Origin of the sequence: Levilactobacillus namurensis DSM 19117, assembly GCF_001434785.1 — a bacterium.
Lineage (GTDB): Bacteria > Bacillota > Bacilli > Lactobacillales > Lactobacillaceae > Levilactobacillus > Levilactobacillus namurensis.
This window is the reverse complement of the sequence record NZ_AZDT01000063.1, coordinates 99,206-151,592: the sequence shown is the minus strand read 5'-3', so window position 1 is coordinate 151,592 and position 52,387 is coordinate 99,206. Positions and strand designations below refer to the sequence as shown.

Sequence of the window (52,387 nt, the reverse complement as noted above, 5' to 3'; positions counted from 1 at the left end):
CACTTGAATCATGTGTTTGATGGGGATTTTGGAGTTTCTGGTGAATAATTCAGGATACCTATAATCTGGTTAAGTTTTGGCTAGCGGCTAACTTGTTCTTGTAATTTTCGGTTTTTTTGAAATCATTAAAACGAGTTGCATATTATTCATTCTTAAAAAGTAAGTCAGAAAAGTATATACGAGAGTTTATTCTTGAATAGAGTGATGTCATGAAGAGAATAGTTGATTGGAAATTTCTTTTGAATATTTTTTTAAAGAAGGTTTCTCGAAGCTTTTATTCCCTATTAGTAGTAGTAATAGTTACTGACATATTGTATATAATTGGAATAGCAATGCTGCCAGTATGATTAGCCAACGAAGATTCAGTATAGTATTTATTCTAGCCATAAGTAGGAAGTTTAAGTTTGATTATCTATGGTACCCGGGTCGTGGGAATTTACTTTCAGGCAAAGATTGCACAAGTAGCTTTTGATTTTCGGTTTGACTATGTTCCAATCTTCTCAAATAAAATTTTTCGTTGGCCTCAAAAGAAGATTGATTCTGTTGACGGGAAAATGATTATCGATCAAGCTTATGAATCCATTTATAACGGTGCAAACGTTGGTATTGAGGCAGTAATTAATCAAACTATATTAATCTTGAGGTATTTATTACAGATTATTTCCGTATTAATATTAATGGGTTTTCTTAGTATCCGACCGGTAATTATAGTACTTCTTTTGAATGTATTAGGCTATTTAATTCAAGGCTTAGGAAATAGATGGTATTCAAATCACAAGAATGAACAAAATAAAATTACGAGTTATCAAGAATATTTTTCTAGAACGTTAATGGATCGCGAAAATGGTAAAGATATTCGGATATTCGGAATGGCTTCTTTACTTCATCAATATCAAAAGGAATTAGCAAATCGTTTAGTTAGTTGGCAAAGCAATTATTCTGTGGTTCTTGCTGTTGTTAATATATTACAACGATTATTTAATTTAGCTGGCATTATGTTTACGTTACTGTTTTTGATCGATAATAAGAGCTTGACAGTATCTAACTGTATATTTTTTCTAACTGCGATTCAGGTAATGAACACAAAATTTGGAAATTTAAGAAATGCGTATACCTTAACTAATAAGAATTTAGCTTTTGTGCCTAATTTTAGAAGATTTGTTGAATCAAAATTAGACACGTCCATTGAAGATAAACAGAATAATATAAATCGTTTTAAACAGTTAACGCTTAATAACGTTTATTTAAAACTTGGAAACAACGACGTCTTAAAGTCTATTAGTCTGTCAATTCATAAAGGTGACAAGATTATCGTAGTTGGAGAGAACGGTGCTGGTAAATCATCTCTAGTGAAGGTCTTAAGTGGCCTCTATGTTCCAACAAGTGGAACGGTCAAACTAAATGGAATTAATCTAAAATTAGTTAATGCTAAGTCATTGCAAAAACATATGACCGTTCAATTTCAGGATGATGTACTTTTGCATTTTACAATTGCAGAAAATATTTCCTGTACTGACTTAAATAATACGGATTATCAAAAGGTAAACGAAGTTTTACGCAAAGTTCATTTACTTGAATTCGTCAATACATTGCCAAATGGAATTGAGACCTACCTTGGAAATGAATTGAATTCAAATGGTGTACTAGTGTCTGGTGGTCAGAAACAAAGATTGTTATTTGCCAGAGTTCTTTATAAACAAGCAGATCTGAATATTCTAGACGAACCAACGGCTGCGTTAGATCCTATAAGTGAAAAAAATTTCTATCGCCTAATTCAAAACGAACTGTCTACAAAGACTGTAATTTTTGTAACGCATCGTTTGGGTTCTTTTGTTAAAAAAGGAAAGATTGTTGTCATGAGCAAGGGGAAAATTATAGCAATAGGTTTGCATAGCGATTTATTAGAAAACTGCGAACTTTATAGGAAGATGTGGCAAGCGCAACATTCGCTATACACTGCAGGTGATTGATAATGGGTAAGGTAAGAAAAAACTATGACGATATATTAAAAACAATAAGGCTTGTTATGCATATTGATAAGGCTGCTTTACCTGCTTCAGTTATTATGAGTATTATAAATGCTATTGTACCCTTGGTGATTGTATTGGGAAATACTGCCATTATAAATGCAATAGTTAGGGGAAAATTATATCATGCAAAGTCCATGGTTTTGATCGTGTATTCTGTTTCGATTGTTTTGTATATTGTATCGTCCTTGATGCAGAAGATTAGTAATACACGTGCCGTTAAGGCTAACGAAACGTTAAGAATTTTAATCCATGAAGCTTGGGAAAGGGTGAGCTTTCAATCTTTAGTTACGGCAGAATATTTTAGTAAAATGATGAAGAGTGAATCTTCGTTTCGGTATTCTGGGGGAATTGTGGTGTTTTGCCATCAAATTCAAAACTTAACCGGTGGATTAGTTACTGTCTTCGGCAGTTTTGGGCTTTTGATTTGGCTAACTTCAGTTGGCTTTCTTTCATCGACGTTAATGGTAATTTCGACGCTTACTACATTATCTTTTTTATTGATATTCGAGATGTTGTTACTGAGGGTATTTCGACACTTGACCAATGGCAACATTACATTGTTTGCTAGATTAATGGTCCTTGAGCGTAAGATGAATTATTTTTTGATGAGCATAATTAATAAATATGAAATACTGAAGTCTGTTAAAACGTGGGGGACGGCTGGCCTAATACAAAAAAGATACTTGGACTCTTGGAATCTGGAGAAAAAAACTAATCATCAGTTAGTCTGGAATGATTACATTTCCCAAATTATTGCCGCTTTGATGATATCGAATATTGTTGTTTGGATGTTTAGTCTGGTTATTTTAAAAATTCGTATGGGATTTTTACCTGTTGGTCAATTGAACACTCTATTTGGAGGGGTTGTTCAAATTTCAGCTGCAGTAGCGACTATTGCTTCGACTTGGCAAAGGACTATGAGGTTCCAAAATCAGATGGCATATGTTAATGATATTTTGAAAGAAAAGAGGATTCTTGATTCACAGGATGATTCCGGAGAAGAGTATCCGGTAATTAGAGAACACAATATTATTAGTTTTGATCATGTGAGTTTTGGTTATAATTCTGGTAACGAAGTTATTCATAACCTATCTTTTAATTTTGAACTTTCTGGAATTAGCGCAATTATTGGTGAGAATGGTAGTGGTAAGACAACGCTAGTCAAATTGATGCTGGGGTTATTGCGACCAACAAAAGGAAATATCTTTTGGAACGGGCAGAATATACGAGAAATCCAATCGGATGAGTACTTCGGCTTATTTAAAGTCGTTTTTCAAGACTTTCGCATTTTTGATGTCACAATCGGTGAGAATATTACGGCATCAGATGACTATAATCATGAGCAAATGAAAAGTGCTATTTTTGATCAAAATCTTAAGGATTGGATATCTGCTTTGCCGAACCATGAGAATTCTTTAGTGGGAATGTATGGTGAAAGTAATTTGCAGCCAAGTGGTGGCCAGAAACAGCAGATGGCAATAGCCCGGTCAAATTATAAAAATGGAATTTATCAAATTCTAGATGAGCCTTCGTCCAAGTTGGACCCAATACAAGAAGTTTCATTTTTTTCGAAAGTAGCAATGCTTTCAAGTAAGACACCATCGCTTTTTATAACCCATCGTATTGGTGTAGTGGGATTAGCGGGTACCATAATTGTATTGAGAAGTGGAAAAATTGTGGGAGTAGGAACAAAGAAGAGCCTACTTAGAAATTCTTTATACTTTAGAAAAATATGGGACAGTCAGGCGTCACTCTATAAGTAACAAATCATTCACTTTTGAATAGTCATTTAAATTGGATATTCAATTCTACGTTTACTTGACAAATCTATGTGAAATTAGAGTTTTGTTGGAATATTTTCATCTCAGAACTACAAATTTTCGGTTACGCTATGGTGATGAATACCCCCCACAGAAATTTTTATGGGATGGAAAAGACTTTAGCCCTAAAGAGGATGTGAAATGTTCGCTTCGTACTTTTCGGTAAAATGGGTCCTTGGTAGTTTACGCTTAGAATGATTTATGTGCTATATACTTAGTGCTAAGTCTAGCGATTAAGATTCTTCACCGGGTGGTGTGGTGAAGCGTCTAAGTTGAGATACAATGACAGAATGTCTAAGATGTGGACCATTTTCAAGTATATGAAGTTCGATAGAGAGTGAATGTCACCATTAAACAAAACGGCCAATCGTCACCCTGCATACCAAGTTCTTGGTGCAGGATGGCGATTGGTCGTTTCAGAAACTATTGCATCTGAGTCTCTAAGCTTAACTCACTCATGAATGTTAGGAGGAGGTTAGCGTAGCTGGGGTGGTCCGTGTTGTTCTTGATTTCAACCTGCATGTCGTGCAGGTTATCGGTAATGATTCCGTTGACGCCGAGGAACATCATCTGGTCCAGCAGGGTCACGTCATCGATATCCCAAGCGTAGACCCGTTGATGGTGCTTAGCCGCCTGGTCGATGAAGGCATCGTTTAAGGTCGTCGCCTCCATGGTATAAGCGTTGGCGTCCGTGTACGGGAAGGTCAGGTTATAGGGGAGAATATAGCTCACGAACTGGTGGGGGTCCTGTTGACGCAGGGCGGTCATGATCCGGTAGCTCAGGGTGTGGACCTGATCGTGGTGGGCCAGTAAGCTTGGGCCGAACTGCTTGATGAACCGTTCCGGCAGGTCCCGGGTGGTCGCTTTATTGGTCTTGATCTCGACCAGCAACTTTTGATGGTGGGCGTGGGCGGCTTTAAGGTAGGCCGCAAAACTCGGAACTTTAGCCTGGTGGCCGTTTTCGGTGACAGTGACCCGCGTTAACGCCTTGAGGGTCATGTCGCCAACTCGTCGTTTCAAGCCCGCCAGCGCCTTTAGATTCGTATCGTGGAGCACCACGAATTGGTGGTCCTTAGTCTCCTGGACGTCCATCTCCACGTAGTCGGGCTTCTCTCGGCTGGTTTTGATCAGGGCCGGGATCGTATTTTGGACCCCGTTACCGTTATCGACGCCCCGGTGTGCGATGGTGAGGGGCTTGCTGACGGCTAAGCCGTTGAGGTAGGCCAGGTTGAAGGCCACTAACCCCGCACTCAGTACCGTTAGTCCCAAGGTGATGAGAGCCCGGGTCCGCCATTTAGTGTGGGCTGGTTCCCGGAATTGTAGCTGCATCATCGGCGTAGGTTCGTGGTCGGCGTGACTGCTGAGGACGATGGTCATGAAGACGATGGTGGCGTAGCAGACCAGGAACTCGGTGAGGACTTCCATTAAGAAGAGGTTGACCGTCGCCATGACCAGCGCGGCGGGGGTGGTGTCGAAGAAGACTTGTCCCAGGTAGAGTGCTGCGTAGAGCACCCCGGTCATCAGCGAGACCATCACCAGGGCCAGGAGCATCCGGCTGAGGTACTTCCAGAATTGTCCCTGAGTAACCCGCCAACTCTCGCGGATAGCGGCGTGACTGTGGTACCCGTCCAGCATCATCAAGGGGAGGACGGCAATCAGGCGAATCCCCAGGTAGATGGCCAGTGCGTAGAACAGGACTAAGACGGTCGCCCAAAGCGGGTTAGCCATCAGATAACTCACGATGAAGGCGGGAATCTTGGCTTTATTGAGCAACGGCGTGGAGAAGAGAATGCTGCCGAAGGGCAGGATGATCAGAAAGTAGCCCATAAAGAACAGGAAGGTGCTGGGTGACGCGCCCGTAAGACTGGTGACCGTTCGGCGTAAGACCGCCAGGGTTCCTTGAGGCCGCCCCAGGCGAATATTGCGAATCCCTAAGAGTAGGAAGGCAAATTGCCAGTACACCAGGACCATGATGGCCATCAGGATCAGTAATAGGCCAATCACGGCTAGGGGATGCTTCAAGATAATGTTGCCCAGGTTGGTGTAGGAGACGTAGGGAATCCGTTGCCAGGCCAGCAAATTGGCGGTCAACCAACCGAAGACGGGGATCGCACAGTAACTAATGACGATGTTGGTGAGAAAGACCAGGGTCACATAACTGCCCCAGTGTTGTCGAAAATGGCGACTGGTCTGTCGCCAGAATGCCCAAGCTTGCATAAGACCAACTCCTCTGTATGGTTTCTAATTTAGCACACTCTGGATTCCGAACCACAAATTTTTAGTTGAAACCCTTAATTGGTTGACCGAACGAATTGAAAATAGGCATGATAGTGATTTAATTCACACTAAAATAAAAAGCTTGTGAATCGCTGGCATTCGTGTATGCACTTACAAACTAAACGGAGAGGAACCTTGATACAACAGCGTTTACTTGTGCAGAAAATTAATTGTGATTTTTTTAATATAAAGTTCTGGACTTTTGAAAAATCCATGATAAGATAGAAATCGTGAATAAGTTAACAATATCTTTTCTACGCAAACGCATATGGAGGCAGAGAGATGTTAAAAGACGTAAAAACGAATCCAAAAACGACTACTAAAGAAGAAACGGTTGACCAAATGATCGACCGCCTAGTCAATAAAGCTCACGACGCGCTGTGCGCCATGGACGACTTCGACCAAGCCACGGTCGACCACATCGTCCACCAGATGGCCATCGCCGGCTTGGACCACCACATGGAACTGGCCAAAGCCGCTTACGACGAAACGGGCCGGGGGGTCATGGAAGACAAGGCCGTGAAGAACATGTTCGCGACGGAAGAAATCTGGCACACCATTAAGCACGATAAGACCGTCGGCATCATCAAGGACGACCGGGAACGGGAACTGATCACGGTTGCGGAACCTCTGGGCATCTTAGCCGGGGTTACGCCCGTCACTAACCCTACGTCCACCACGTTATTCAAGTCACTGATCGCGGTTAAGACGCGGAACCCAATCATCTTCGCTTTCCACCCACAAGCACAGAAGTCATCCGTAATGGCCGCTAAGGTCGTTCGGGACGCTGCCATCGCTGCGGGGGCACCAGAAGGGGTCATCCAATGGATCGACAAGCCAAGTATTGACGCCACCACGGCGTTGATGAACCACCCACGGGTTGCCAGTGTGCTGGCTACTGGGGGTCCTGGCATGGTCAAGGCCGCTTACTCTACCGGGAAGCCCGCGTTAGGGGTCGGTCCTGGTAACGGTCCAGCCTACATTGAAAAGACGGCTAACATCAAGCGGGCCGTCTACGACATCGTCTTATCCAAGACGTTCGATAACGGGATGGTCTGCGCGTCTGAAAACAGCGCCATCATCGACAAGGACATCTACGACGATGTGAAGAAGGAAATGCAGGACCGGGGCGTCTACTTCGTGAAGAAGGCGGACCACAAGGCCTTAGCCGACGCGATGTTCCGTCCTGAAGGCGGGGTCAAAGGACCAATTGCTGGGATGTCTGCGCAAAAGATCGCGGACTTAGCCGGAATCAAAGTTCCCGCAACCACCAAGGTCTTGGCCGCTGAACTGACGGGCGTGGGGCCAAAGTACCCGATGTCTCAAGAAAAGCTGTCACCGGTTATCTCCGTTTACAAGTCTAAGGACCACGCCGAAGCCTTCAAGTTGGCGGACGAACTCTTACACTTTGGTGGGTTGGGCCACACGGCCGCCATCCACACCATGGACGACGACTTAGCAACGGAATACGGCATTAAGATGAAGGCCAGCCGGGTCTTGGTCAACACGCCCTCCGCACTAGGGGGCATTGGGAACCTGTACAACGAAATGATTCCTTCATTAACCTTAGGGACCGGCTCATGGGGCAAGAACTCTGTGTCCCACAACGTCTCGTCCTTCGACTTACTGAACATCAAAACGATTGCAAAGCGGCGAAATAACATGCAGTGGATTAAATTACCTCGAGTTTACTTCGAAAAGACGTCCGTTCGTTACCTCGACGACATGCCAGGCATCAAGCGGGTCTTCCTGGTCACCGACCCAGCCATGGTTCAATTGGGTTACGTGGACACGGTCTTAAACGAATTGAAGCGGCAACCTAACGGGATGGAATACTCCCTGTTCTCCGATGTTGAGCCAGATCCGACCACGGATACGGTCAACCGCGGGGTTGCGCTGATGCGTCAATTCAAGCCGGACACCATCATTGCGTTAGGTGGGGGTTCTGCGATGGATGCGGCCAAGAACATGTGGCTGTTCTACGAAGACCCTAAGGCTAGCTTCTTCGGTGCTAAGCAGAAGTTCTTGGACATCCGGAAGCGGGCTTACAAGTTCAATAAGCCGCACAAGGCCCAGTTCGTTGCCATCCCAACCACGTCCGGGACGGGTTCTGAAGTAACGCCGTTCTCCGTGATCACGGACTCGAAGACCCACGTGAAGTACCCGTTGGCCGACTACGCATTGACGCCAGACGTGGCCATTGTGGATTCCCAGTTCATCGAAACGGTGCCTAAGAAGACCGTGGCTTACTCTGGGTTGGACGTGTTGACCCACGCCATTGAATCCTACGTTTCCGTAATGGCTTCCGATTACACCCGGCCATGGTCCTTACAGGCCATCAAACTGGTCATGGACAATCTGACGAACTCCTACAACGGTGACATCACGGCCCGGCAAGAGATGCACAACGCTTCGACCTTAGCCGGGATGGCCTTCGCCAACGCCTTCTTAGGGGTCGACCACTCGATCGCCCACAAGTTAGGTGGGGAATTCGGCTTACCACACGGTCTGGCCATCGCGATTACGTTACCGCACGTGATTCGGTACAACTTCAAGGAACCGACCAAGATGTCCATGTGGCCGAAGTACGAGTACTTCCGGGCCGATGAAGATTACGCTCAGATTGCGCGTTACCTGGGCTTACCAGGGAACACCAAGGAAGAGCTTAAGGAAGCCTTGGTCAAGAAAGTCATCGACTTGGCACACTCCGTTGGGGTCACGTTGAGCTTGAAGGCTAACGGGGTGGACAAGGCCCACTTCGACAAGACGGTGGATCACTTGGCTGAATTAGCGTTCGAGGACCAATGCACGACCGCGAACCCTAAGGAACCCCTAGTTTCTGAATTAAAGCAAATCATGATTGATGAATACGACGGTAAGGGTGTTGAAAAGTAACCCTGACGTTACAAACGGGTCGTTGCCTCCGGGCAGCGGCCCGTTTTGCGTGGGTGGTAGTAGTCAGCGCCTTACCGGCCGGCCAGACAGGGCTGGAACGCCGTGGGCGCCATTTCGAGCCATAGAGCGGTCTCGAAATTGGGCCTTAAGGCAGCCCAGAACGCTCCCTAAGTCAAATTTCACGGCTGAGCCCTGTCTGGCCGGCCTCACGGCTAACGTTGGGTTTAGGTCCTCTAAGTTACGCCACTTGGGGGGCTGTCCCGGTGAGATTTCGGTGGTTAAGGACTGACTTGATTGCTACTGGAACCAGACGTGTTGGGCGCCGAATTTTAGGATAGGTGTCTGGTCGCCCGGTAAGGCGGATGATCCCATCAAGAGTGGCCAACGGACGACCACGGTGGGAATTTATTCGGAAGTAAAACAATTTACGGATGAAGATGGTGGCAATTTAAGGACAAAATTCGGAGGATTTTCATGAATTTTTCATTTTAGATGACAAATTTTACAGAAAATTTGCCTGCTTTATCAAGTAATCGACCTAAGATTTAGCGGAAAAAGGGCGAATTTGGGTCAATTAAAGCGTTTTATATAACAGAGGCATTACAAAAATGACAAACTGACATAATCAGAAGACTTTCTTAACCTCCGTGACATGTAACCACAATTTCCGTGTAATATTTGTCAGCTATTCTAGGAGCCGTTAAGCAATCGAAGGAGGATGTTATTTTTTTATGGGATTCAAAAAAGCTTTAGTGATGACTTTAGGCGCAGTTGCTGTCGCCGGAGCCGGCCTGTTTACTTCCAATGAACAAGCCAGTGCCGCTACCCGGGTTACGGTCAAGCAGGGGGATTCTGTTTGGGCCTTAGCCAACCAGTACGATTCATCCGTGAAGGCCATTGAAAAGGCCAACCACTTGACCAACAGCTCACTGATCTTTGTGGGGGAGAACCTGGCCATTCCAGCCAAGCACGCCACCGCAACCACGCACGCTGCTGGTGTGGCGCAACATTCCTACCGTCACACGTCTAACCAGGCGCCAAGTGCTACCACGACGACGCAGACTACAACCCAACCGGCTGCTTCGGGGGTTTCCGGCTCCGAAGCCAGCGCGAAGAACTGGATCGCGTACCGCGAATCACGGGGGTCTTACACCGCCACCAATGGACAATACATTGGGAAGTACCAGTTGAGTTCCGCCTACTTGAAGGGCGATTACTCAGCCGCTAACCAGGAAAAGGTCGCCAACCAATACGTGGCCGGCCGGTATGGTTCCTGGACCGCTGCGCAAGCCTTCTGGCAAGCCAACGGGTGGTACTAAGCCTTACTTAAAAATTTTGACGTTTAAAGTCATGAAGAGTCGTTCGGATGCAGGTCCGAGCGGCTCTTTTGTGTTCTGCTGACAGGGGGACTAGAAAACTGGTATCCTAACGGTAGAAAGGGGGAAACCGCCATGGTGACCTTTGTCTTCGCCATGATCCTCATGGTCCTATTCGGCGTTAGCCGCGGAGTCATCACGGTCTTGGTTCGTCGCCACGTGGGCCCGTACGCGCAGGTGGCTCGCTGGGTCGACCTCGCGCTGATTGGGCTGACATCGTTTGTCTTTCCCATCACACTTAGTTGGACGGCAATCGTGTGTTTCTGGCAACTCTGTTACTTAGTCCTGTTTGGTGGGACCTGGCTGCTGATCACGCGACGGTGAGGGATGTTCATCGATAGTAGAATAAGAATTGGCGGGACCGGAAACTGACACGGGCCCGTCATTTTTGTCGTCTAGGAGGGGGATTTAGGGGGTTAAATGTCAAAAAGGTTATTAGGATGACAACTTGTCATATTTCCCCGTTTTTCTTAATCAGGGTGTTACCTCTTCACAATTGGCGTGTAACGTTGAGCGGTTATGCTAGGTCTCGTTAAGTAATCACGACAACGCCAAGGAGGACAATTTAAGAATGACATTCAAAAAAGTTTTAGTTTCAACGTTAGGAACCGCCGCCGTTATCGGGGCCAGCTTCTTCGCGACCACTTCCGCCAACGCTGACGTCCGGGTCACGGTGAAGTCGGGAGATACCGTATCCAAGATCGCTACGCAATACAAATCCACCGTTTCCGCCATTAAGTCGGCGAACGGTTTAAAAAATGCCAACCTGATCTACGTGGGGGAATCCCTGGTGATTCCAAGTTCGGCGTCAACTAGCCAGACCACGACGACTCAGGCAACGCAGACTACGCCAACCACGACACAACAGACGCAAACGACTGGTACCACGCAAGGAACCAGTGCTTACCAAGGGACGGCGAGCCAATATGCGTCGAACCGGCAAGCGAATACGAACACGACGCGCTACCAAACGCCTACCACGACGACTACCCAGACCCAAACCACTGGGTCGACCAGCACGGGGACTAGTAACACGTCCAGTTCCAGTGCTAAGGCTTGGATCGCCAACAAGGAATCCGGTGGCTCTTACAGCGCACGGAATGGCCAGTACATCGGGAAGTACCAGTTGAGCGCTTCCTACCTGAACGGGGACTACTCGGCCGCTAACCAGGAAAAGGTGGCCAACCAATACGTCAGCTCGCGGTACGGTTCTTGGTCCAGGGCCAAGGCATTCTGGCAAGCTAACGGTTGGTACTAAACCGTTAGAAACGTTAATTAGAAAACCAATTGCGATAAATCCTCAAACCACCGTTGTGCGCAGCGGTGGTTTTTGAGTGGGCAGAAACCCGATGAGGACGGGGATTGAGCGACTTTAGCGGGAAAAGATGAGGTTGGTTGTTACCATTTCGTAACATTTTGTAAACCCTCCTGTAACTTGCAGAGGTTATGCTAGTCATAATTAAGCCACTAGGAGGGTTGACCCATTAAAGTTAAACGTTTTGTTCTCGCCATTTTAACAGTTGTGGCCTTGACCCTACCTGGTCTGACAACGGCCACCGATAGTGTGACGGCGCAGGCTGCCACCAAGACCAAGGTCGTTTACGTCTCCAAGTTATCGAAGAAGCAAGCGGCCGCTAAAGCCTGGATCGCTAAGCGCGAATCCGGCGGCAACTATCGCGCACGCAACGGGATCTACTACGGTAAGTACCAGTTGACGATTTCGATGTTGCACGGTGACTACAGTAAGGCCAATCAAGAAAAGACGGCCGATCGTTATACCCACCACCGTTACGGGACTTGGACCAAGGCTAAGCGCCATTGGTTGTCTCACGGGTGGTATTAATTCTAGGCACTCCCCCCTGGACGTTTTAAGCGTCCTTTTTATGAATAAGTAAGCCGCTAGTTGGGACCGATTCCGGTCTCGGCGAGCGGCTTTTTTGTCGCCAATGGGATAGGAACGAGACAGTTGAATTGACAATATATACCTATGGGGGTATATTAAAAGGCGTTGTTAATCGACCTACCGGTTAGCACGCGACAATCTTCGGGAACCCGCTGGGTGGTTAAAATTCCCACTAGAAAAGGAAGTTATGGAAATATCTCAGCCGATATACATCTAGGGGTATTTTAAAGACCCAGCAGTGTCCCACTTTGAGGAGGATTTGGATGATTAAAGAAATTCACGACGCCAACTTTGAGGCGGAAACCAATACGGGCGTCACGGTGGTTGATTTTCGGGCCGACTGGTGTCCACCGTGCAAGATGATGGACCCAATCTTAAAGAGCCTCTCGGCTGATGAAGCGTACGGCCAACGGGTCAAGTTCACGGCCATCAACGTGGACCACGACCAAGCCACGGCCCAGAAGTTCGACGTGCAGGGGATTCCGACCTTCTTGATCAAGAAGGATGGTCAGGTGGTTGACCGGTTAGTCGGCGCCCGGCCTAAGCCGGATTTTGCGGCAGTGCTAGATAAAGCCTTAGCTGATTAGACCAGCGGTGACCTCCGGGAGGGGCCATCTTTGCCGCCGGGAGCGGCGCAAAAGTGCGGGATTGCCCGCACTTTTTTTGTGGCCAATCCGACGTTCGGGGCCGTTAAGTCAAGGATTCCGGGGAATTCCTGAAAATTCGCTAAGAAAAGCCAATCTTTTCTTGAAAGCGGATACATTTTTCTTTACACTGGTAGATAACCGAAACTGATCAGATTGGGAGGAAGTACCATGAGCAAGATATTAGCAGTTAACGCCGGAAGCTCAACGTTAAAGTGGAAGTTGTTTTCAATGCCGGAGGAGACCGTCATCGCGTCGGGGATGGTCGATCGCCTGAACTTACCGGGGTCCGTCTTTAAGGTGAAGTTGGCCAACGGGCAGAAGTATGAGGAGACCCAGGACAACATCACCAATAAGCTGGCCGCCGCAATGGTCCTGACCCGTTTGAAGTCCTACGGGATCTTGAAACACTTGAGTGAAATCACGGGTGTGGGTCACCGAATCGTCGCTGGGGGGGAAGTCTTCAAGGACTCCGCCGTCATCACGCCAATCGTGTTGAAGCAGATCAAGGAACTGAAGGACTACGCGCCGTTGCATAATCCGGTGCAGGCCTACTATATTGAAGTCTTCGAACAACTCTTACCGGAAGCCCATGAAGTCGCGGTCTTTGATACCTCGTTATACGCCCAGATGCCCGAGGTCAATTACCTGTACGGAATCCCTTACGAGTATTACGAAAAGTTCGGGGCCCGGAAGTACGGGGCCCACGGGACCAGCCACCGGTACGTCGCCCACCGGACGGCGGAACTGCTAGGTAAGCCATTAGAGGACCTGAAGCTGATTACTTTACACTTGGGGTCCGGTTCGTCCGTGACGGCCTTTAAGGACGGCCATGCGTTGGATACCTCGATGGGCTTCACGCCGCTGGCCGGGGTCATGATGGGAACCCGTTCCGGGGACATCGACCCGTCGTTAGTGGCGTACCTGGCGGAAAAGTTGGATGTGACCATGCCTAAGATGATCGATATTTTGAATCACAAGTCTGGTCTCCTGGGCGTGTCCGAACTCTCACCGGATCAACGGGACTTGGAAAAGACCCAAGATGAGCGGCCGAAGTCTAAGTTGGCCCTCGACATGTTCGTGAACCGGGTGGTCCGCTACGTCGGCAGTTACACGGCCGAACTAGGCGGGCTGGACGCACTGGTCTTCACCGCGGGTTCCGGGGAGAACGGGATCGCGATGCGCCAAGCGATTGCGGATAAATTAGGCTACTTGGGCGTGACAATCGACCCAGAAAAGAACGACTTCCGGGGCGAAGAACGCGTGGTCAGTCCGGACTCTGCGCCGGTTAAGGTCATGGTGGTCCCGACCAACGAAGAGTTGATGATCGTCCGCGACGTGGTTCGGTTAAGTCGTTAGGTGGTCGAACACTCGTTGTGGTGATATAAGCAATTAAAATGAGCGGCTTTCATCTGAATTTATCAGGTGAGAGCCGCTCATTTAGTCGTTTTGCGTTAAATCCTGAGGCCGCTTCCTAAGGGATGGTTTACCGTAGCTGCAGGTCGCGGCGGGTGTAGCGCCACCAACCCACCAGAATACTGACGAGTGCCAGGACACTCAGCGTCCCGAACACGTGCCAGTCAACGGCGTGTTCCGGTACGGCGGGCATCCAGCCGAAGGGTGTGAGGCGGCGAACCCACTGGGGCAGGTCGAGGAGCCCTCCGAGGTATTGGCTGATGAAGCCTAGTGCCAGGTAGCCCCAGAGGAGGGCGCGTCCCCGTGGCCATCCCCCGACGGCGAAGGCGCCCAGCGCAAGGAAGAACCAGATGATGGGCAGTTGCCCCCAGAAGCCTTGCCAGAATTCAAAGGCGGTGAGGCCATCGGTGGTATGGGTCAGGCTGGCGTTACCGGTAAGGATCAGGCTACCTAGACTGATGCCGTAGATCAAGGTGCTAGCGATTAGGGCCGTTCCCAGGTAACTGAAGAGCAGGTAGGACCGGCTGACGGAACGGGCGTACAACCCTTCTAGCCAGCCGGTGGTCTCGTCAGTGTAGAGGCTGAGGACCAGCTGGAGACCGGGAATGATGGCGACGGTGCTCAGGACTACGGTCAACAGTGCGGTGAAGTTGACCAGTAACCGGTGGTTGGCCGCGTGGACCATGGCTGGCCCGAAAACCTGCTGCAGGGTGGCGTTGGTCTTCAAGATGTCACCGATGGTGTTGAAGACGGTCCCGTAAGCGGCTCCCAAGATGGCGATCCCCAGTAACCATCCCAGTAAGACCCGGTAGTGGCGGCGCCAGAGTAGGCTCCAAGGCCCCCGTAAGACGGTGCTGGCGGTGCGCCGGCCCGGCCGGGTGGCTAACACGCCGGACCCGATGTCCCGGCGAATGGCGATGGCCAGTGCACTATTGGCCAGTACCACGCCCGTCAGAAGCATCAGGCCTAAGGGCAGGGCGTTGGGGTGGTGATACGGGGTTAGTTTTTCAATCCACCCCAGTGGCGACCACCAGGTCAACCGGGGGTCTTGGACGTCCGTGAGCATGCGGACCAGGTAGCTGAGGCCGAAGAGAACGTAGGCGGTTCCCGTGGCGCTAGCGGCGTGGTCGGCTAGTTGGGCCGTGACTAGGGCGAGCGTCCCGAATAGCCAGCCAATCGCCGCGAGTCCCAGGCCAATCAACCAGTTACCGGTCGCGGTGGTACCGGACATCCCGGCGAGATTGAGCCCCAGTGCGTAAAGCATCCCGATGACGAGGTTGACTACGGTCAATTCGATCAGGGTGGCGAGGACGGGGACTTGGGGACCGACCGCGTGGGCTCGAACCAGTTCGGTCAGGCCCGAGTCCTCTTCGCCCCGGGTCGCGTGAACGGCGAGTCCGAGGTTCATGATAATTTGCATGATGGCCATGAAGACCAGCATTTCGTTAGCAAAGACTTCTGCTGTGGTGGGGGTGCCGCTGGCGGGGTAGGCGCCGAACATCGCGACGATGGCGGGACTCTTGAGGGTCCCCATGATGGCGGCGATTTCTGCGGGGGTCCCGTAAAGGTCGTTGAACTTAACGGCGACTGCCGTCATGAGACCGACCAGGACCAAAAGCCAGATCAGTAGCCGGGCCCGGTCACGTTTGAAAGCAATCCGGGTCAGTAACCCCAAGTGGGTCGTAGCGGTCATGCGGGATCACTCCTTTCCGTAATAGTGCATGAAGAGGTCTTCGAGGGTGGGCGGCGTACTCTGCAGGGCCACGACACCGGCGGCACTTAATTGGGTCATCACCGAAGCGAGGGCTGATGCATCGACGGAGAACTGCCACTGATTGGGTTGAGGACCGGCCTGAACGGCGTGGACCCCGGTTAGCTGGTGGGGGGCTAAGGGCCGGTGCGTGGTGACCGTAATCTCGGTGCGGGTTAGGTGACGCATCTGGGCTAAGGTGCCCGTCTCGATGATGCGCCCCTCGCGAATGATGGCGATGCGGTCACACATGCGCTCAACTTCTGAGAGGATGTGGCTGGAGAGTAAGACGGCCTTACCCTGGGCCTTGAGTTTCAAGACGGCGGCTTGGAAGAGGCGTTCGTTGAGCGGGTCCAGTCCCGAAGTGGGTTCGTCGAAGATGTAGAAGTCGGCGTCTTGGGAGAAGGCCGCAATCAGGGCGACCTTTTGGCGGTTCCCCTTGGAATAGGTCCGGGCCTTCTTGGTGGGGTCGAGGCCGAATTGCTGGATCAGGTGGTCGGTGCGGGTGGTGTGGGCGTTTCCGTTGAGCTTAAGTAATAGGTCAATGGTCTCGCCCCCGGTCAGGTTAGGCCAGAGGTAGACGTCACCGGGTACGTAGGCTAAGCGTTGGTGGATCGCCACGCTATCCCGCCAGACGTCGTGACCGAAGATCGTGGCGGAGCCCCCGGTTGCGCGAATCAGGCCTAATAGGATTCGAATCGTGGTCGATTTTCCAGCACCGTTAGGACCGATGAAGCCGAAGACTTCACCGGGGTTCACGGTCAGCGTGACGTCGCTGAGAGCTTGAAACTGGCCGAAGCGTTTGGCTAACTGGTGACTCTTTAGAATGGGTTGCGTCATGTAGAATCCCTCCAATCATCTTAAAGCGCTATCATCGTAAGCCCGGGTTGGGGGAAAGTCAACGAAAAACTGAACTATTTTTAAAAAATAGTTCACTAAATTTAAAATGACGTGGGCTTAGTGCCCGCCCAGCCGAGTGTTTTATGGGACCCGGATGTCCGAGTAGGTGGTGCGGGTATGGTAAAATGAAAAGCAGTAAGCATAACGATTTTAATTGGGGGTGGGAACAGATGACCACAAATCGGCAACGAAAGCAGCACCAGCGCGCACATATTTTGGAGGTGGCGCGGACGCTCTTTCTCCAAACCGGCTTTAAGGCGACCCACGTCTCGGAAATTGCGGCACAGGCCGACGTGTCGCAGGTCACCCTGTATAAGTATTTTGAGAGTAAGCTCAATCTGGGCCACCAGGTGGTTTTGGACCTGGTGACTCAGGGATACGCGGACTTTCAGGCCGTGGTCGATGACCCGCACCTGAGCTATCGAGAGATCGTGAAGCGGCTGATTCAGGGAAGCCAACAGGTCACCGACCAGATGCACCCGGACTTTTACCACTTCATCGTGGCGGATATGCAGGGACGCAATGGAACGGATGAGACCATGCACGCTTATCAGGCTGGTAAGCACCAGTTCTGGACCGCCGTGATTCAGCGCGGCCGGCAGGCGGGGATGATTGCCCCGGGGCTTAGTGATGAGGCCTTAATACTGTACCTGGACATGTTCGTGCACTATATCAGCTCGCCAACGGGCCAGGCCCAGATGACGACCGCTGGGGATGACGCCCATTTTCAGGCTCTGACGGCGCAACTGGATCACCTCTTTTTTTACGGTTTCATTGGCGAACCCCCGACTGATCAGAAAGAAGGACTTGAGAAATGACCACTGATACCACGTTAACTGCCGTGCATGACTTTGCCCGGAGCAAGATGCGCGATGACGAGACCGGCCACGGCTTCGACCACATTCAACGGGTGGTCCGGCTTGCCGACGAACTTTTGAAGGCTTATCCCCAAGCGGACCGGCTCCTGACCCTGAGTGCGGCTTACCTGCACGACGTGATCGACGAGAAGTTGGTGACGGATACCGCGGCCGCTAGTGCGGAAGTGCGGGATTTCCTAACGGCGCAAGGGTTTAGCGCCGACCAGCAGGCGACTATCTTCTTGATTATGGATAATATGTCGTTCCATAAGACCCTCGATGGGACCGCTAAGCCCTTGCCACTGGAGGGCCAGCTGGTCCAAGACGCCGACCGGTTAGACGCGATTGGGGCGATTGGAATCGCCCGGGCCATCTACTTCGGCGGCCACTTTGGCGAGAAGATCTATGATCCTGCAGTGGCCCCCCGTACCCAGATGAGTCACGCGGAGTACCGTAACCTGGGGAACGAGACGGTCATCAACCACTTCTACGAAAAACTCTTGACGCTCAAGGACTTAATGAACACGGACGCGGCGAAGACTTTGGCCGCTCACCGGCAAGCGGTCATGGAAGACTTCTTAGCAGAGTTCAAGGCTGAGTGGCAGGCTGAGAAATAAGGGTTCTTACGGATAAATAGAAATCGTATTGGTCAGCTCTTGTGACCAATACGATTTTTTAGTTGCTGAATCTAGGTATAAGTTCTGTATGGCCAACTCAATACGTTGAGTCATTCATTAGGGGATGTGTTACGGGATGATTTAAAATGACCATTATTTAAAGGGTTTTGCACTGATTTTATGCATTTTAGCGAGGGGAAACTTATCGAAGGTGTTTGGATTGATAGTGAGATGGCCTTTGTAATAGTAAATGATATTTGCTTCGCCATGACGGTCTTGCTTAATGTATGACAGAATCTTGTATTTGTGGTGGGGTAAAATCCGGTACTTGACATGACTTGGTGTGCCAATACGAGGTGCGTGTTTACTGGCAACGACTGTAAATTCTTTACCAGTTGCCCACACCCGCCAATGGAAGTGTCCGTTCCCATCATGTATTTTATAACGTTTATTAGAGACCCAGGTCCCCTTGAGACCGGTGGGAAGGCCTTTATGCCAAGTTGCGGCGTTAGCTGGGATGGTCGCTACTGTACCTAGCGAGACGGCGGTTAACAGTGTAATAGAAACTTTAGTGAATTTGGGCACGATGAAGGACCTCACTTTATAAGATGATGTAATCGCTATTATTTTACAGCTGAGGCTAGCAACTGTCGAAATAAGTGATTAAATTGGCAAGAGTAGTTGGTATTAATTTTTTTCGCTCGTGGAGGTGCGCAAGAAAGCCCCCGTGTGCGGTTACATTTCTTGCGCACGCAAATTTACCCATGACATTCCCTAAGAATGCGCGTATGATAGGTGTCACGCGCTAATTTCGTGAGGCCAGTCCCCAGCAGTTTAGGGAACTGGCAAATTAAAGACAACCAAGAAAGTGAGGGGTTAGCAGATGACAGAAGAACCGCAAAAAGTGGCTGGTAAGCGGCTGGTGGCCATCGTGGCCGTGGCGCTGATGGCCTTTTTTGGAATTTTGGTGGAAACCTCGATGAACGTGACGTTCCCGACGTTGATGCGGACCATGCACGTTTCGTTGAGTACCGTTCAGTGGATCACCACCGGGTACTTATTGACGGTGGCGTTACTGATGATTACCTCGGCGTTTCTGAAGCAACGCTTTACCAACCGGCAGTTATTCGTGACCGCCGCGTTGTTGTTCATTTTGGGTGATCTGATTTGTGCGCTCGCCCCTAATTTCGCCATCCTTCTATTGGGACGGTTGGTCCAATCCGGCTGTGCCGGAATCGCGATTCCGTTGATGATCAACGTGATCGTAGAAAGCGTCCCCCGGGCGCGGTTGGGCTTTTACATGGGGATGTCCAGTCTGATTCTGATGATTGCGCCCGCCAGTGGGCCCACGTTCGGGGGCTTGATGGTGTCCTTGGCTAATTGGCGGCTGATCTTTTGGGCGACGTTACCGATTGAACTCTTGATTCTGGCCTTTGGATTCGGCGCGATTCAACAGTATTCGCCAACCAAGGACGTCAAGTTCAACTGGCACCAGTTCGCACTCTTAGCCGTGGCGTTCGTCGCGATTATGTTGGGGGTCAACAGTTTGAGCACGGCCGGCTGGTTGAGCTGGCAGTTCTTGGGCGGCTTGGTCTTGGGAATCGCGGCGCTATTGCGTTACGTCCAAGTGGCCAAGCATAGTGATAAGCAATTATTGAAACTCGAGATTTTCCGGAATCCAATCTTTACGTACAGTTTCTTCGCCTACGTAATCCTGCAGTTCTGTAACATCGGGATCAACTTTGAGTTGCCGAATTACGCCCAAATCGTGGTAGGGGCGACCTCGTTAGCCGGTGGGCTGATGCTGTTGCCGGGAAGCCTGATTACGGCGTTCCTCCAGCCCTGGTTCGGGCACCTGTTGGACGAACATGGTGCCAAGTTACCAATCATGTTGGGGAGCAGCCTGTTCCTGATTGCGGCGTTAGGGTTCACCCTGATGGGGCAACGGCTGACGGTCGTGACGATTGCCGGCCTGTACATCGTCTTCAGTATTGGGCGGTCAATGGCCTTCAGTAACACCATGACTAACGGGTTAAAGGAAGTGGACATCACCCAACGGGCCGATGCCAACGCCATCTACAATACCGGTCAACAGTTCGCGGGCTCCTTAGGGACCACGATTCTGGCGGCGTTGATGTCGTCAGTCAAGGGGGGCAACCTCTCGTACGCTCATTCAACGGCGTTAGGGAGTCAGTTGGCCTTTGGGTTGATTGCAATCTTGGGAATCCTCAACTTCGGCTTTTACTTTGTCGTTTTCAAACATCAAAAGCAGGACTAGGTGCGGACCTGGTTCGAGCTGAAAAAGCGCCTTTCTTCAAATGATCAGTTCATTTGGGGAAAGGCGCTTTTAGTATATGGTCTCATACCAGGGCGGCTAGTCGAATTCCAAGGACAGGTCTAGCGCCTGGACGCTGTTGGTCAGGTAGCCCAGCGAGAGGTAATCGACTCCGGTTCGGGCGTAGGTTGGCAGGGTGGCGGGAACGATGCCGCCAGAGGCCTCGATGGTCATTTGCCGTCGGAGGTCGCTAGGAATCTGCGCACACCACCGGCGAACCGTATCGGGGGACTGGTTGTCGATCAGGATCATCTCAACCCGACAAGCAATGGCCACCGCCAGTTCAGCGGGCGTCTCAACCTCCACTTCGATTCGCTTGGTGGGGCCGACGGCGTGGGTCAAACGACACAGAGCGGTCGGCAGGTCGGTCATCAACCGCCAGTGGTTATCCTTGAGCATGACGGCGTCGTAGAGCCCCATGCGGTGGTTCACACCACCTCCGCACTGGACGGCATACTTGTCGAAGAGCCGCAGACCAGGGGCGGTTTTACGCGTATCCAGAATCCCAATCTGGGGATCGTTGAGGGCGTCGACCGCCGCATGGGTGGCCGTCGCGATGCCGCTCATCCGTTGCATCAGGTTTAACAGGGTCCGTTCACCGGCTAACAGAACGCTTGCGGAACCACTGAGGTGACCCACGACGGTTCCCGGGGTGACCAGGTCCCCATCGCTTACGACGGGACGGTAGGTGACCGCGGGGTCCAATAGCGCCATCAGGACTGGCGGTAAAGTTTGTCCCGCCAAGACACCGGCTTGCTTAGCGATGATGCGGGCCGTGATGGGCCGGTCCACGTAGGCCGCCCGGCTAGCGTCTCCGGTGGCCCCTAGGTCTTCTTGGAGGAAGGCTCGTAAAGCTGGTCGGAGCGTATTAGTGGCTAGGGTCATGGGTGACCGCCCCCTTAGGTGCTAGGGCGGTATCCTTTACGCCCAAGGCCAGGAGGACGATGCCCACTAGGAGAAAGCCTATGAAGACGCCTAAAATTGCGGTCAGGGAGAACTTGAGCTGGAGTAAGAACCCGACCATGTAAGGGCCGATGGTCGCGCCAATCCGACCGATGGATTGCGCCGTTCCCATCCCGGTTGCCCGGATAGCTTGTGGGAATTGCCCCGGCGTCAGGGCAATCAACGTCCCCCAAGCCCCCAAGTCGAAGAAGGACAGCCAAGCGCCACTGGCGAGAATCGTGAAGTTGCTGTTGGCCAGGCTGAAGGCCAAGACGCTGACCACGGTCCCGAAGAGGTAGATCAAGAGGACCGTCTTTCGTTGTAGCTTGCCCATCAAGTAAGCGGCTAAGTAGTACCCGGGAAGTTGGGCCAGGGTGATCAAGAGGGTGTAGTTGAAGCTATGGATGATGGTGAAACCGCGGAGCACCAGGATGCTAGGCAACCAGAGGAACATCCCGTAGTAGGTCAGCATTACGATGAACCAGAGAAGACTTAAGACCAGAGTCTGCTTCCGGTAAGCGGGTTGCCAGACGGCCTTGTAAGATGGCCGGGCTTGGGGCTGCCGGGGTTGGTCGGCAGGTAAGTGGCGACGCATCATTAAGGCGTACAGAACCGTGATGGCGGTGATCAGAACCGTGGGCCGCCAGCCGATTAACGGCATGACCCAGAAGGCCAAGACGGAGGCTAAGAGCCACCCAATCGCCCAGAAACTATCGGCCAGGACCAGCATCCGGGACTGTTGGGTCCCACGGTAGTGGTCGGCGATGACGGTAGCGGCGACGGGGAGTTCACCCCCCAGCCCGATCCCGGTGATGAAGCGAATCAGGATAAAGGCGGTCACGTTTGGCGCTACCGTCAGGAGTAGGTTCCCGAATGAGAAAAGCAGCAGGGTGTAGATCAGGACGTGCTTTCGCCCGAACCGGTCCGCTAAGTAACCGCAGATCAGCGCCCCGAAGATCATCCCCACGGACGTCGCCGAACTGACGACCCCCAGTTGGAGGGGAGACAGTTGCCACTCCGTCTTCAAGAGGGGCATGATAAAGGACAGCATCGCCACGTCCATGGCATCGAAGAGCCAGGCCGTGCCGACAATGATTAACAATCGGTAATTCTTGAGTTCCATGAAAAATTCCTCCCAAATCAGAATAAAGGTAATAAATACTTTTATTATTGTAAAATAAAAGTCGAAACGACTTTTATTCGACTTGGTATCCAATATAGGCGAGTTACCGGCGCTTGTCAAGGGAGATAGTTCAACCGGTAGACGGTCGCTGGTCGCCCGGCGTGTGCGGCGCTAGAGGTTCCCACGGCTGTCAGCAGGTGCTGGTGATTTTTCTTGAAGTTAGAATTGTCGATGGTCGCCAGGTCCCGGTGCAAGAAGACGGCGAAGATGGTCCGGGCCGCCTTGAGCGTGAACGTGGGGCCCAAGATCAAGAGGATGTTGGGCTGATAGTCGAGCTTGTTGCGGATTCGGTCGCACGCGACCGTCAAGATCCAGTCGTGGTCGAAGGCCAGCTGACTGGTGGGCGTACTGGTCTGCTTGACTAACTGGTTGTAGTAGCGGTCGGCCGTGGTGGTGACCGTCGAAAAGGTGGTGTGGTCGTGGCGGACCTGGTAATGGTCGGCCGCTGATTGGAAGGTAAACCATTGGGCGGCCGTGGCACCGTATCCCGGAACCAGGGCGGGCATCTCGGGAAGAAAGGTCATGTAGGCCAGTGACAGCTGGCGTTGCCCGGGGACGCGGCGGGGATGGGTGAAGGTGGCCAATTGTTCGGTGTGGAAGCTATCAAGAGCCAAGCCAATCTTTTCCCGGACCAACCGCAGGGCCGCGTCATCGGCACTCTCGTTGAAGCGCATGGTGGTCTCGGGTAAGGCCCAGTAGTCGGGGTAGGGCGCTTCAGCGCGTTTGAGCAATAGGACGTTGACCTGTTGGGTGGCTTGATCGAAGCTCCAGATGATGTTGGTGATGGTGATGTCGGGGCGGGACATGGTGGGACCTCCTTTACGAATGAGGATAGTGTCAAAATACCGCGTCTATGAGTGAAACGCAATGGGCAGTTGGCAAAAACCACTAAGCCCCCGTGACGGTCGACTTAGTGGTTGCCTTAATGCCATTTGATCTGCAGAAACAACCGCACGAGGAGGTTCGCGAGCACGGAAACCACCAGCGAGAACGTTAAGACCACACTGAGGACCAGGATGATGGCGGCGATGCCCTTGAGCCACCCTGAAGCGGCCTGGAACAGCGTGAGAACCACTGTAATGACGGTGATGACGGCCGTGAAGCCAATCAAGCCCGTCTTAGAATTGGCGAAGTCGGCCTGACTCAGGTCGAAGCCGCCCACACTGATGTTGATGGCTAGGATCAGGGCAATCAGCCAATGCCACCAAGGATCGGTGGCGCCAGTCAACGCTTCGCGGAAGTTCTCCCAGTCCAGACTCAGCGGCGTGGTGGTCAGGGCGAGGATGCCCTGAAATAGGGTGGGCAAAAGCCAAGCTGTCAGTCCCAAGAGCACCAGACTGCACCCGAAGATGGGGGCGATGCCGATAAACAGGTTCCCCGTGTTCTGGTACCAGCTATTCTGGTTCCAGGTATGGTTGACGTAGCCTAGCGTCAGATCCCGGTCGCCGTTGGGCGTGGCCTGGTCGGGATGCGGACGTTTTAACAGACGGAAGCTGGTGATGTGGTGGCCGAATAGAAGCGCCACGAGCAGGTGGCTGGTCTCGTGAAAGAAGATGCCCAGCCAGCCCAGGTACAGCTCACTGTTGATTCCGCAACCGTTCGCCAGGTAACGCTTGGTATCGCGGTTGATGTAGGTCAGTAGCGTGATGAACAGGAACGGGATGACCAATAACCAGAGACCGACCAGTCCCAGGTTCTTAAAAATAAGCGCGTAGTCGACAGTCATCGGCTATTCCAGTAGGTCGGTGAAGGTCCCGTGAACCAGGTCGGCCAGGTCGTCGGCGTTGACTTCGACCGACCGGCCAATCTGACCCGAGGAGACCAGAATCTGTCCCTGGTCGTGGGCCGTCTGGTCGATGAAGATGGGGAACTGTTTCTTTTCCCAGATACCCACCGGTGTGTTGGCACCGTGTTCGTAACCGGTGGTCTTGACCAGGTTCTTGAGGGGAATCATGTCGACTTTCTTGTTGCCGGAGACCTTGGCGAGCTTCTTTTCGTCTAAGTGTTCATCGATCGGTAGCACGCCCACCAGCGGCCCCGTGACGTTGCCACTGAGGACTAAGGTCTTGTAGATGTGGTGTTCGTCAACGTCGGCGTGGTCGACTTCCATCTGAGCCACGTCACCGGCCATGTGGGTCGCGAATTCGTATTGTTTATAAGCGACCTTGTTCTTGTCGAGAATTTGTTCTACTAATGTTTTGTGTAACCGTTTGGCTTTCTTTTTCTTTGCCATTGCGCGTCACCTTTCTGAAATTAAATTAATTGGTCCGGCCTTTAAACTAAAATGGAACGGTCACTTTTGGGGAAAAGCAGACACCGCCGGCAAAACCTGTTATACTCTAACACAGAGAAGTATCTAGTTGATGAGTAATGAGGAGATATCATGGCAGATTTAGTTTATCGACAGGTCATGCGGGACTTAAAGCAACGCATTCACCACAATGAATTCCCTAATAAGCGGCTGCCTGACGAGCGGAGCCTGAGCGAAGCGTACGGCGTGAGTCGCAGTTCGGTCAAGCGCGCGCTAAGCATCCTAGCCAACCAAGGAATTATTTTTAAAAAACGTGGGTCGGGGACCTTTATTAACCCATTATATATGAAAAACCAGACAATTTTTCAATATGAGGGGTCAAATTTAGGAATTACCGACAGTATGAAGTCGGCAGGCAACACGCCGGGCATCAAACTCTTGAGTTTTAACGTGATTCCGGCGAGTCCTGAGATTCAGCAGGATCTCTTTTTGAATCCTGGTGATTTTGTCTACGAGATTCGGCGGTTACGGCTCTTTAACCAGCAACCGTTCATGATCGAAACGGGGTACATCCCCATCAAGATTGCGCCGAACCTTTCGCAGGAGACCGTTTCGAGTTCTATCTTTAACTATTTAGAGAGTCAGGGCAAAGTGGTCACCAAGTCGTTCATGTCGATTCAAGCAGCCCCATCGACGGCAGATGACCAGGAGCTGTTGCACCTAAAGTCCGTGGAACCGGTAGGGTTGATGGAAGGCATCTTCTTCCTGGATGACGGGACGCCGTTTGAAGTGTCGAACATGCGCCTGCACTACCAATATTTGAACTATAACACCTTTGTGTCATTAGATGAAGAATAGTCACAGTCTTGACGGTCACCTTACTGGTGGCCGTTTTTTAAACCCAATTAATCGCTAATCCCTAAAATCCTTGATAGGCTACAGGTGGTATTCGCCTTACCGGGCGGCCAGCTGGTAACATCCGCGAGAAGGTTCGGTCCCGGTAGCCGATTAGCAGGGCCGTGACGCCAGTGGGCACCATTTTAAGCCGTGCAAAGACCGCCCGTCTTAAAACTGGGCCTTGGCCTAAGGTCAGAAACCCACTGACCTAACGCCAATTTCACCGGCTGGGCCCTATCGGCTACCGGGACCTGACGTTACGGCGGAAGCCGGACTTTGAGATCAGCAACGACAGATGTAAGCCGTGAGGGTGGTCAGCCAGGGCTCAGCAGTGAAATTTGACTTGGGGAGCGTCTTTTAGCTCGCCTAGTCAAAGGCCAATCTTCGAGACCGTTCTTGGGCTCGAAGTTGTGCCCACTGCGTTCCAGCCCTGGCTGGCCGCCCGGTAAGGCGAAAGAATCCACAAGTGTATTACTTCCCCCCCAAAATTGTGGACCCGTCGTTTAATTAATTGGACCGTATCAATTTACAAAAAGGTTGACTTTCATTAAAAACGTTGTATGATAGGGACTGTAAACGACATCTCGGTCTGCTGAGATGGGGTTTACGCAGCTTCTATCAGCTAGATTATGCAGTATCGATTTCAAAGAAGGAGTGTTAATTACATGGCAGCAAATGCAAACTACGACTCCAAGGAATACTTGGAAGGCGTTGACCGCTACTGGCGCGCAGCCAATTATCTCTCTGTAGGTCAGTTGTTCTTACGGGACAACCCGCTGTTAAAGCGTGACCTGACTTCTGACGATGTCAAGATCAAGCCTATCGGACATTGGGGCACCATTGCGTCTCAAAACTTTATTTACGCAAACTTAAACCGGGTCATCCAAAAGTATGACTTGAACATGTTCTATATCGAAGGTTCAGGTCACGGTGGCCAAGTGATGGTATCGAACTCATATCTTGATGGTAGCTACAGTGAAATTTATCCTAACATCTCGCAAGACGAACAAGGTCTGCAACGCTTGTTCAAGCAATTCTCCTTCCCAGGTGGCGTTGCTTCTCATGCCGCACCTGAGACCCCAGGTTCCATCCACGAAGGTGGGGAACTTGGTTACAGCTTGTCCCACGGAACTGGTGCGATTTTAGATAACCCAGACGTGATCGCCGCTGTTGAAATTGGTGATGGGGAAGCCGAAACTGGTCCTTTGGCCGCTTCTTGGTTCTCCGACAAGTTCATCAACCCAATCAAAGATGGTGCGGTTCTGCCGATCATCAACATGAACGGGTTCAAGATTTCCAACCCAACGATTCTTTCTCGGATGTCCGACGAAGAATTGACCGAATACTTCAAGGGTATGGGTTGGGACCCACACTTTGTTGAAATCAGTGTCGACAACGACACTGACTACATGCGGGTCACTGAAGACATGGCCAAGGCCATGGACGACAGTATCGAAAAGATCAAGGCAATTCAAAAGAACGCCCGTGAAAACAACGATGATACGTTGCCACACTGGCCAATGATCATCTTCCGTTCCCCTAAGGGCTGGACTGGTCCTAAGCATGACTTGGACGGCAACCCAATCGAAGGGTCCTTCCGGGCTCACCAAGTTCCAATTCCAGTTTCCGCTGGTGACATGGAACACGTTGACCTGTTGACTGACTGGTTGAAGTCTTACAAGCCAGAAGAACTCTTCAACGAAGACGGAACGATCAAGCAAGAAGTTCGGGACATGGCGCCTAAGGGTGACCAACGGATGGCAATGAACCCAATCACCAATGGTGGGATCAAGCCAGAACCATTGAAGTTGCCAGATTACAAGAAGTACGCCCTCGACATTCAAGAACATGGGAAGACCATTGCGCAAGACATGTTAGTTTGGTCCAAGTACTTGGCCGACATCATGAAGTTGAACCCGAATAACTTCCGGGGCTTCGGTCCTGACGAAACCAAGTCTAACCGGCTGTACCACGCCTTAGACTACGGGAAGCGTCAATGGGAAGAAGACATTCACGAACCATATGATGAAAATATGGCCCCACATGGTCGGATCATTGACTCACAACTTTCCGAACACCAAGCTGAAGGTTGGTTGGAAGGTTACGTTCTGACTGGTCGTCACGGTTACTTCGCTACCTATGAAGCCTTCGGTCGGGTCGTTGACTCGATGTTGACGCAACACATGAAGTGGTTGCGGAAGGCCGGCGAACAAGACTGGCGTCACGACTACCCATCCTTGAACTTCGTGGATACTTCCACTGTGTTCCAGCAAGACCACAACGGATACACCCACCAAGATCCAGGTCTGTTAACGCATATGGCTGAAAAGAAGGCCAGCTTGGTTCGTGAATACTTACCAGCTGATGCCAACACCTTGTTAGCCGTCTCTGATGTGGCTTTCCGGAGCCGCAGCAAGATCAACGTGCTGGTGACGTCCAAGCACCCACGGCCACAATGGTTCTCCATTGATGAAGCCACGAACCTGGTTCACAATGGTCTGGGCTACGTTGACTGGGCATCGACTGATCAAGGTCAAGAACCAGACATCGTCTTTGCTTCTGCCGGAACTGAACCAACTTGGGAATCCTTAGCCGCAATTTCTCTGCTGCATGATGAATTCCCAGAGATGAAGATCCGTTACATCAACGTGGTCGACATCCTGAAGTTACGTTCACCTAAGTTGGACCCTCGTGGCCTCTCCGATGAAGAATTCGACCGTCTATTCACCACGGACAAGCCTGTCATCTTTGCATGGCACGGTTTCGAAGGAATGATCAAGGACCTGTTCTTCGACCGGCACAACCACAACTTGCACGTTCATGGCTACCGTGAAAACGGGGACATTACCACGCCATTCGACATGCGGGTTCTTAACCAGTTGGATCGCTTCGACTTGGCTAAGGAAGCTGTCAACGACATTCCAGAATATGCTGTTAAGGGCGCTTACTTCGCTCAACGCATGGATGACATGGTCGCTAAGCACACGGCTTACATCCGTGAGGTTGGGACCGACTTGCCAGAAGTAAACAACTGGCAATGGAAGCCATTGAAGTAATTACGGAATAAGTTCCGAATGCATCTTAATTAAAATAAAGGACACGGTTGTCCAGCGTTACGACGTTGGCTGACCGTGTCCTTTTTGGTTACTTGGGGATAATGCTTGTTAAATGGGGGTTATCCCCAAAAACAGAGAATCGTCTGGGGATACTGGGGATAATTCTGTGGATAAATGGTCTAGAATCCTAAAAATTACCAGCTAAAGTTATCAACAGGTGGATAACTTTAGCTGAAGCCATATAAAAACCGTTTCAGTCATGGCTAAGCTGAAACGGTCGTTGACGTATACAGGAGTTTGACAGCTTACTTATTCCTTCCAGAACTGGATTCCAGTTGGTTTAGCCCAGGCGCGTAGTCTCCGGTTGGCCATCCGCTTCTTGTGCGCGGCCCATTGATGGTAACAGAACGTAATCAGGCCGTAAACGAAGAAGAAGAGAACCAAAAACGTAAAGAACGTGGATAGCCCAGAGGTGACAGAACTAGTCAAAATATCAAACATAACGATTACCCCCCATAATCATAATGTTGCCGCCAGAACACTTCTTTCGATAAAACGTGGTGCTGGCTGACGGTTCCCCCGCTACATGATAAATATACCTTGGATAACTGATTTTAGTAAAAAAACGTACTTGGTTGGGGTATTTTGATAGGCTAAACTAACCTACCGCCAAAGTACGATGAGCGTTACGCGAAAATCAATTCCAGATTAAGCATCGTGATGATGCCCGCCAGCGCATACCCGACGAATTGAGTCGCTCGGTGATTCGTGTGCGCGCCCATCAGGGTCTGGTCGCTGGTCAGGTGGATCAACGGAAATAGGGTGAAGGGCAGCGCTACGCTCAGGACAATCTGGGCGTCGATAATCATGTTCTCAAAGGCCTGGTCGTTAAAACCCACAACGGCCCCGACCAACAGGATGGGGATCAAGGTGACCGCGCGGGTCAGTAGGCGCCGTTGCCAGAGGGGCAACCGAATATGGAGGTAGCCTTCCATGACGATCTGCCCCGAAAGTGTGCTGGTGATGGAGGAAATCAGGCCGGTAATCAGGAGGGCAAAGGCGAAGAGCCAACTCATGACTGGGCTGGCTAAGTGCCCCACCACGGCGGGATCCTTGAGGCTGTAGAAAACGCCCTGTAGACTGCTGAGGTGGCCGGTGGTCTGCCAGAAGAGGGTGCCACCCAAGATTAAGAGGAGCGCATTGATGAGGAGCGCCGCAATCAGGTGCACGGTCGAGTCCCAGCGGGCGAACCGCAGTGCTTCGGTGACTTGCCGGGGGTCGTGCTGATCGTAGCGGCGACTCTGGGCTAAGGATGAGTGGAGGTACAAGTTATGGGGCATGATAGTGGCCCCCACGATGCCCAAGCTCAGCACCAGTTCAGCGTGGTGGGTCAGTAACCGGGGCGTGGGCACCAGGCCGGTGGCGATGGCGTGCCAAGCGGGATGGGCCCGGAAGACCTCTAAGCCAAAAATCACGCCGACGGTCACGATGGCAGCTAACACGATGAATTCCACGCGTCGGATGCCGAAACGCAGGAAGAGTAAGACCACCAGGACGTCCAGAATCGTGAGGAGGATCCCCCAGAGTAGGGGCAGGCCGAAGAGGAGTTTTAACGCAATGGCGGTGCCTAAGACACCGGTCAAGTCGGTCGCCATCATGGCTACTTCGTTGAGGAGCCAGAGCAGGATACGCCTGCTAGTGGTCAAGCGCCCGGCGATGGCTTGGGCCAGGTCCAACCGGGAGACTACCCCCAGCTTGATGGCCAGGGCCTGCATGAACATGGCAATCAGGATGGCGATCCAGAGGACGGCTAATAGGGTGTAGCGGTACTGACTGCCACCGGCCAGGGATGTCAACCAGTTGCCGGGGTCCATATACCCCACGGCCACCAGGGCGCCAGGTCCGCTGTAGGCTAGGAATTTCTGAAAGAAGCTGGGCTCGTAGACGCTCGGGACCCGGACACTGGCATTGATCTCTTCTAGACTGGGCCGGTCGGGTTTAGTGGGCATGCGCAACGCTTCCTTTCAACTGGTGAACGGCTAGGTCGGCCAGAAATTGACTGAACGCTGGGTCACCGTTCATGGGCGGGACCAACTGGTAGGCGTCGCCCCCGCTGGCCTTGAAGGCCTGGTAGTTTTGGACATTGTCCTCTTCTAAGGTTTCCAGACAGTCGGCTACAAAGGAAGGCGTGGTGATCAGGACGTTACGCTTACCCAGTTCGACCAGTTGTAGCAACGTATTCTTTAAGTAGGGCTTGAGCCAGGGCATCGGTCCGAACTTGGACTGGTAGGTGGTCGTGACTTTAGCTACGGGGAGCTCGGGAAGGTACTTGAGCACGCCCGCGGTCGTGGCTTCGCACTCGGCCTGGTAGGGGTCACCGTGGCGGACCATGGCGGTGGGAATACTGTGATAGCTGAACAGGACCGCATCGTAGTCCCGCTGTTGCAAGGCGCTATGTAAATGTTGGGCCAGGAGCTTTTGGTACGCCGGCTGGTCGTAGAAGTGGTGGACGATGGTGATGGGCACGCCGGCAGCTTGGGCCTGGTGGATGATGGGGGCCGTGGTGCTTTGGGTGTACTGGGGGAAGAGCGGCAGGACCACGGTTTGCTCACACCCCGCCTGAGCCATGGCCTGGAGCGTGGGGCCGATGTGGGGTTCCCCGTAAGTCATGGCGTAGCGGACGTCCCAGTCGGGCAACGCTTGTTGGACTTGGTCAGTCATGATTTGGGTGTAGGCCACCAATGGCGACCCGCTTTTCGTCCAGATATGTTGGTAGAAGGTGGCGGAGCGCCAAGAGCGCAGGGGGAGGATGATACCCCGCAGGAGGGGTTGCCAGAACCATTGAGGCAGTTCGATCACGTTGGGGTCACTTAGGAACTCACGTAGGTATCGTTTGACATCCGGGGTTCGCGGCGTGGCGGGCGACCCCAGGTTGACTAAGAGTAAGCCAGTTTTCATTAAAAAAACCTCCTTGGCACCCACCGTTCGATTCTGACGAGCGGTGGACTGTGCTATCATGAGACATAGCTTATTTTTGGGGCGGGGTCAGGCTGACGGCCGTAATCTTGACGGCGTAGCGGGCGGCGGGTGCTTGAACCGTCACGGTCTCGCCGGGATGGTGGCCGAAGATGGCCTTTCCCAATGGGGAGACCCGGGTGGTTTTGCCGGCGTCGAGGTCCGCTTCAGCGGCGCCCACCAGCTGATAAGTCGCGGTCTCGTGGTCGTCTAAGAAGTCTAGGGTGACCCATTTTCCCAGTTCGACGGTGTCGTTGGCCTGCGGGGTCACGACTTTGGCGTATTGGAGCTGTTTGTTCAAGAACCGTAGTCGGCTTTCCAGGTGACGCAGGTCCCGCTTGGCGGCACTGTATTCGGCATTTTCGGATAAATCACCGTGCGCCCGGGCCTCGGCCAGACTGGCAATCCTCTTGGGCCGGTCTACCTCCAAAGCATGAATCTCCGCTTGAATCTGGTGGTAACCAGCCGCAGTAATCGGATTAAATTGATTAGGCATCAAAGCACCTCCGTTTAATTTAGTTTAGTGTAGTTTAGATCATTCGCCTTACCGGGCGTCCAGACAGGGCTGGAACGCCGTGGGCACCACTTCGAGCCAAAGAGCGGTCTCGAAGCTGGGCCTTATTCTAAGCTGGCTGAGGAACGCCAGCTTAGAATAATTTCACGGCTGAGCCCTGTCTGAACCCGCGGACGGTCGAACGCCCGGTAAGGCGACCAGTTTCATCTCAACTTTATTTTAACGCAGAACCGGAAAGGAAGACATGCACATGCGATTAACCTTTAAGTACTGGGCCCGAGAGGCGGGGATTGGCCTGCTGTTTACGGCCGTGATTGCCTTGTTAGGCCACTTCAACTATACCCAACTACGGCTGATGCCCGGAATGACGGTGGCGGACTGGTACTTCGTGGCCAGTTGGCTGTGCTTCCCGTTCGCCAAGTGGGCCATCTTGGAAGACCATCGCCAGGTCGATGCGCCCACGATTCACCGGCGCCGGAAGCACCGGGCCGCGGACGATACGGCGTCGGTTTACGAAAAAGCCCATCAGCGGTCAACCAAGTTGCAAGCTGCCCCGAAAACCGCGTTGGCCTGGTATTGGCGCTTGGCCATGGATCTCTTACTGGCCTTCATTGCGCCGGTGGTTTTAGGCGGATTTTTAACGTATTTGCTACGACACAATTGAGTTGTTTGTCCGTTTAACACATTAACGTTGTTTTTTTGACGTTTTTGTAGCTTATCGGTTGATTGATTGCGGGCATGTTATAGTAACAGTGTTGGAAAGGGTCAGTGAGAGTTGGATAAGCTGATTCGACGGGGAAACTACCCATGCGAGTAGTTTTGACCATCATCTAAGAGATAGGGACATTAATCACAGTGTGCCGAGGAGTAAGAGAATATTGGTATGACTAGTCGGTAAGCCGGATTGAGGCTGAACTTGGGGGAGTGCGAATCAATCCGCTAGATGACACAGTCCTGTAAAAAACGGTAGCGTCCGTGAGACGATGCCGTTTTTGTTGTCAAAAAGATTGCAACCGATGCCATTTCACGTTACATTAGTGGTGAATATGTGAAGGGGGTGAGTTATGTGTTAGCCGTTTATCTTTGTGAAGATAATCCAGCACAATTGAAACACTATACGGAAGTTGTGCAACGCTATATCCTGATCAACGATTTTGACATGCGGGTCCAGCTGGCGACGGCCAGTCCCAAAGCCCTGATTGATCGGATTCAGGCGGACACCCCACAGTATGCCTTATTCTTCTTGGATATTGAGTTTCCAGCCGAAGACATGACCGGCTTAGAAGCAGCCATTGCCGTGCGCCAGCAATTAGGGTTCGCGGAGATCGTTTTCGTGACCACCCATTCGGAGATGGCGTTACTGACTTTTGAACGGAAAGTGGAACCCATGGACTTTATCGTTAAGGACCTGGGACGCGACCAGGTCGACCAGAAGATCCGGGAGAACATCGATTACGGATATCAGCGCTACACTACTTATTTGGAGAACACGGAAAACCTCTTCAGCTATACGATCGGTGGCCGGACCTTTAGTCTGCCCATGGGGGACGTGTACTTTATTGCGACGGCCGAGACCCCGCATAAAGTGTCGGTACACGCGGCCAATCAATTAGTCGAGTTCCCGGGCTACCTGAAAGACATCGCGGATCAGTACCCGGAGCTCTATCGGGTCGACAAGAGTTACTTAGTCAACTTAAGCAACGTCAGTGGCCTAGACGTCGACAAACGTCGGTTGATCTTTCCTAATGGCGACCAGACCGACGTGGCGACCCGAAAGTTTCACGCGGTCAAAACGTTGGTGCAAAAGTATCTTAAATCACGAGAAGGTGATCAGTCGTGATGCTTCATTGGTTTGACCAGAATTTCTGGGTCAACTTCGTGTTGGCGCTGACCATGCAGTGGTTCTGGACCCTCTGGGTGGGCGAAGTCCGGCCTCAGAACTGGTTATTACCCCTTAAATGGTTATGGTGGGCCTTGGTGGCCGCAGTCATCGGGCAAGAGTGGGCGTTAGTCATCCCGCCATTGGCCGCGTTAGGCTATCTGGTGCACCGTCGCAGGTATTTAGTGGTCATCTTCACCAACGTGACCCTGGTAATCGCTTTGATCGTGGTCCTGGTCAACGACCTGTGTCTCCAGACCACGATTGAGATTTGGGGTGCTACGTTTGCCGCCAGCTTCTGGGGCATCGTCAGCCGGTTAGCGGTCCAGGTCCTAATCTATTCGTTGATCTCTCTGGGTGTGGCCGCCATGCACATCCAGCCCGGGAACCTGTCCCAACTGGCCTTTAGCCGTAAGGAACAGCTCACGGTCATGACCCTCCTGGTGCTCTTGGGCTTAATGGCTAGTCTGTCGGGTCAGGTCATTCACGCGCTGGACCTGCCCCACGGCCTCCTGACGTTTGCCCTGGCCATCGAATCCTTTATGGTGGGGTTGATCGTCTTGAGTCTGTTCTTCTTTCTGCGAAGTTTCTTCTCCCGCCAGCGCGCCCGAATCAACTACCAGGAGAGCATTCTCCAGACGCGCTATGATCGGCGGATCTCGAACCAGGTCCGGGCGATTCGGGACTTCAAGCGGACCTATCAGAAGCAGATGTTGCGGTTGGACGACTACCTCGATGCGGAGGACTACCAGGGCCTCGCTGACTACTTCAAAACACTGGACAAGCACTGGCAGACCACCAAGCAACTGGTGGGCCTAGAAGTGGACGGCCTTCAGCGGTTGAATGATCCGCCCCTGAAGAGCCTATTATTTCAGAAGATTCTAGCCGCCCAGAATCGGGGCTGGCATTTTCGCTTGGAAATCCCCGACACGATCCAGGCGATTCCCATGAACAACGTCCAGCTTTTGCGGGTTATGGGAGTCTTGCTGGACAACGCGGTCGAGGCACCGCCGATGGGGGACTTACCCGAGATCTACTGTGCGATTCTGGATTATCCCGACGCCGTGGAGTTGGCCGTGGCGAACCCCGTCTCGGCGACTGATCCGCCTAAGCTAAACCGCATCATGGAGGCGGGGTATACCACCAAGGGCGGTAGTCACGGCCTCGGCCTCAGTACGGTGAAGGAAATTATTGACCAGACGGCGAACGCTTCGCTGCAGGTAGCCTTAAAACGGGGCCGGCTCTACTTTACGGTCATCTTAACGAAGGGGGAACGGGGGGCATGATTGCCGTTAATGGTTGGAGCCTGTGGCTGGCGGAAGTCTCGCTGGTCTACTGGTTCGTCTACTTTCAGTATTATTGGTTCCCCCAGTTGCGTCCGCAACCATTTACGGGTTTTTGTTTTTTGATGGGGCTAATCTACGCGTGTCTGGACCGGGTGCTGTTGAACTTGCCCCCAGACGGCCTGGTTGAGCGCATTACCCGCTGTCGTCTTACTGGCGATCGAGTTGGGATGCCTAGGACCTAAACGGTGGGTTTACCTGCCCGCGTTACTTAACGTGACGGTGTTTGCCTACCTGTTCAAGGAGTTCGTCGATACTTTGAGCATCTCGCTGACGATTCTCACCACCAACATTCAATTCGCGGCGTCGTTACCGGGAACCGTGACGGAATTGTTGTTCGATAACGTGATCTTTGCCTTGCTGGTCATGGCGTTAGGCGTCACGCAGGCCCCCATGGAGAACCTGATTCGGGCCATGCTGAATCGGCCGATGGAATACCTCCTGTTGGTCTTCATGCTGTGCCTGGCCATCGTCTTCATGCTCTTCGAGTACACGTTGCAGCTGTTGAACTGGTCGTCCATGTACATCCTGTTCATGACGGCCGTCTCGGGGACCCTGATGGTGGGGTTGTCGCTAGCGACCTATGTCTTGATGCAGACCCACCTTCAGCAGAGCCACGCGAAGTCCCAGCGGCAGCAACAGGCCTTCCGGCAACAGTATTCCACGGAGCTCTCCCGCCAGATGGAGGCGGTTCGAAAGTTCCGCCACGACTATCAGAACATGCTACTGGGCTTGGGCGGCTACTTAGCGGACCACGATTACGCGGGCTTTCGTCAGCTCTACATCGATATTCGGTCTGGTTGGGAAACCAGTGATGCCGCCGACCTGACCATCGATGACCTGGAGAATATGCCGCGGGGCATCGTCCGGTACGCGCTGTACCATGCGTACCTCTTCGCGCAACGGGTGGGGGTCAACTTATTCGTCCGGATTCCCCAGCCCCTGACGGCAACGGTCTTGGTGACCCGCCAGCTCAGCCAGTTTCTCGACCAAGCGCTACCGGTGATCATCCAGGCCGTGGCCAAGGTCGAACCGGCGATGGTCACCTTGGAGCTAACGGCGACGCGCGACGCGACCCTGTTGCAGGTGACCTTTCCGGTGCCGGATGCAACCAAGGTGGTGGGGCACCACAGTGTGCAGGGTCCCGCGTTCGCCCTGGATTTTGCCCCGTTATTGCGGGAGCTAGCGGATGATGTGACCAGTCAGGTGCGGATCAAGTTGCATTGGGGGCAACTCTTGATCGTGTTGCCGATGCGTTAGGGGCGCAACGGCTAAGAAAGAGGGTTAACATGACGATGCTGCAAACATGGCTCATTTTTAGCATGGTGAACCTGGTGATGACGTACTGGTTCGTCTACTTTCAATATTACTGGTTTCCCCAGTTGCAGCCTAAGCACATGGCCGCTTATGCCATCGTAATGGCGGGGGCCTATACGGTTGGGGATGGGCTAGTCCTAGCGTATCTGCCACGGGGCATCATGCTGCCAATCATCGGGTTATTGGTCGTGGAAGTTATCCGAATTCCCCGACGCCACCGCGCCAGTCTGCCCAGCTTCTTGAGCGTGAGCATCTTGGCCTATCTGGCGGTCGAGGTGACCTATACGGCCAGCGTAGCGGTGACCATGCTTTCCACGTCCTACGCCTTTACGCGTTCGCTACGGGGGATGGTCACGGCGATGGTCTTCGTCAGTGTACTGTGCACGGCTTTAGCAGTGGGTCTGTGGCAGACGCGGGCGCCCATGGAGAACCTGATTCAGGGAACGTTGCGCCAACGGTCGACTTACCTGTTGTTGGCCCTGATGGTCACCTTACTGCTGGTCTTCTGTGGTCTGGAAATGTCGTTGCAGTTACTGCCGGGGTCCCGGGACTACGTGATCTTCTTGGCCCTGATGGGGGCAGTTTTGATTATCGGCATCGCGCTGGGGACTTATATCTTGATGCTGACCCACTTGCAACGGGAGCGGGCCCGCGCACAGCGCAGCCAGCAGCAGTTCCAAGAACTCTACTCGACGGAACTGGAGAACCAGATGGCCCAAGTCCGGCGGTTTCACCACGACTACCAGAACATGCTATTGGGGTTGGGCGGTTATCTGGCCGACCAGGATTATGCCAGCTTTCGCCAGTTGTACGTGGATATCCGCTCTAAGTGGGTCACCAGTAACGCGGCGGATCTGACGATTGAGGACCTCAATAACGTGTCCCGGGAATCGTTACGTTACCAGATCTACCACCACTACCTCTTAGCACGGCAACGGGGCGTGCAGGTGTTCGTGGTGATTCCGCGGCCCATCACCACCACCGTGGCGCTGTTGCGGCAGTTGGACGACGTGGTGGGGCAGACCATTCCGCTGGCGTTGCCCGTGGTGGCGTTACACCGCCCGGCGACCATGACGCTGGAGTTACAGTCGACGTCTAAGGCGATTGTGTACCGTCTGATTTTCCCAGTCCCCGAGGATACGCAAGTCACGAGTTACCGCTTGGTGAACCAGCAGTGGACCCTGGATTTTAAGAACATTGTGCATAGTTTACGGGTCCCCGTGGTGGTTCGGCTGCAGCTTAAGCGACACTGGGCGGAGCTGGTGCTCTCGTTCCCCCGAAATTAGTCGGCCCCTTGGATATTCACAAACTCGTCATTGTTACGAAGAAACTTATAGCTGATAAAATTTATTAGTAATATAAAGAAAGCGCTTGCAATTATGGCGATGTTTGCTATACTAAGACTTGTAATACCAATCAATCTTTCAGAGAAGCTGGCAAACCAAAAAAGGTTTACAGATTCTTGCATTTGTGAGCAGACACTAATTGTGATGATTAGTATTTACTTACGCTTCCTCGGATGGCCCGCCACTCGGGGAAGGTTGAATCGCTCAATACTACATATTGAGATGATAGCTAATTTGAGTAACGGCGTTTCCTGACTACAAACTGTGAATACGTTGAATACTCTAATGATGCTAGTGGGAGCCGGAGTGTGGTTACTCCGGTTTTTTTGTGTCCTTTTTTGGGGGGAGCAGCCAGAACTATTGTTTCGAGACAGCCCTTAAATGACGCGTTGGCTGGAACATGGTGGTGGGTCACGGACATTTCAACATCTTTCAATTGGCCTAATCCTTGAGTTGGCGGGGCTGACTAGCTAGTAGCGGTGCGTCTAGGTTGAAACTTTTCTGTAAGTGCTTGCATAATGAGAAACGGTGCGCTATTCTGGAACCATACCCACAACCAGTATCACTTAGAGGCAACTTGATTTGGAAAAGAGGAAGTTAGTATGGCACGTTTAGATGGAAAAGTGGCAATCGTAACTGGTGGCGTCAAGGGAATTGGTTTGGCGACCGCAAAAGCCTTCGTTAAGGAGGGCGCCAAGGTGGTTATCACCGATATTGACGATCAAGGTAGCGCTGAAGCGTTACAGGAAATCGGCGACAACGCCATCTTTGTGAAGCAGGACGTTTCCCAAGAAGACCAATGGGAACCCGTTTTCCAAGCCGCTGAAAAGGCGTTTGGTCCGGTGAACGTTTTGATGAACAACGCCGGTATCCTGAGCTTCAATAATGCGGAAGAAATCACCGACGACGTTTGGCACAAGGTCTTAGCCGTTGACCTCGATGGGGTCATGTACGGGGTCAAGCACGCCATTGTACATATGAAGGCCCAGGGCGGGTCAATCATTAACCTGTCTTCCATCGCCGGATTGATTGGGATCTCCAACTTGTTCGCTTACAACGCGGCTAAGGGCGGCGTGCGGATGCTCAACAAGTCCGCTGCGCTCTACTGTGCGGAAAAGAATTACCCGATTCGGGTCAACTCGATTCACCCCGGCTATGTGCATACGCCGATGGTGGACGCTTATCCTGAAAAGCGCAAAGAGTTGGAAGCCCTACATCCAGTTGGCCGGTTAGGCGAGGCCAGCGAGATTGCCAACATGGCCCTCTACTTAGCCTCTGATGAATCCAGCTTCTCCACGGGTGCCGAGTTCGTGGTTGATGGCGGGTACACGGCACAATAAAGCGTTAAAATTTGACACGAGTGAGCATCAGTCGCCTTACCGGGCGGTCACAAAGGACCGAATCGACGATAGTTTGGTCGTGGTGCTCACGATGAGTGTGCTGTGGATTAACTTAATAATCGAATGGCTCTCTAGACTGGCTTAAAGCCAATCTGGGGAGCCATTTTATAGTCATCATGCATTAAAATAGCACACGGCAATTTCATTGTGTACCAATCGTAAAATTAGAAATAGTCAAAAAGAAATGTATCGAAGAATTATTATAAATCTTCGGTACACTTCTTTTACTCATTTAATTTTTGACTGTAACCGTAAAAGAAAACTAACGACTAGGCAGGCACAGTAGTACGCACTTGCAGCACAAATTGAATTTGCAACTATCCAAGCCACGCTTTCTATTAACGAAAGGCTTGTGGGAATCTGGAGGCTCCATGCAACGACAATAACACCACCCAGAAACTCTACCCAAGGAGAATAATTTTTATTGTTGTTCTCAGAAAATAGGTTCTTAATACTTTTTATCCTTGACAGATCCATTAATAATATAAAGTTAGTCACAATCCCTATTAAGAAAAGTAAAACTTTAAACCAGAACCCAGTGTCTGAATAAAACGCTGATCCTATAGATAGTAATACACTAATCAAAAATATTAATAGTTTCTTTATTGATACGACCATGACTTATATTTCCCACCTTTTACCAACTGGCGTTATGTTTGCGAGGTGCCCCCTTAGTGTTTTCCACTTATGGTTCATTTGGGGGATAAGCCGTGAGGAGCTAGTAAGCCTCGTGGTCCCCCGGTAAGGCGCATGAGAAGCCACTCAAAACTGGTCGAAATCAGTGGGGACGGGAGCTGTGACGGTAGTTGGGGGTGTGTCTAGGGTGAAGGGCTGCGGGAAGCTGAGTTGCCAGCAGTGAAGCCGTAAGCGGACCCGACTGGGGGAGCCGTAAAGTGGATCGCCAATCAGAGGATGACCACTAGCTGCGAGATGGACCCGCAGTTGGTGGGTCCGACCAGTCTCTAAGCGCAACTGGACCAGCGTGGCATCGGGCCGGTGATCGACGGCTTGGTAGTGGGTGATGGCCCGCTGGGGATGCACGCCGTTCACCAAGCGCTTACGCTTATCATGTGGGTCACGACCAATCGGGTCAGTAAAGGTCCCGTGGCCGCTTAGGCGGCCGTGGACCCAGGCCAGATAGGTACGCTGGACGCGTTTCTCGGCAATCAAGCGGACCATGATGGGCACCACTCCGGGGGTCTTGGTCATCAGCAGTGCTCCAGTGGTCTCCTGGTCCAATCGGCTGAGAATGTAGGGCCCGGGCTGATCAGCGCCCAGGTAGGCCGCCACGTGGTTCAGTGTCGTGCCCCGTTCACCGGGTTGATTGGGGTGAGTCTTACTGCCCCGGGTCTTGTTGATGACCAATAAGTCGGCCGTTTCGTAGAGCACGCTGACGGTCGCCGCACTATCGGGGGCGACGTCTGGGAAGGGATGAGCGAAGTCTGCGGGTAGAAAGGTCAGGGTGACCCGGTCGTTAGGCTGGACTAGCTGATTCATGGACCGGTAGTGGTCGTTGACCAAGACCCGCTGAGCGATGCGCAGGCTGTGAACCAGGTGGCTGGGCAACCACCAATCCGTTAAGAGTTGGCGGACCGAGCGGGGCGTAAAGTCTGGCGGTAGGTGCCGTGTGTAAGTCCAGTGCATGGTAGCAACATCTCCTTTGAGCATTTTTTCGTTAAAAATAGCCTTCCGCTAAATCAGCGGGAGGCTATGGGATTATCGAGAATCAGAGTTAGTCGTCTAAATCTTCCGGCTTAACGATCAGGACGTCGCAGATAGCGGACCGGCTAACGTAGTTGGTAACTGAGCCCACCATTAACCGTTCTACGGCGGTCAGCCCGGTCGACCCGATGACGATGAGTTCCGTGTCGTGGTCGGTTGGGAATTCCCGAGCGATAACTGGCTTAGGGTTCCCGAACCGAACGTGGATGCTGACGTCTTTGACCCCAGCGTCGATGGCTTGCTTCTTCAAGTCTTCGAGCCGGTCTTGGACGTCTTGAGATAACTTGTAGATGACGTCACCACTGACCGCGCCACCGTAAGTATCGCTGAATTGGTTGACTTCCAGCACGTTTAAAATGTCTAGATGCGTTTGGTTGCGCTTAGCGACTTCAATTGCTTTTTCAAGGACTGGTTGGGTTGCTTTGGAACCATCAACGGGAACCAGAATGTTTTTGTATTGTTGTAACATATGGATGCCACCCCTTCACGATGCATATAGAAATCCTATCTCTACTATATCATTTATTACCGGGTGTGTAAGCCCTTAATTTATACAAAAATTTATGAAAAGGCCATGTAAGCTCACGTGCCGGACCACCCGCACGGGGCGTTTTTTTAAATCCTGACCCGGTGAATAATTACTGTTATTATACCGCAAGTTTCCCGGTGACCGCTATGATTTTGCCGGCAGGGGTTGCGAAAAGTGGGAACATGATGTTATAGTGTAATAGATAAATAGGACACTATTAGTGCACTGCTGTCACCTTTGGGGAGGAAAAAACTATGCAATTTGATGATAAGGTCCCAATTTATTACCAGATCAAGAATTACTTGTATCATCGGATCATTGCTGGACAGTTGGCACCCGGGGATAAAGTCCCAGCGGTCCGGCAATTGGCGGTCGATCTCACGGTCAACGTCAACACGGTCCAACGCGCATTGAGCGAAATGGTCACGGAGCAGGTTCTAATCTCCAAGCGCGGCCGGGGAAACTTCGTCACGGAAGACGTGACCCAGATTGCCGCGTTAAAGCATCACTTAATCGTCACCTACGTTCAGCAGTTCTATCACCAGGTGCACGGATTAGAGTTAAGCGACGATGAGATTGTCCAGGAACTGCGGACCTACATCGCCACACAGAAAGGGGCAGACAAATGAGCAACGCATTAGCGATTACCAACTTAACCTACCGGAAGAATTATCAGACGATTCTGACGGACGTCAATCTAACCATCACACCGGGGAAGGTTGTGGGCCTGTTAGGGGAGAACGGGGCCGGGAAGACCACCCTGATGCGGTTGATTGCCGACCTTGCCAAGGGATACCGGGGAACGATCGCGGTCGGGGACGCGACGGCCGGGGTCCAACGCCGGATAGCGGTCAGTTTCAGTGAAGCCTTGCAGGGGTTCCGACCAACCACTAAGCTGAGCGCGGTGCGGGACTTCTACGCTCGGGTCTACGGGGATTTCTCCGCGAAGAAGTACCTGGACCTGATCACCTTCCTTCAGCTGGATGACGACCTGGAGCTGGCGAAGCTGTCGAAGGGGACGCGCGAAAAGTTCATTATTGCCCTGACGCTGTCTAGGGAAGCCACGCTGTACTTGCTAGACGAACCGTTCAGCGGGATCGACAGTATGAGCCGGAAACGGATTATCAGCAGTATTATCAAGTGGAAACGGCCGGAAGCCACCATGATCATCAGTGACCATTACGTCACGGAGATTGCGCCGTTATTGGACGAGGTCGTGGTGATCAAGGACCGGACCATCTGCGCTCACAAGAGTAGCGACGCGATTCGCCAAGAATTTGGCATCGGGGTCGAAGCGTTCTACGAGAGTCTCTACGAGGGGGCAATTCAGCATGACGACCTTTAGGCGAACGGTGCGGGTGCTCTGGCGACCCAAGTGGCGCATTGCCAATTGGATGTTGCTGGCGTACGGGTTGCTAGTGGTGGGCAACCTGGTCCAGACGGGATTCAGTGAAGGCTGGTTCCGGATCAACCTCATGAACATCACCACGGGCGTTGGCGTCGGTTTAGGGGTGATTGCCTTTGTTTGGCTAGCGGTACGCACCGAGCACGACTGGGTACAGGATACTTACCGCTTACTGCCAGTGACCAATACCCGTTTCTACTTAGCGGGGGTGGTCACCACGGTCGGGGCATACTTATACTTCGTGGTGGTCCGGCTCCTAGTCATGGGGCTAAGCGCTCTGGTTAGTGGCCAGCAGTCCGCGGCTAACCTGAATCACTGGTTGCGGGTTGCTTGGACTGGTGGCGTACGGGAGTTCGGGACCGTCGGCTGGTTGGGGGTGTTGGCCTTCGTGGCGCTCCTAGTTAGCCTATTGATCGTGGGAGCTTGGACCCTGATTACCTTGGTCCACTTGCTGACTAACGCGCTGAGTACTTTTTTGCCGGCTGGTCGCCAAAGGATTTTTAAAGGTCTCCTGGCCATCGTGGTTGTCGGTGTCCTGGTTTGGTTGGGCAAGTGGCTGGTTCAGTTGCGCGATTGGGTGACGGCGGCTTGGAATGACGCGGCGATGGTGAGCATCCTGGGGATGTTCGTCATCGGCGTTGTGGCGATGATGGCGGTCAACGTCTACTTGTTGAAGTTTTGGGTGGAAGCCCGGGTTCGCTAGAAAAGGGGAGTTAGAACCATGACATCATTTAAAAATTTATTTTGTGCCCTTTGGAAGCCTAAGTTACGGACGATGAATCGAATCCTTCTGTTGTGGGCCTTAGCCATTGTGGTCACCTGGGTGGTTACCGGGTGGTCGCAGGGTTACCGGGGCCTCGATTACAGTGGCTTGTTGGGCGGCTGGACCGGTATTGGGTCACTAGTGGGCCTGGTGGGCTTAGCGGCCCATAACGAGCGGGTGGTGCGCAATGATTCCTTTCGTTTGATTCCGGTCAGTGCGACCAAGCTTTACCTGACCAACCTCCTCGCGACGTTTGGGGCCTACCTATACCTGTGCGCGGTGGAAACGGTGGCCTTTGGCTTGAGCCTGGTCATCACCCATCCCGGTATCTGGCGGCAAGCCTTCCAGATGAACCTATCGCCGGATGAGCCGTGGCTAGCGATGGGCCTGGCGGTAGTCTTGGTGCTGGTCCTGCTGTTGCTAGGCAGTTGGATCATGATTACCCTGATTCACCTGGTGGTCAACGCGTTGAGCGCGTTCGTCCCGGGGTCCGTCAACGGGTCATTAAGATCTTGCTAGCTATCGTAGTGGTCTGGGGTCTGGTCTACCTTTCTGGGTGGCTGTTGAATCTGCAGACCTACCTGACTCGCAGCTTTTCGGGAGATGGCACCTTATGGATTAGCCTAGCTTTAATGGCGTTGGCTGAGGCCTTAGCCGTTGCCGTCAATATCTACTTATTAAAACATTGGACGGAAGCTCGGTATTAAAGCACATATGACTAAGCCGTCACCCAACTGGGGTGGCGGCTTTTTTTGTAAAGTCAGCGCCTTACCGGGCGGCCAGACAGGGCTGGAACGCCGTGGGCACCACTTCGAGCCAAAGAGCGGTCTCGAAGTTGGGCCTTTTCCTAGGTGAGCTGAAGCCCACTCACCAAGGAAAATTTCACGGCTGAGCCCTGTCTGGCCGCCCTCTCGGCTCATACTGGTCGTTGATGGCCGTCAAACGTGCGCTAAAAATCACCATTGCCAACTGGCGGAATGGGGGGCAATAATCTGCTGGTCTTAAGCTAAAGCTGATCTTGATGAAGCTTAAAGTCGGGTTCACTGGCATGACAAGTCGGCTAATCGGTTATTCGGGCCACCTGGACTCGCGAAAGGTGTGTATCTATAAAGTAGATGCGATGTGTTCACCGTAACATGAGTGGATTTTCTTGTTCCATTATGGTCAAGCACTATCTGGTTAGCGAATCGTTGCCAGTCACTTCAGCGTTAGCTTGTTCGATAGGTCATAGCCCGGAGGCGAGCAGGGGTTTAGCCAGCGAAATGATGGTTAGTCAGCGTTTTTGGCTGGCTTACCATCAGGCCGAGTTTTGAAATTCGTGGTCTTGGCGAAGTTCAAAATCGTGCCCGCAGGCGTTCCAACCCCTGAGCGCCGGAGGGCGGCCAGTTTGATCCCAACTAGTTCGACGTGGCTAGACGGTGTCTCTACTTGGAAAGAGCACCAAAAAACGCACGAACCTCGCGGGATTCGTGCGTTTTAGTGAAACTGATGTCGCGATTATTGCAGCTTCGATGACGTAAGGGTCAGGTTGCTGTAGAATTCGTTGTTAGCTGGACTGACGTTGAAGCCCTTGACCCGCTTGTTAACTGGGGCCCAGGCGTAACTGAACTTGCCGCCGACAACGGCTGCTTGTTCGTTCATGTACTTCTGCCAATCCTTGAAGGTCTTGGTCCGCGTGGTATCGTTCCAAGCGGAGCTGTCGTTCATCTTGTTGATCAGTTCCGTGTTCTTCTTAGTGACAAAGTGGCCCATGTTGAAGGCTGCGGTATCACCGTAAAGTTGTGATTGAGAAGGTTCAGACGAAACACTCCAAGCACCGGTCCAGATGTCCATCTTGTCTTGCTTAGGCTTCTGCAGGGTATCGTAGAAGCTGTTCATTTCCATTGGCTTACCACCAGTGTATTGAACGTTCAACCCAATCTTGTGCCATTGTTGCAGGTAGTCTTGGTAAGACGCCATGTTAGCGGCGTTACTGGTCATGGCACCGAAGTAGATCTTCAATGCCTTACCCTTAGGATCTGACCGCCACTTGCTGCCGTTACGCTTCTTGTAACCGGCTTGGTCGAGTAACTTGTTGGCCTTCTTGATGTTCAACGTGTAGCCTTTTTCGCTGGCATCGTAGTACTTCTGGAAGACTGGTGGAATCAAGGTGTTCGCACGCCATGAGACCCCGTTCCCGAACTTCTTCAGGATCTGGTCTTGGTTCAGGGCGTACATCATAGCTTGACGTAAGTTCTTGTTAGCCATCTTGGCATTCGGATCGGAAACGTTCTTCCCGGTCTTGGTGTCGTAGTACCCTAAGTTAAAGGCGAAGTAGTTGTAACTCAAAGCCGGTTGACCCACGATCTTGTAGTTCTTCAGGTTCTTCAAGTTCTTGTAGTCAGTCCCACCCAAGTTACCGGAGGCGTTAGGCACAACGGAATCGTACTTCTTGGATTGGATGGCCTTGTCGATGTTGTTGGAAGAAACCACGTTGATGGAGATGTGGCCGATTTGGGCCTTCTTGCCCCAGTAGTACTTGTTAGGGGACCAGCTGGTGGATTCACCTTCAACGACCTTGTCCAACTTGTAAGGACCCGTGAAGATTGGGTTCTTCCGGATTTGCTTAGATGAAGCTAACTTAGCGATTGGGACGTTCTTGATGTATTCGTAAGGTTCAACGGTGCCCCAGATGAAGGAGTTCCCGGAGAACTTCATTGATGGTGACATCTTGGTGAAGTGGATGACGGCGGTCCGACCGTTTTGGCCGTCGGGGTATGTAATCCCAGAGATCGTCTTGGCCTTGCCAGAGTGGTAGGCAGCCATCCCTTTAATCGCGTTAAAGTCTGACGAGTATTGTTGGGAAGTGGTGTTCTTGTTGGCGACCACTTCGTAGGCGTATTCGATATCCTTGGCGGTAACCTTAGAACCGTTCGACCACTTAGCATTGCTCCGCAGCGTGATCGTCGCGGTCTTGTTCTTCCGACTTAAGCGTTGGTTGGCCAGCCCACCGTCGATGATCTTGTAGTTCTTGTCGACGTTGAACAGGTTGTCCTGACCACCGGGCGCGAAGACGTCGGCGTCTTCCGTGTTGGAAGCCAGAATTGGGTCGGTGATTCCTTGGAATGGTGAATCGTTGACTTCAGCCAACTTCAGTGTCCCGTTCTTGGTGGCACTGCTGTCCGTCTTGGCGGTGTTCTTGTAGTTCGTGGACAGTTTGACGGAAGCGTGCGTCCCAGCAGTTTCACTGGATGAAGAAGACTTCTTGCTGGAACAAGCGGCCAGACTTAACGTGGCGAGGACCGCCATGGCTGACAAAACAAGTTTCTTTTTAACCATATCAGAGTTCCCCCTTAAATTTCAGATGCAATGGTGGTAACTCGGCGTTTCTCCTCAGGAACGTCGGGTCTTTGGAGCGTGAGACACAAGATCAGGTGGCACCATCTCCTCAAATTCATAATGCTTTCAGCGAGTCTAGTCTTCGGCACCTTGCCGTTGTGAAGCGTCGGCGGCCCGGCGGATGACTTGACCGATGTAACTAATGGATAAACAAAGAATGATGATTTCCAACGCGGCTGGTAACCAAGTCCACCAGTATTGGGTGATGTTGTTGGGGTCGTTGGCGTTGGAGATCATGGTCCCTAGGGACGGGGTCTGAATCGGTAACCCGAAGCCCAGGTAGGATAGCCCGGTTTCAACCCCGATGTTCTCGGCGAAGGATAACGTGGTATCGACGATAATCAGCGATGAAATGTTGGGCATGATCTCCCGGAAGATAATCTTGAAGTTGCTGGTCCCGGAGGTCTTCGACGCGGCCACGTAGTCCTTTTCAGATTCCGCTAAGGTCCGCGACCGAATCAGTCGCGACGTGCCTTCCCAGTAGAAGATGGAGAAGATCAGTGTCAGAGTCACGGCGTTGTAGTTCTTGATGATGGTGACCAACACGATGATCATCATGGTCATGGGAAGCATCATCATGAAGTCGTAGACCCGTTGCATCCCCCAGTCGATGTAGCCGTTGAAGTAACCGGAAATCAACCCCCAGCAGATCCCGAAGGTCGAGGAGATCACGGTCAGCCCTAAGGCGATTCCGATGGAGTTCCGCGACCCGACAATCAATTGTTGGGCGATGGACCGGCCGGCTGAGTCGGCCCCTAAGAGGAGCCCATCGGCGCCGGGTGCGCTGAAGTAGTTCATGATATTGGTCTGCATGACTTTCGACGTGTCGATGAATAAGGAGGCAATCATCACGAAGAGGATGAAACCGACCACGATGACGAGGGCCACCATGGCGGGTTTGTCGGCCTTGAATTCGTCCCAGATAATGCGGGCCGAAGACGGGGTGGCCTCCGCTTTAGCTTCTTGTGACAACCGCGTGAGGTCGGCTGCCGAAATGTCTGAATGTTCATTAAAGTTTGCTGCCATTGTTTGTCGACCTCCTATTCGATTCGAATCCGTGGGTCAACGACACTCAAGATGATATCGGAGAGTAGGGTACCCAGTAAGTTTAAAATTCCGTAGATTAAGACCAGCGCGGTAATGACCGTGTAGTCCCGGTAACTGATCGAGTTCACGAACAGAAGTCCCATCCCAGGGTAAGAGAAGACGGTTTCGGTGAAGATGGACCCGTTCAATAACCCAGTGATGGAGTAACCGGCAAAGGCCGCAATTGGCAACAGGGAGTTCCGGAAAATGTGGTGCCGGTAGATGTCCTTGCTGGGAACCCCTTTAGCCCGCGCCGTCCGTACGTAATCGGAGCGCTTGGCGTCGATGACTTCGGACCGCAGGTATTGGACAATGTTGACGGTTCCGAACAGGGCTCCCAAGACGGCTGGCAAGAGAATATGGTAGAAACGCGAACCAATCGTTCTCAGCCAGCCTGTGGTGCCTGAGGTGATGGACCCAGTCGTAGGGAACCACCCTAAGACGTAACCGAAGATCCAGATACCGATGACCAAGATGACGAAGAAGGGGATGCAGTAAGTGACGTAGGTGTAGACCCGGATTACCGTATCAGGTAATTTCCCCTCATGCCGACCGGCGAAGACCCCCATGGGGAGGGCCAACGCGTAGGTCAGAATCATGGTCAGCAGGGCCAGCCATAAGGTGTTGGTGGCCCGACCACCGATCAATCGCGTGACCGGTTCTTGATATTGATAACTATTTCCTAAGTTCCCGTGGAATAGGTGGACCACCCAGTTCCAGTATTGCTGGTACCAGGGATCGTATAAGCCGTTGATCTTCATCAGGTGCTTGATTTGCGCGGGGTCCGCCTTAGGGTTGATCGACCCGGTGAACGGGTCCCCAGGCATCGCCTTAGCTAGCAGGAAGACTAGGATACTTAAAATGATGACTTCGGGGATCATGATTAAGATCCGCCGTAAAATGGTTTTCCACATTAGGCCTGCACCTCGGTTTCCTGTTGGGCTAATTGCTTAGCGATGGTTTCGGGTAAGGCGACCGAGTGCGTCGGTGAGACGGCGACCAGTGGGTAGGCCTTGCCTTCATCGTCATAGTACTTATCTTGTTGTTCCCGGTAGACTTCTTCGACCGCCAGACGGGAAGCCCGGTGAGCGGCTCGCTGGTTGACGTTGGTCTCGGGGATGGCCGCTAACAACCGCTTGGTGTAGATATGGAGCGGGTGGTTGTAGATGTCATCTCGGGTCCCAATCTCGACTAACCGGCCCCGGTTCATGATGGCGATGTTGTTGCACATGTGCCGGACGACCCCTAAGTCGTGGGAAATAAATAAGTAGGAAATGCCGAATTCCCGTTGAATCTTCTTCATGAAGTTCAGGACTTGGGCTTGAACGGACAGGTCCAAGGCGGAGACGGGTTCGTCGGCGATGATCAGCTTAGGGTTGGTGGCCACGGCCCGGGCAACCCCGATCCGTTGCCGTTGGCCCCCGGAGAATTGGTGAGGGTACTTATATAACGCATCAGCGTCCAAACCAACAATGTCCAGGAGTTGTAAGACCCGCAACTTTTCGTCCTCTTTGCTCAGGTGTTCGAAGTTCCGGAGGGGTTCAGCAATGATGTCTTCGATCCGCTTCCGCGGGTTCAGACTAGACAGGGAGTCTTGGAAGATCATTTGTACGTCGTGGTTGTAGTCCAACTTCCGCCGATTGGCTTTCTTGGTAATGTCTTGACCGTTGTACAGGATGGAGCCGCCGGTGACCTTTTCCAAGCCCACCACAGATTTTCCAGTGGTCGACTTTCCGGACCCGGATTCACCCACCAGGCCGTAAGTTTCGCCGGCTTCAATGTTGAAGGTGATGCCGTCAACGGCGGGTACTTCGTCGGTGACCCGGTTCCAGAAGCCGGAACGGATGGGGTAGTGGACCTTCAGATCTTTGATTTCAACTAAGCTCATTCAGTCACGCTTCCTTTCTCTGGTTGGTCTGGAAATTGAAAATCACGGTAGCAGGTGCACCGAACTAAGTGGCCCGGTGTGACTTCATGCATGGTCGGGTTGTCCTCGTGGGCACTCGCCGGAACCCAAGGAATTCGGGGTGCGAATCGATCCCCGGTTTGGGGCATCTTCTGTAAGGATGGGACGTTCCCCTGGATGACGTAGAGGTCGTCGTTTTCGTTATCCCGTTGAGGCATCGACCGCAACAGGGAACGGGTGTAGGGGTGTTCCGGCGTGTTGAAGATTTGTTCGGCGGTCCCTTGTTCGACGATTTGGCCCGCGTACATCACGGCCACCCGGTCGGCGGTCTCAGCGACAACGCCCAGGTCATGGGTGATCAAGATGATGCCGGCGTGGTTTTCCTTTTGAATCTCACGCAAGACATCTAGGATCTGGGCTTGAATCGTTACGTCCAACGCGGTGGTGGGTTCGTCGGCGATAATCAAGTCGGGCTTGCAAGCAATCGCGATGGCGATGATTACCCGTTGACGCATCCCACCGGAAAGTTCGTGGGGGAATTGGTGAGCCGTTCGCTTGGGATTGACGATCCCAACTTGGTCCAGTAATTCAAGGACCCGGTCGTGCTTTTCGGCGCTGGTGAAGGTGGAATGGTAATCCATGACCTCACTGATCTGGTCTTCGATCCGTTTCAAGGGGTTCAACGCGGACAGGGGGTCTTGGAAGATCATCCCAATCTTGGCGCCCCGGTACTGGTTGTATTCATCGTCGCTTAGCTGAAGCAGGTCGGTGCCCTCAAAGTCGATGGACCCGGAAATCTTTGTTTCGGCTGGATTATGTAACCCCATAATCGTCGTGGCTAACGTACTCTTCCCACAACCGGATTCCCCCACGATGGCTAAAATTTCATCGTGGTGAACTTGGAGGTCGATGTGCGAAATGGCGTCGTAGAACTGCCCGTTGATTTTGAAGGCCGTGCTGACGTCTTTGATGTTTAGAAAATCTGTTGCGTTCTCCACGGTAATTCCCCCATTTTCTAATTTATCTCTCATTCGTAAGTAGAACTTATTAACTCGGCGTTTGTCCGTATACAAAAACGCCTTATATATTAACTGTGATTGATTATAATTAATCAAATTCTCATTTTCAACCCCCAGTATTAGAAAATAACCCAAAAATTATTCATAAATCCTTCATAATTACCGTCAGCCCGGGGTTAGCTGGCTCTCATAAAAACATAGGAAAAAAGTTAAGGGTTGGTTCGTTCCCCGGCCGAAATCTCCTCTGCGCCACTGGTTTCAGCCATTGGCTAACGCCCTATGTTTGTGAAAACGATTTCTTAACGCAATTAATTTTATAAACGACCCTGCATATTTCTTATGCACCCCTTGCATGAACGGGGGAGCAGTAGTTATTCGCCTTACCGGTCGGCCAGACAGGGCTGGAACGCCGTGGGCACCACTTCGAGCCAAAGAGCGGTCTCGAAGCTGGGCCTTTTCCTAGGCGAGCTAAAGCCCGCTCACCAAGGAAAATTTCACGGCTGAGCCCTGTCTGACCGACCTCTCGGCTCACACTAGCCGTTAAATTGGACCCCGCGTGCCAAAAACACGACCACCACCGTTAGGCCCCAGCAGCCGATAGGGCCCAGCCGGTGAC

Annotated in this window: 45 protein-coding genes; 25 read left to right on the top strand and 20 right to left on the bottom strand. The window is 52.0% G+C overall.

What is annotated here, in order from left to right:
- The first annotated feature begins 404 nt into the window (after nt 1-404).
- Together FD30_RS10000 and FD30_RS09995 are read left to right on the top strand one after the other, a co-directional pair.
- Nucleotides 405-1,970: an ABC transporter ATP-binding protein gene (locus tag FD30_RS10000; protein ID WP_056944904.1), complete on the top strand. Its 1,566-nt coding sequence runs from the start codon at nt 405-407 to the stop codon at nt 1,968-1,970.
- 2 nt (nt 1,971-1,972) lie between these two features.
- Nucleotides 1,973-3,793, top strand: a complete 1,821-nt coding sequence (locus FD30_RS09995; protein ID WP_056944903.1) for an ATP-binding cassette domain-containing protein — start codon at nt 1,973-1,975, stop codon at nt 3,791-3,793.
- 480 nt (nt 3,794-4,273) lie between these two features.
- On the opposite strand, the gene FD30_RS09990 is transcribed toward FD30_RS09995, so the two are convergent.
- The gene (locus FD30_RS09990; protein ID WP_056944902.1) at nt 4,274-6,067 is read right to left on the bottom strand and encodes a glycerophosphodiester phosphodiesterase; all 1,794 of its coding nucleotides are present in this window, start codon (nt 6,065-6,067) and stop codon (nt 4,274-4,276) included.
- Between the two features lie 342 nt (nt 6,068-6,409).
- Here FD30_RS09990 and adhE point away from each other — a divergent pair, with 342 nt between their 5' ends.
- The 7 genes from adhE to FD30_RS09955 all read left to right on the top strand — a co-directional run bounded on the left by adhE (nt 6,410) and on the right by FD30_RS09955 (nt 14,304).
- Complete coding sequence (gene adhE / locus FD30_RS09985; RefSeq protein WP_056944901.1) at nt 6,410-9,022, top strand: bifunctional acetaldehyde-CoA/alcohol dehydrogenase; 2,613 nt, start codon at nt 6,410-6,412, stop codon at nt 9,020-9,022.
- 731 nt (nt 9,023-9,753) lie between these two features.
- Nucleotides 9,754-10,341: an aggregation-promoting factor gene (gene apf, locus FD30_RS09980; RefSeq protein WP_082604889.1), complete on the top strand. Its 588-nt coding sequence runs from the start codon at nt 9,754-9,756 to the stop codon at nt 10,339-10,341.
- 132 nt (nt 10,342-10,473) lie between these two features.
- Nucleotides 10,474-10,722: a hypothetical protein gene (locus tag FD30_RS09975; RefSeq protein ID WP_056944900.1), complete on the top strand. Its 249-nt coding sequence runs from the start codon at nt 10,474-10,476 to the stop codon at nt 10,720-10,722.
- Between the two features lie 247 nt (nt 10,723-10,969).
- A complete protein-coding gene (gene apf / locus FD30_RS09970; RefSeq protein ID WP_056944899.1) occupies nt 10,970-11,656 on the top strand; it encodes an aggregation-promoting factor in 687 nt (228 codons plus the stop codon).
- 285 nt (nt 11,657-11,941) lie between these two features.
- Nucleotides 11,942-12,241 (top strand): aggregation-promoting factor C-terminal-like domain-containing protein, encoded by a 300-nt coding sequence (locus FD30_RS09965; RefSeq protein WP_455429378.1) that lies wholly within the window; start codon nt 11,942-11,944, stop codon nt 12,239-12,241.
- A gap of 323 nt (nt 12,242-12,564) precedes the next feature.
- Nucleotides 12,565-12,888, top strand: a complete 324-nt coding sequence (locus FD30_RS09960; protein ID WP_024747078.1) for a thioredoxin family protein — start codon at nt 12,565-12,567, stop codon at nt 12,886-12,888.
- 228 nt (nt 12,889-13,116) lie between these two features.
- Complete coding sequence (locus FD30_RS09955; protein WP_056944897.1) at nt 13,117-14,304, top strand: acetate/propionate family kinase; 1,188 nt, start codon at nt 13,117-13,119, stop codon at nt 14,302-14,304.
- A gap of 127 nt (nt 14,305-14,431) precedes the next feature.
- On the opposite strand, the gene FD30_RS09950 is transcribed toward FD30_RS09955, so the two are convergent.
- Both FD30_RS09950 and FD30_RS09945 read right to left on the bottom strand, forming a co-directional pair.
- A complete protein-coding gene (locus FD30_RS09950) occupies nt 14,432-16,054 on the bottom strand; it encodes an ABC transporter permease (RefSeq protein ID WP_056944896.1) in 1,623 nt (540 codons plus the stop codon).
- A gap of 6 nt (nt 16,055-16,060) precedes the next feature.
- Complete coding sequence (locus tag FD30_RS09945; protein WP_056944895.1) at nt 16,061-16,951, bottom strand: ABC transporter ATP-binding protein; 891 nt, start codon at nt 16,949-16,951, stop codon at nt 16,061-16,063.
- A gap of 230 nt (nt 16,952-17,181) precedes the next feature.
- Between FD30_RS09945 and FD30_RS09940 the strand changes: the two genes are divergently transcribed.
- Nucleotides 17,182-17,829, top strand: a complete 648-nt coding sequence (locus FD30_RS09940) for a TetR/AcrR family transcriptional regulator (protein WP_056944894.1) — start codon at nt 17,182-17,184, stop codon at nt 17,827-17,829.
- Nucleotides 17,826-18,485 (top strand): HD domain-containing protein, encoded by a 660-nt coding sequence (locus FD30_RS09935; protein WP_056944893.1) that lies wholly within the window; start codon nt 17,826-17,828, stop codon nt 18,483-18,485. Before FD30_RS09940 ends, FD30_RS09935 begins: the two co-directional genes overlap by 4 nt.
- A 153-nt stretch (nt 18,486-18,638) precedes the next feature.
- Here FD30_RS09935 and FD30_RS09930 read toward each other — a convergent pair whose 3' ends face one another.
- Entirely contained in the window at nt 18,639-19,070 is a 432-nt protein-coding gene (locus FD30_RS09930; RefSeq protein ID WP_056944892.1) for a hypothetical protein, read from the bottom strand.
- Between the two features lie 298 nt (nt 19,071-19,368).
- Here FD30_RS09930 and FD30_RS09925 point away from each other — a divergent pair, with 298 nt between their 5' ends.
- Nucleotides 19,369-20,763, top strand: a complete 1,395-nt coding sequence (locus tag FD30_RS09925; protein WP_056944891.1) for an MFS transporter — start codon at nt 19,369-19,371, stop codon at nt 20,761-20,763.
- Nucleotides 20,764-20,859: 96 nt separating this feature from the next.
- Here the strand turns inward: FD30_RS09925 and nadC are convergent, their stop codons facing one another.
- From nadC to ybaK, 5 genes are all read right to left on the bottom strand, one after another.
- On the bottom strand, nt 20,860-21,705 hold the full coding sequence (gene nadC / locus FD30_RS09920) for a carboxylating nicotinate-nucleotide diphosphorylase (protein WP_056944890.1): 846 nt from the start codon (nt 21,703-21,705) through the stop codon (nt 20,860-20,862).
- Nucleotides 21,689-22,885 (bottom strand): MFS transporter, encoded by a 1,197-nt coding sequence (locus tag FD30_RS09915; RefSeq protein WP_056944889.1) that lies wholly within the window; start codon nt 22,883-22,885, stop codon nt 21,689-21,691. Before FD30_RS09915 ends, nadC begins: the two co-directional genes overlap by 17 nt.
- A 116-nt stretch (nt 22,886-23,001) precedes the next feature.
- Nucleotides 23,002-23,751: an NUDIX domain-containing protein gene (locus FD30_RS09910; protein WP_056944888.1), complete on the bottom strand. Its 750-nt coding sequence runs from the start codon at nt 23,749-23,751 to the stop codon at nt 23,002-23,004.
- A gap of 116 nt (nt 23,752-23,867) precedes the next feature.
- Nucleotides 23,868-24,671, bottom strand: a complete 804-nt coding sequence (locus FD30_RS09905) for a hypothetical protein (protein WP_056944887.1) — start codon at nt 24,669-24,671, stop codon at nt 23,868-23,870.
- 3 nt (nt 24,672-24,674) lie between these two features.
- On the bottom strand, nt 24,675-25,178 hold the full coding sequence (gene ybaK / locus FD30_RS09900) for a Cys-tRNA(Pro) deacylase (RefSeq protein WP_056944886.1): 504 nt from the start codon (nt 25,176-25,178) through the stop codon (nt 24,675-24,677).
- Nucleotides 25,179-25,328: 150 nt separating this feature from the next.
- Here ybaK and FD30_RS09895 point away from each other — a divergent pair, with 150 nt between their 5' ends.
- Together FD30_RS09895 and FD30_RS09890 are read left to right on the top strand one after the other, a co-directional pair.
- On the top strand, nt 25,329-26,054 hold the full coding sequence (locus FD30_RS09895; protein WP_056944885.1) for a GntR family transcriptional regulator: 726 nt from the start codon (nt 25,329-25,331) through the stop codon (nt 26,052-26,054).
- 704 nt (nt 26,055-26,758) lie between these two features.
- On the top strand, nt 26,759-29,149 hold the full coding sequence (locus tag FD30_RS09890; RefSeq protein ID WP_024747093.1) for a phosphoketolase family protein: 2,391 nt from the start codon (nt 26,759-26,761) through the stop codon (nt 29,147-29,149).
- Nucleotides 29,150-29,458: 309 nt separating this feature from the next.
- Here the strand turns inward: FD30_RS09890 and FD30_RS09885 are convergent, their stop codons facing one another.
- From FD30_RS09885 to greA, 4 genes are all read right to left on the bottom strand, one after another.
- Nucleotides 29,459-29,650, bottom strand: coding sequence for a hypothetical protein (locus FD30_RS09885; RefSeq protein WP_056944884.1), 192 nt, complete (start codon nt 29,648-29,650; stop codon nt 29,459-29,461).
- Between the two features lie 185 nt (nt 29,651-29,835).
- Nucleotides 29,836-31,158: an Nramp family divalent metal transporter gene (locus tag FD30_RS09880; protein ID WP_056944883.1), complete on the bottom strand. Its 1,323-nt coding sequence runs from the start codon at nt 31,156-31,158 to the stop codon at nt 29,836-29,838.
- Nucleotides 31,148-32,107: a ferrochelatase gene (gene hemH, locus FD30_RS09875; RefSeq protein ID WP_056944882.1), complete on the bottom strand. Its 960-nt coding sequence runs from the start codon at nt 32,105-32,107 to the stop codon at nt 31,148-31,150. Before hemH ends, FD30_RS09880 begins: the two co-directional genes overlap by 11 nt.
- A gap of 70 nt (nt 32,108-32,177) precedes the next feature.
- Entirely contained in the window at nt 32,178-32,660 is a 483-nt protein-coding gene (greA, locus tag FD30_RS09870; RefSeq protein WP_056944881.1) for a transcription elongation factor GreA, read from the bottom strand.
- 268 nt (nt 32,661-32,928) lie between these two features.
- On the opposite strand from greA, the gene FD30_RS09865 reads away from it, so the two are divergent.
- From FD30_RS09865 to FD30_RS09835, 6 genes are all read left to right on the top strand, one after another.
- On the top strand, nt 32,929-33,342 hold the full coding sequence (locus FD30_RS09865; protein WP_056944880.1) for a hypothetical protein: 414 nt from the start codon (nt 32,929-32,931) through the stop codon (nt 33,340-33,342).
- 402 nt (nt 33,343-33,744) lie between these two features.
- The gene (locus tag FD30_RS09860) at nt 33,745-34,518 is read left to right on the top strand and encodes a response regulator transcription factor (RefSeq protein WP_024747099.1); all 774 of its coding nucleotides are present in this window, start codon (nt 33,745-33,747) and stop codon (nt 34,516-34,518) included.
- Nucleotides 34,518-35,843 (top strand): sensor histidine kinase, encoded by a 1,326-nt coding sequence (locus FD30_RS09855; protein ID WP_056944879.1) that lies wholly within the window; start codon nt 34,518-34,520, stop codon nt 35,841-35,843. Before FD30_RS09860 ends, FD30_RS09855 begins: the two co-directional genes overlap by 1 nt.
- A gap of 183 nt (nt 35,844-36,026) precedes the next feature.
- On the top strand, nt 36,027-37,160 hold the full coding sequence (locus FD30_RS09850) for a signal transduction protein (RefSeq protein WP_225426518.1): 1,134 nt from the start codon (nt 36,027-36,029) through the stop codon (nt 37,158-37,160).
- A gap of 35 nt (nt 37,161-37,195) precedes the next feature.
- Nucleotides 37,196-38,503 carry a signal transduction protein gene (locus FD30_RS09845; RefSeq protein ID WP_147000059.1) on the top strand — a complete coding sequence of 436 codons (1,308 nt, stop codon included), beginning with the start codon at nt 37,196-37,198 and terminating at the stop codon, nt 38,501-38,503.
- A gap of 662 nt (nt 38,504-39,165) precedes the next feature.
- A complete protein-coding gene (locus tag FD30_RS09835) occupies nt 39,166-39,903 on the top strand; it encodes a glucose 1-dehydrogenase (protein WP_056944876.1) in 738 nt (245 codons plus the stop codon).
- Nucleotides 39,904-40,725: 822 nt separating this feature from the next.
- On the opposite strand, the gene FD30_RS09825 is transcribed toward FD30_RS09835, so the two are convergent.
- Nucleotides 40,726-41,607, bottom strand: a complete 882-nt coding sequence (locus FD30_RS09825; protein ID WP_056944874.1) for an RluA family pseudouridine synthase — start codon at nt 41,605-41,607, stop codon at nt 40,726-40,728.
- 88 nt (nt 41,608-41,695) lie between these two features.
- Nucleotides 41,696-42,154 carry a universal stress protein gene (locus tag FD30_RS09820; protein WP_056944873.1) on the bottom strand — a complete coding sequence of 153 codons (459 nt, stop codon included), beginning with the start codon at nt 42,152-42,154 and terminating at the stop codon, nt 41,696-41,698.
- Nucleotides 42,155-42,468: 314 nt separating this feature from the next.
- On the opposite strand from FD30_RS09820, the gene FD30_RS09815 reads away from it, so the two are divergent.
- The 5 genes from FD30_RS09815 to FD30_RS09795 are packed head-to-tail and all read left to right on the top strand — an operon-like array spanning nt 42,469 to nt 45,089.
- A complete protein-coding gene (locus FD30_RS09815) occupies nt 42,469-42,843 on the top strand; it encodes a GntR family transcriptional regulator (protein ID WP_024747106.1) in 375 nt (124 codons plus the stop codon).
- The gene (locus FD30_RS09810) at nt 42,840-43,559 is read left to right on the top strand and encodes an ATP-binding cassette domain-containing protein (protein ID WP_056944872.1); all 720 of its coding nucleotides are present in this window, start codon (nt 42,840-42,842) and stop codon (nt 43,557-43,559) included. Before FD30_RS09815 ends, FD30_RS09810 begins: the two co-directional genes overlap by 4 nt.
- Nucleotides 43,546-44,322 carry a hypothetical protein gene (locus tag FD30_RS09805; protein ID WP_056944871.1) on the top strand — a complete coding sequence of 259 codons (777 nt, stop codon included), beginning with the start codon at nt 43,546-43,548 and terminating at the stop codon, nt 44,320-44,322. Before FD30_RS09810 ends, FD30_RS09805 begins: the two co-directional genes overlap by 14 nt.
- An 18-nt stretch (nt 44,323-44,340) precedes the next feature.
- Nucleotides 44,341-44,901: a hypothetical protein gene (locus tag FD30_RS09800; RefSeq protein ID WP_056944870.1), complete on the top strand. Its 561-nt coding sequence runs from the start codon at nt 44,341-44,343 to the stop codon at nt 44,899-44,901.
- A complete protein-coding gene (locus FD30_RS09795) occupies nt 44,895-45,089 on the top strand; it encodes a hypothetical protein (protein ID WP_056944869.1) in 195 nt (64 codons plus the stop codon). The genes FD30_RS09800 and FD30_RS09795 overlap by 7 nt, the downstream gene beginning before the upstream one ends.
- 790 nt (nt 45,090-45,879) lie before the next feature.
- On the opposite strand, the gene FD30_RS09790 is transcribed toward FD30_RS09795, so the two are convergent.
- The 5 genes from FD30_RS09790 to FD30_RS09770 form a co-directional block, all read right to left on the bottom strand.
- Complete coding sequence (locus FD30_RS09790; protein WP_056944868.1) at nt 45,880-47,700, bottom strand: oligopeptide ABC transporter substrate-binding protein; 1,821 nt, start codon at nt 47,698-47,700, stop codon at nt 45,880-45,882.
- 135 nt (nt 47,701-47,835) lie between these two features.
- Nucleotides 47,836-48,786: an ABC transporter permease gene (locus FD30_RS09785; RefSeq protein ID WP_024747112.1), complete on the bottom strand. Its 951-nt coding sequence runs from the start codon at nt 48,784-48,786 to the stop codon at nt 47,836-47,838.
- Nucleotides 48,787-48,800: 14 nt separating this feature from the next.
- Nucleotides 48,801-49,760: an ABC transporter permease gene (locus FD30_RS09780; RefSeq protein ID WP_024747113.1), complete on the bottom strand. Its 960-nt coding sequence runs from the start codon at nt 49,758-49,760 to the stop codon at nt 48,801-48,803.
- Entirely contained in the window at nt 49,760-50,734 is a 975-nt protein-coding gene (locus FD30_RS09775) for an ATP-binding cassette domain-containing protein (RefSeq protein ID WP_056944867.1), read from the bottom strand. The genes FD30_RS09780 and FD30_RS09775 overlap by 1 nt, the downstream gene beginning before the upstream one ends.
- Complete coding sequence (locus FD30_RS09770) at nt 50,731-51,783, bottom strand: ABC transporter ATP-binding protein (protein WP_056944908.1); 1,053 nt, start codon at nt 51,781-51,783, stop codon at nt 50,731-50,733. The genes FD30_RS09775 and FD30_RS09770 overlap by 4 nt, the downstream gene beginning before the upstream one ends.
- Nucleotides 51,784-52,387: the final 604 nt, after the last annotated feature.

Excerpts from the sequence above, each read along its gene's own strand:
- FD30_RS09995 (WP_056944903.1), top strand. The coding sequence starts at position 1,973 with ATGGGTAAGGTAAGAAAAAACTATGACGATATATTAAAAACAATAAGG.
- FD30_RS09990 (WP_056944902.1), bottom strand. The coding sequence starts at position 6,067 with ATGCAAGCTTGGGCATTCTGGCGACAGACCAGTCGCCATTTTCGACAA.
- adhE (WP_056944901.1), top strand. The coding sequence starts at position 6,410 with ATGTTAAAAGACGTAAAAACGAATCCAAAAACGACTACTAAAGAAGAA.
- apf (WP_082604889.1), top strand. The coding sequence starts at position 9,754 with ATGGGATTCAAAAAAGCTTTAGTGATGACTTTAGGCGCAGTTGCTGTC.
- FD30_RS09975 (WP_056944900.1), top strand. The coding sequence starts at position 10,474 with ATGGTGACCTTTGTCTTCGCCATGATCCTCATGGTCCTATTCGGCGTT.
- apf (WP_056944899.1), top strand. The coding sequence starts at position 10,970 with ATGACATTCAAAAAAGTTTTAGTTTCAACGTTAGGAACCGCCGCCGTT.
- FD30_RS09960 (WP_024747078.1), top strand. The coding sequence starts at position 12,565 with ATGATTAAAGAAATTCACGACGCCAACTTTGAGGCGGAAACCAATACG.
- FD30_RS09955 (WP_056944897.1), top strand. The coding sequence starts at position 13,117 with ATGAGCAAGATATTAGCAGTTAACGCCGGAAGCTCAACGTTAAAGTGG.
- FD30_RS09950 (WP_056944896.1), bottom strand. The coding sequence starts at position 16,054 with ATGACCGCTACGACCCACTTGGGGTTACTGACCCGGATTGCTTTCAAA.
- FD30_RS09945 (WP_056944895.1), bottom strand. The coding sequence starts at position 16,951 with ATGACGCAACCCATTCTAAAGAGTCACCAGTTAGCCAAACGCTTCGGC.
- FD30_RS09940 (WP_056944894.1), top strand. The coding sequence starts at position 17,182 with ATGACCACAAATCGGCAACGAAAGCAGCACCAGCGCGCACATATTTTG.
- FD30_RS09935 (WP_056944893.1), top strand. The coding sequence starts at position 17,826 with ATGACCACTGATACCACGTTAACTGCCGTGCATGACTTTGCCCGGAGC.
- FD30_RS09925 (WP_056944891.1), top strand. The coding sequence starts at position 19,369 with ATGACAGAAGAACCGCAAAAAGTGGCTGGTAAGCGGCTGGTGGCCATC.
- nadC (WP_056944890.1), bottom strand. The coding sequence starts at position 21,705 with ATGACCCTAGCCACTAATACGCTCCGACCAGCTTTACGAGCCTTCCTC.
- FD30_RS09915 (WP_056944889.1), bottom strand. The coding sequence starts at position 22,885 with ATGGAACTCAAGAATTACCGATTGTTAATCATTGTCGGCACGGCCTGG.
- FD30_RS09910 (WP_056944888.1), bottom strand. The coding sequence starts at position 23,751 with ATGTCCCGCCCCGACATCACCATCACCAACATCATCTGGAGCTTCGAT.
- FD30_RS09905 (WP_056944887.1), bottom strand. The coding sequence starts at position 24,671 with ATGACTGTCGACTACGCGCTTATTTTTAAGAACCTGGGACTGGTCGGT.
- ybaK (WP_056944886.1), bottom strand. The coding sequence starts at position 25,178 with ATGGCAAAGAAAAAGAAAGCCAAACGGTTACACAAAACATTAGTAGAA.
- FD30_RS09895 (WP_056944885.1), top strand. The coding sequence starts at position 25,329 with ATGGCAGATTTAGTTTATCGACAGGTCATGCGGGACTTAAAGCAACGC.
- FD30_RS09890 (WP_024747093.1), top strand. The coding sequence starts at position 26,759 with ATGGCAGCAAATGCAAACTACGACTCCAAGGAATACTTGGAAGGCGTT.
- FD30_RS09885 (WP_056944884.1), bottom strand. The coding sequence starts at position 29,650 with ATGTTTGATATTTTGACTAGTTCTGTCACCTCTGGGCTATCCACGTTC.
- FD30_RS09880 (WP_056944883.1), bottom strand. The coding sequence starts at position 31,158 with ATGCCCACTAAACCCGACCGGCCCAGTCTAGAAGAGATCAATGCCAGT.
- hemH (WP_056944882.1), bottom strand. The coding sequence starts at position 32,107 with ATGAAAACTGGCTTACTCTTAGTCAACCTGGGGTCGCCCGCCACGCCG.
- greA (WP_056944881.1), bottom strand. The coding sequence starts at position 32,660 with ATGCCTAATCAATTTAATCCGATTACTGCGGCTGGTTACCACCAGATT.
- FD30_RS09865 (WP_056944880.1), top strand. The coding sequence starts at position 32,929 with ATGCGATTAACCTTTAAGTACTGGGCCCGAGAGGCGGGGATTGGCCTG.
- FD30_RS09855 (WP_056944879.1), top strand. The coding sequence starts at position 34,518 with ATGCTTCATTGGTTTGACCAGAATTTCTGGGTCAACTTCGTGTTGGCG.
- FD30_RS09845 (WP_147000059.1), top strand. The coding sequence starts at position 37,196 with ATGCTGCAAACATGGCTCATTTTTAGCATGGTGAACCTGGTGATGACG.
- FD30_RS09835 (WP_056944876.1), top strand. The coding sequence starts at position 39,166 with ATGGCACGTTTAGATGGAAAAGTGGCAATCGTAACTGGTGGCGTCAAG.
- FD30_RS09825 (WP_056944874.1), bottom strand. The coding sequence starts at position 41,607 with ATGCACTGGACTTACACACGGCACCTACCGCCAGACTTTACGCCCCGC.
- FD30_RS09820 (WP_056944873.1), bottom strand. The coding sequence starts at position 42,154 with ATGTTACAACAATACAAAAACATTCTGGTTCCCGTTGATGGTTCCAAA.
- FD30_RS09815 (WP_024747106.1), top strand. The coding sequence starts at position 42,469 with ATGCAATTTGATGATAAGGTCCCAATTTATTACCAGATCAAGAATTAC.
- FD30_RS09810 (WP_056944872.1), top strand. The coding sequence starts at position 42,840 with ATGAGCAACGCATTAGCGATTACCAACTTAACCTACCGGAAGAATTAT.
- FD30_RS09805 (WP_056944871.1), top strand. The coding sequence starts at position 43,546 with ATGACGACCTTTAGGCGAACGGTGCGGGTGCTCTGGCGACCCAAGTGG.
- FD30_RS09800 (WP_056944870.1), top strand. The coding sequence starts at position 44,341 with ATGACATCATTTAAAAATTTATTTTGTGCCCTTTGGAAGCCTAAGTTA.
- FD30_RS09790 (WP_056944868.1), bottom strand. The coding sequence starts at position 47,700 with ATGGTTAAAAAGAAACTTGTTTTGTCAGCCATGGCGGTCCTCGCCACG.
- FD30_RS09785 (WP_024747112.1), bottom strand. The coding sequence starts at position 48,786 with ATGGCAGCAAACTTTAATGAACATTCAGACATTTCGGCAGCCGACCTC.
- FD30_RS09780 (WP_024747113.1), bottom strand. The coding sequence starts at position 49,760 with ATGTGGAAAACCATTTTACGGCGGATCTTAATCATGATCCCCGAAGTC.
- FD30_RS09775 (WP_056944867.1), bottom strand. The coding sequence starts at position 50,734 with ATGAGCTTAGTTGAAATCAAAGATCTGAAGGTCCACTACCCCATCCGT.
- FD30_RS09770 (WP_056944908.1), bottom strand. The coding sequence starts at position 51,783 with ATGAGAGATAAATTAGAAAATGGGGGAATTACCGTGGAGAACGCAACA.